We start from the raw sequence: 57,671 nt of genomic DNA on the forward strand, positions 1-57,671 counted from the left end.
CCTGCTTGAGCTTGTCCGCGATCCGCTGGGTCTCGGTGCCCGGGATCTGGAAGTTGTTGGACAGCGTGCCATGGAAGGCCGCGGCGGAGCCGCCAACGGCCACCAGCACGGCAAGCCAGAGGGAGATGACAAGCCAGCGCCGGCGGTAGGAGAACTTGCCGAGGCGGTAGAGGAGGAGTGCCATGCGGGAGGACCGATCTGATCAGGAGGAACGGGTGGCGGATGGGAAAGCAGTGGTGGTGAAGCCGGCGCCCAGCAGGGCCATGGCATCAATAAGCAGTTGGCGGAGTTCCGCCAGGGAGGCGGGTGACAGATCCGGACCGCGCCGGCTGAACCAGACCTCCATGGCGGCCTTTCCGCAGGAGATGATGGAGCCGGCCAGGGCATGGACGTACAGTTCGTCCCGCTCACCGGGGGAGCCGGCGAGGCGTTCGCGGGCCACGGCGAAGACCTGCGCCCGGCAGTGGTCCCACGCCTCCAGTTCCGTGTGGGACATCAGCGGGCTCTGCTGGGTCAGCGTGAACAGTTCCGCCAGCGGCGCGATGGCCTTGGGATCGGCCAGGGCCACGAGTGCGGCCTGGGCCGACTCCAGCATGGGTTCGTCGGACGGGCGCAGGCGCAGCTGCTGGATGGCGTTGTCCAGGAAGCCGTGGACGATGGACGCCAGGGCGGCATCGGTGCTGCTGAAGTAGTTGAAGAAGGTGCGGCGCGAAATTCCTGCGGCGTCGGCGATGTCTTCAACGGTGAAGTTCCCCGGACCTTTCGAACGCAGGAGCCCCAGCGCTGCATCCGTGATGGCCTGGCGGGTGGCGGCCTTGTTCAGCTCGCGCCGTGACGGGGCAGCGGGTCCGGCGTCCTGCGGGGCGTCCTGCGGGGAAAGGGGGCTTGGCACGCCCTTACACTACGTGCAACTTTGCACTGTATGCAACTTCCGTCCCAACGGGCGACGGGGCGGGGTGCGGCGGGATTCACAGGAGAACGAAAGGTTCCCAACAGCCTTTGCTGAACCTGGTCTTCGATGCTTGGTATGTCTCGCCACGAGGCGTATCACCAGCAGCCGTCAGGCGACGGCGAATCAGGAGATAAGAAATGACACGCACAAAGAAGATGACCTTGGGCCTGTCGGCCGCGGCGCTGGCGCTCGGTGCCGGGATCGGCGTGGCCGGCATGGCTTCTGCCACCACCGCAACGCCCACTCCCACCCCGAGCGCCAGCTCAAGCGCCTCCGCTGACGGCAACACCTGGACCGGCCATGAGGGCATGGGCAGGCACGGCGGCCGCGGCGGACACGGGCCAGAGCAGGCGTCCGCGCTGGCAGCGAAGCTCGGAGTGGACGAAGCCAAGGTGACCGATGCGCTGAAGGCCTTCCGCGATGCCAACAAGCCCACCACTCCGCCCGCCGACGGCCAGAAGCCGGACCCCGCCGCCCGCGAGGCAGCGCTCGCCAAGTCCCTGGCTGCATCACTGGGCATCGATGAGGCGAAGGTGACGGCAGCCCTCCAGGAGATCCGCAGCGAGGAACAGTCCGAGCATGCTGCCGCGCTCAAGACCCGCCTGGACAAGGCTGTGGCGGATGGAAAGCTGACGCAGGCGGAAGCCGACGCCGTGACCAAAGCCGTTCAGAACGGGGTGATTGGCGGCGGCGGACGCTGACCGCTGCCATGGGTTGACGGGACAACGAGTCCTCAACGCAGAAAGACGTCCCCGGGAGATCCTCCCGGGGACGTCTTTCATTGCGGACGCAGATTACGCCTTGGCGTCCTGCAGTTCGCGGGGTGCCGTGTCGGCGCTGGTGCCGTCGGTGGCGGTGTCGCCGGCAACATCGGCGTCACTGTCATCCACGAACGGGGTGCCGTTGCGCGGCGCGTTGTACAGCGACTCGTCCAGGATGCCCTGGCGCTTGGCCACGATGGTGGGGACCAGGGCCTGGCCCGCAACGTTCACGGCGGTGCGGCCCATGTCCAGGATGGGGTCGATGGCCAGCAGGAGTCCGACGCCGGCCAGCGGCAGTCCCAGCGTGGAGAGCGTCAGCGTGAGCATCACCACGGCGCCGGTGGTGCCGGCGGTTGCGGCGGAACCGAGGACGGAGACCAGGGCGATCAGCAGGTACTGGCTGAAGTCCAGGTGGATGCCGAAGAACTGGGCCACGAAGATTGCCGAGATTGCGGGGTAGATGGCGGCGCAGCCGTCCATCTTGGTGGTGGCGCCCAGCGGCACGGCGAAGGAAGCGTAGGCGCGGGGGACGCCGAGGCTGCGTTCGGTCACGCGCTGGGTCAGCGGCAGGGTTCCCACGGAGGAGCGGGAGACGAAGGCCAGCTGCACGGCCGGCCACACACCGGAGAAGTACTGCCTGATGGACAGGCCGTGGCTGCGGACCAGGATGGGGTAGACCACGAACAGCACCAGGACCAGGCCTGCGTAGATGGCGAGCGTGAACTTGCCCAGCGAGCCGATGGTGTCCCAGCCGTAAACGGCGACGGCGTTGCCGATCAGGCCGATGGTGCCCAGCGGCGCGATGCGGATGATCCACCAGAGGACCTTCTGGATCACGGCAAGGGCTGATGCGTTGAGGTTGAGGAAGGGCTCGGCGGCCTTGCCTACCTTGAGCGCGGCGACGCCAACGGCGATGGCGATCACCAGGATCTGCAGGACGTTGAAGCTGATCGAGGTTGTGACGGCGCCGGAATCGCCCACGGTGGAGCTGGCACCCAGGCCCAGGAAGTTCTTGGGGAAGAGGCCCACGAGGAAGGCCCACCAGTCACCGGACTTGCCGGTGTACTTGGCTTCCCCGCTGATGCCGGTGTTGGCGCCGGGCTGCAGCAGCACACCCAGTCCGATGCCGATCAGCACGGCGATCAGGGACGTGATGGCGAACCACAGGAGCGTGTTCCATGCCAGCCTGGCGGCGTTGGACACCTGGCGCAGGTTGGAGATGGAGCTGACGACGGCGGTGAAGATCAGCGGGACCACGGCGGTCTGCAGCAGGGACACATAGCTTGAGCCGATGGTCTGCAGGGTGGCGCCGAGGGCGTTGGGGTTGGTCTTGGTGCTGCCGGTGTACTTTGCCAGCAGGCCGAGGCCGAGACCCACGATGAGGGCGGCGATGATCTGGAAGCCGAACGAACCCGCCCACTTGGGGAACTGGAATCCGGTCTTCCCTGCGGGGGAGGGGGTGCTTGTCTGAGTGCTCACCTGAACAAGCTAGACCCCTGCCCAATATCACGTCGAACAAATATTGAGAAATATTACGTGCCCGCAACGGCGGCCGGGGTGCGAAAACCGCGGTACCACGGGGCAGAAGGCCGCCTTTGTTACTTATTCCCGGCAGGGGTGTGCTTAACATCTCGTGGTTCACGGTGTTTTCGCACTGTGAGGTACAGCCTGTGCGCGGTAATCACGAGCGCCAGCCAGGCGGCACCGAGTGCCCACGCGGCCAGGACGTCAGTAAACCAGTGATGGCCCAGGAAGACCCTGCTCAGGCCAATCGCAAAAGCGAAGAGGGCTGCGGCTGCGGCTGTGAAGATGCGGGCCCGGCTCGAATGGAGCCGCAGGATGATGAGGTAGGCCACGATGCCGGCAATCACCACCGCGTTCAGCGAGTGTCCACTGGGAAACGATGCCGAGTGTTCGTAGGGTGGCACGGCGTCACTGAGGTCCGGCCGGGCGCGTCCCACGAGGCGCTTGCCGGCGATGGTCATCAGCAGCGAACCCAGGCCTGCCGTGACGATCAGGATGACAGGAGTCCAGGAGCGGCGGCGTACGGCGAGGACCGCCATGATGATGATGGCCAGGACCGGCATGCCAATGGTCCCGCCAACATCCGTGAAGGCGGTGACAACCACATCCAGCGTGGGGGAGCGGAGGTCCTTGCTGGCCGCCAGGACCGGGTGGTCGAGTCCCGCCACCCCGTCCGCTGCCACAACTGCCTCGTAGACCTCACTGAAGGCAGCGGTCAGGGCTGCGGAGATGACTGCCCCCACCAGCAGGGTCAGGACCAGGGCGCCGTGCGGGCCCAGCACCTGGCTGATGCGGTGGACCACTCCCACCAGGCTCCGGCCTGTTCGGCTGTCCCACCGGGTGAGGTCCTTGCCGCCTACGGACGTGTCCTGGCGCAGTTCGCCCCGAACCCCCGTCCCGGCCGGTGTCCCTTGGAGGTCAGTCAATGCGGTCTCCCTGTTCATTCGGCAATACGCAGCACAACGCAATGCAGGCAGCACAGCGCATTTTAGTAAGCAAGCTTATGGATTGTTGTGCGTGCTGTCCACCAAACGCGGGCAGGACCCCCCCGCCGGACCGTGGGCGGGCTAGCTGAGCAGCGCCCGGCGCAGGGTGTCGAGTCCTACGGAGCCGATGTTGAGGGCCCGCGTGTGGAACTCCTTGAGGTCGAACCCGGGCCGTGCTTCAAGTTCCGCCCGGATCTGTTCCCAGAGGCGCTGGCCGACCTTGTAGGAGGGGGCCTGGCCCGGCCAGCCGAGGTAGCGGGTGAACTCGAAGTTGAGCTGGCCCTCGCTGATGGGGAGGTTCTCCCTGAGGAAGCCGTAGCCCTTGTCGGCGGTCCAGGTCCCGGATCCCCACCGTTCGGGCATCTCCAGTTCGAGGTGCACGCCGATGTCGAAGACCACGCGGGCTGCCCGCATGCGCTGCATGTCCAACATGCCCATGTGGTCGCCGGGATCGTTCAGGTAGCCCAGCTCCTGCATGAGTTTCTCGGCATAGAGGGCCCAGCCCTCGCCATGGCCGGAGGTCCAGCAGACATTCCGGCGCCATTTGTTGAGCAGCTCGCGCCGGTAGGTTGCGGTGGCCACCTGGAGGTGGTGGCCCGGAACGCCCTCGTGGTACACCGTGGTGGTTTCGGCCCAGGTGGTGAAGGTGTCCTCGCCGGCCGGGACCGACCACCACATGCGGCCCGGGCGGCTGAAGTCGTCGGACGGGCCGGTGTAGTAGATGCCGCCCTCATCGGTGGGGGCGATCCGGCACTCCAGTTTCTTCATCACATCCGGAATATCGAAGTGCACGCCGGCGAGTTCGGCAACGGCCTTGTCCGAAAGGCCCTGCATCCACTGCCGCAGCGCCCCGGTGCCTTTCAGCTGCCGGGCGGGGTCGTTGTTGAGGATTTCCTTGGCCTCGGCAATGGTGGCGCCTGCCTTGATGGCGGCTGCAACCTGTTCCTGCTCCGCAATGAGGCGGTCGAGTTCCTGCACGCCCCACGCATACGTTTCTTCCAAGTCCACCTCCGCACCCAGGAAGGAGCGCGAAGCCAGGGCATAGCGGGCCCTGCCGACGGCGTCCTTTTCGGGCGCGGCCGGGAGCAGTTCAGTGCGCAGGAATTCCGCAAGCCGGGTGTAGGCGCCCCGGGCGGCGTCAGCGCCGGAGTCGAGCTTCTCCTGCAAAGCCGCGGGCAGCGGCCCTGAAGCCGTGGCGGCACCGGCGGCCAGCTTTGCGAAGAAGCCGTCCCCGGCGGCGTATCTGGTTACCTGGTCGATGACGATGCGTACCTGGCGGGCGGCGGCTACCTTGCCGGCATCCCTGGCCAGGCGCAGGGACTCGGTGTAGCCGCTGATGGCAGCCGGCACGTTGTGCGCGCGCCCGGCGATGTGCTCCCAGTCCCGTTCGGTGTCGGTGGGCATGAGGTCGAAGATGGCGCGGATGTCCTGGGCCGGGGAAGCGATGTTGTTCAGGTCCGCGTACTCCCAGCCGGAGGCGTGGATCAGCAGTTGCAGGCCAAGCCGCTCCTGCATGGCGTCCAGGGTGACGGCGTCCACGTCGTCCTCCGGCTCCAGGCCCTCCAGCGCAACGAGGGCAGCCCGCGCTGCCTCTGCGAATCCGGCGATGCCGGCAGGGGAGAAGTCCTGGTACTCCGTCTCATGTCCCGGCAGGCCAAGGGTGGTGGCAAAGGTCGGGTTGAGCCTGATCAGGGTGTCGGTGTAGGCGTCCGCGACGTCGTCGATCCGGGTGTGCGGGCGCGCGGCGGGTGCAGTGTCGGTAGTCACATCCCGAGACTACCCGGCCACGAGGGTGGAGATCAGCCGTGGCTGCGTTTCCAGGCTCCCGGTCCGGGCGTGGGGGCGAGCCGCAGCTGCTGCCTGCGGACCCAGTGCCGCACGGACGGTTTGTCCGCGCGCGCCGGTTCGGCGCCGCCGAGGGATAGGACGACGGCGGTCAGTGCGGCCAGCTCCTCGGCGCTCGGCTGTCCTTTGACAACAGAGAGCAGGGGAGCGGCCTGGCTTTCGGCTGGGCCCACGCCCGCAGGGTTCCCTGGCTGAGCTTGCGAAGTTAGGGGGCGGGTGGGGAGGATCACAGCGGGATGTTCCCATGCTTCTTGGCAGGGAGGCTGGCGCGCTTGTCCCGCAGGGCGCGCAGTCCCTTGATGATCTGGATGCGGGTATCAGAGGGGGCGATGACGGCGTCCACATAGCCCAGCTCTGCCGCCTGGTAGGGGTTGAGGAGTTCTTCCTCGTACTGCTGGATGACTTGGGCGCGGCGGGCTTCAACGTCGCCGCCGTCCTCGGCCACGGCTGCGAGGTCGCGCCGGTAGAGGATGTTCACCGCACCCTGCGCACCCATGACGCCGATCTGCGCCGTGGGCCACGCCAGGTTCAGGTCGGCGCCGAGCTTCTTGGAGCCCATCACGATGTAGGCGCCGCCGTAGGCCTTGCGGGTGATCACGGTGAGCTTGGGCACGGTGGCCTCGGCGTAGGCGTACAGGAGCTTGGCGCCGCGGCGAATGATGCCCTGGAACTCCTGGTCCTTCCCGGGAAGGAAGCCGGGGACGTCCACCAGGGTGATGATGGGGATGTTGAAGGCATCGCAGTGGCGCACAAAGCGGGCAGCTTTTTCCGATGCCGCGATGTCCAGGGTGCCGGCGAACTGAAGTGGCTGGTTGGCCACGATGCCCACCGTGTGGCCTTCCACCCGGCCGTAGCCGATCATCACGTTGGGGGCGTACAGGGCCTGCATCTCCAGGAAGTGCCCGTCGTCAACGATCTGCTCGACGACGGTGCGCATGTCGTAGGGCTGGTTGGCGGAATCCGGAACCAGCGTGTCCAGGGCGAGGTCGTCGTCGTCCATCTCCAGCTCCTGCTGGTGCCCCAGGACGGGCGCCTCGGACAGGTTGTTGGACGGCAGGAAGTCCAGCAGTTCGCGCACGAACTCGATGGCGTCGGTTTCATCCGAAGCGAGGTAGGTGGACGTTCCGGTGGTGGCATTGTGCTGCCGGGCCCCGCCCAGGGTTTCCATGTCCACGTCCTCGCCGGTGACGGTCTTGATGACGTCCGGGCCGGTGATGAACATGTGCGAGGTCTTGTCCACCATCACCACGTAGTCGGTGAGGGCGGGGGAGTACGCCGCGCCGCCGGCGGACGGGCCCATGATGAGCGAGATCTGCGGCACCACCCCGCTGGCGTGGACGTTGTTCCGGAAGATGTCCGCGAACATGGCCAGGGAGGCCACACCCTCCTGGATGCGGGCGCCGCCGCCGTCAAGGATCCCGACGACGGGGCAGCCGTTGCGGAGGGCGAACTCCTGGACCTTGACGATCTTCTCGCCGTTGACCTGGCTCAGCGATCCGCCGTAGACGGTGAAGTCCTGGCTGTAGACCGCTACGAGGCGGCCGTCCACGGTTCCGTAGCCGGAGACCAAACCGTCGCCCAGGGGCTTCTTCTTTTCCATGCCGAAGGCAGTGGACCGGTGCACGGCCAGGGCGTCGAACTCCACAAAGGAATCCTCGTCCAGCAGCAGGCCAATGCGCTCGCGGGCCGTGTTCTTGCCGCGGGCATGCTGCTTTTCAATGGCTTCGGGGCCGGAGGGCTGTTCGGCGCGCGCCTGGCGGTCGCGGAAATCGGCAATCTTTCCCGCTGTCGTTGTCAGATCGTGGCTCATCAAGTGTCTCCGGCTCTGTAGCAGGTCAGTTCTGTTGGCTGGCGGCCCGTTCTGTCCGGAGCTTTAAGTCAGCATCCGCACAAAAGACCAACCCTGCTGGCAAGTCTAGTGACGCTGTGGACGCCAACAGCTGTAGGGAACCTACAATTTTCTGCCGTCCCAGCAACTTCTCCTCAATGTTACTCGCCGGTAACTTAGTTGGGCTACAGTGTTCCCATGACTTCAAGCGACGATGCTTTGCATGCCCCCGAAAGCCCGTACCGGGCCGCCGGTTCCTTGGCGGGCCGGACCATCCTGCTGTCCGGCGGCAGCCGCGGAATCGGCCTGGCCATCGCAAGGAGGGCGGCCCGGGATGGCGCCAACATTGTGCTCCTTGCCAAGACGGGGGAGCCGCACCCCAAACTGGCCGGCACGGTCTACACCGCAGCCGCGGAGCTGGTGGCGGCGGGCGGCCAGGCACTGCCCCTGGTGGGGGACGTGCGCCGGGACGAGGACGTAGCCGGCGCCGTGGCTGCAGCCGTGGAGCGGTTCGGCGGCATCGACGCCGTCATCAACAACGCCTCCGCGATCGACCTCTCCACCACGGACGCCGTGGACATGAAAAAGTACGACCTCATGCAGGACATCAACGTCCGAGGCACCTTCCTGCTGTCCAAGCTGGCGCTCACGGCGCTTCGCGCCTGCGGGCAGGGACAGATCCTCACGCTCTCGCCGCCGCTGAACCTCCACCCCTCCTGGGCGGGAAAGCACCTGGCCTACACCATGGCCAAATACGGGATGAGCCTGACCACCCTGGGCCTTGCCGAGGAACTGAAAGCTGACGGAATTCGGGTCAACTCCTTGTGGCCGTGCACCCTGATCGACACGGCCGCCATCCGGAACATGCCCCACGGGGAAACCATGGTGCTGGCCGCGCGGGGCCCGCAGATCATGGCCGACGCCGCCCACGCCGTCCTGACCGGAAGCAACCTCGGTGCCGGCGCGCCGCCGTCGGGCAACTTCTACACAGACGAGCAGGTCCTCGCCGCCGCGGGCGTGACGGACTTCCGCCCCTACAGCCTGGGTGCGCCGGAAGACCCGCTGGTCCGGGACATCTTCCTGTAGCGGGCCTTCCTGCCGTGCCCGGGGCCCGTTCCAGCACTGCAGTTGGCTGGGTGGGACCGGGCCCGGCTCGGTAGGATCTAGCTATGGATGACGCACACGCACCCGGCACCCCCCTGAACCGAGGGGACCTGGCAGACCAGCGTTTCCTCTCCGCCACGGGGATACCCCGGATCGACGTAGTGGACTCCACCGGCTCCACCAACGCCGACCTCCTGCGCAGCGTCACGGTGGAGCCTGCGGCATGGCCGGACCTCTCCGTCCTGACAGCGGAGTACCAAACGGCTGCAAGGGGTCGGCTGGACAGGCGCTGGGAAGCGCCCCCGCTGAGCTCAGTGTCTGTCTCCGTGGTGCTGCGACCGGTCAATGCGGACGGCAGGCCCCTGCCCACCCAGAGCTACTCCTGGCTGTCCCTCATCGCGGCACTGGCGCTGCGCGAAACGCTGCTGGAAACGGCAGGCATTCCGGCCGAGCTCAAATGGCCCAACGACGTCCTGGTGCGCGGCAGGAAAATCGCCGGCATCCTGGCCCAGCTCGGTCCCATGGTGGACGGCAGCGTGCCCCCTGTCATCCTGGGGACCGGCCTGAACGTCACCCTGCGCGAAAGCGAACTTCCGGTCCCCACCGCCACCTCCGTGGCCATCGAAGGTGCCGGCACCACTGACCGCACCGCGCTGCTGAAGAGCTACCTGTCCCACTTCGCGGTCCTGTACCGCAGTTTCTGCAATGCCGACGGCGACCCCACGGCAGGCATGGCGGGTGGGCCATCGCTGCACAAAAGGGTTGAGGCCGTGATGGTCACCCTTGGAAAGCAGGTGCGCGCGCAGCTGCCCGGCGACCACGAGATCATTGGGCATGCGTCCCGGCTGGACGACTACGGCTCCCTGCTGGTGGTGGACCGCGACTCGCACGAGCACGTGGTGACGGCCGGCGACGTTGTGCACCTGCGGCCCTGGACATCGCCGGATGCACCAAACCAGGGCGGTTATGCGTAAAACCCTCGTTCCAGGGGAGCAGGTCATCGTCACTACCCGTCCGCAGCCGCGGAAGCTCGCCGGGGCCGCCGTGGCCTTTGTTCTGGCGCCGGCATTTGCAGCCTTCGCCAGCGCCTGGGTAGTCCGCGGCGGCGCAGCCCGCCTGGCGCCCGCCCTTGGCCGCCAGTGGACGCCCTGGCTGGTGACCGCCTGCGTCCTCGCGGGGGCAGCTGTGTGGCTGGGCTACTGCCTGCCCCGCCTGCTGCGCTGGCAGGGCACCCGCTACACCTTGACCAGCCAGCGGATGGTGGCCCGGTACGGCCTGTTGAACCGGCGGGACCAGCAGGTGAACCTGGCGTCGGTGCGTAACCTGACAGTCCACGAATCGCTGCTGCAGCGACTGGTGCGCTCGGGGAATATATCCTTGGAAACCGGGCACCAGGGCATGGTGACCTTTCGCGACGTGCCCGAGGTTGCCCGGTTCCGCGACTTTATCCTCGACGCCATCGGGGAACTGCCGGACGACAGCGGGGCCCAGCCGGGTGGCGCGACGTATTACCCCGCCGGTGCTTTTCCGGAGGACATGAGAGAAGGTGGACGGGATGACCGATGAGGACCAGCAGGAACGTGTCGAGAGCATCGCAACCGGCACCGCCGCCTTCGATCCCGCGGACTCCCCAGCTTCCGGCCTGGAGCCCGCCGCGGCGCTGCCCGCCGCGGACCGGCACCCGCCCACCGGCGCCATGTCTGCCGAGCGACTGGCCATGAAGGCCCTCGAATCCCGCCTCCTGGGCGGGGAACGGAAGCTCCGCCGTCGTGAGGTTGCCGCCGGTGCCGGTCTCTCACTGCTCTCAGCCCGCAAACTCTGGCGAGCCCTGGGATTCCCGAACTTCGGCGATGAGGACGTAGCCTTCACCGAACGCGACCAGGCGGCCCTGTCCACAGTGGTGGACCTGGTCCGCGCCGGCAAGCTCACGGAGGAGGCAGCCATCTCCGTGACCCGCTCCATCGGGCAGATGACGGACCGCATGGTGGTCTGGCAGATCGAGGCCCTGGTGGAGGATATGGTCCATGAGCAGGGCGTCACGGACGCCGTGGCCCGCAAGCGCCTGGTCAACGAACTTCCCGCGCTGGTGGACGCGCTCGAGGAAGTCCTGGTGTACTCCTGGCGCCGCCAGCTCAACGCCGGCGTCCAGCGGCTGGCCGTCCGCGCCGAGGCCGGGCTGCAGGCCAGCGAGGAAGGACGGGAAGGGGACGAGGACGACGCTCCGCTGCCCCTGGCCCGTGCCGTGGGTTTCGCGGACCTGGTCTCCTACACCAGTCTGTCCCGCCGGATGAACGAAAAAACACTTGCCCGGCTGGTCCAGCGCTTCGAAAACAAGTGCGCCGAAATCATCTCCGTAGGCGGCGGCAGGCTGGTCAAGACGGTTGGCGATGAAGTCCTCTACATCGCAGAAACCCCGGCAGCCGGGGCCGAGATTTCGCTGGCGCTTGCCGAAGCCTTCACCGAAGACGAAATCCTTCCCGAAGCCCGGGTGGCAATGGTCTGGGGGAGGATCCTGTCCCGCCTGGGCGACATCTACGGTCCCACGGTCAACCTGGCAGCCCGCCTGACCACCCTTGCCGATCCCGGCACGGTGCTGGTGGACTCCATGACCGCTTCCGCCCTGGAACACGACGAGCGGTTCGTCATGATTCCCCAAGACCCGGAAAACGTGCGCGGCTTCGGCGAAATCAACCCCGTCCGCCTCACCCGCGGCCGGGGCAAGGGGCTGGTCCTGGACTAGGACCCAGGGGCGGCCAACCGCTGCACCCGTGATTGCCGCCACCCGCAATGGTTTATCCACTTGTTGGTGAATTAGCGGTACTGTTGTGATGCCCGGTTTCTGCGGAAACCGGCCGCCGGCCATGAGCCAGAAAATCTGGGGAGATTCAAAGAATGAAACGTCGCGGACAAACGCGCGCCCAAAGCCCTGCTTCCGGCGCGGGCCGGTGGCGGCGCCTGCCGCGCTCACGGTGGTTCACCGGTACTGCGTTTGGTGCTGTGGTGGCGGTGGTGGTGACGGGTGCTGTGTTGTATCCGGGGTTTAAGACCACTGAGGTGGAGTTGAATGACGGTGGCGTGTGGGTGGTGTCGAAGTCGAAGAATGCTGTGGGGCGGTTGAATTATCCGTCGCGGGTGCTTGATGGTGCGGTGACTCCGGCGTCGTCGACGTTTGATGTGTTGCAGCATGCCGGTGAGGTGTTTGTTGATGATGAGACTGGTTCGACGTTGAATCAGGTGTCGGCGGCGAATATGCGTTTGGGTGGGGATAGGCAGTTGCCGGGGGCGGCTGATGTGAGTTTTGGTGCGCGGACGTTGTCGGTGACGGATGCTGCGTCGGGGAAGGTGTGGGCGGTGTCGCCGTCCACGGTGAATGGTTTTGATAAGGAAGCGTCGGAGCCGGTGTTGGTGGGTTCGGCGGGGATTGTCTCTGTGGTGGGTTCTGATGACCGGATTTATTCGGCGGATCCGAAGACCGGTGTTGTGTCGGTGACGGGGGTGGATGCCAGCGGTGGGGTGACTGGTTCGGAGTCGGAGACCTGGGATGGGTTGAAGGGTGCCGGGGATTTGCAGATGACGGTGGTGGGGGACCGGCCGGTGGTGTTGGATGCTGCGGCGGGGAATTTGTTTTTGCCTGGTGGTAAGCGGTTGGCGTTGGAGAACGCGCGGGATGCGAAGTTGCAGCAGGCCGGGCCGGGCAGTGATGTTGTTGCCATCTCCACGCGGAAGGCGTTGTTGAAGCAGCCGTTGGATGGTGGTACGGCCAAGACGGTAACGTTCGATGGCGAGGGTGTTCCGGCTGCTCCGGTGCAGTTGGGTGGGTGTGTGCATGCGGCGTGGTCGGGTGCGAACAAGTATGTCCGGGATTGCGTCAATGATGGTGACGATAAGAAGGTTGACGTGCCCAAGGCGAGTGCGTCGCCGTCGTATGTTTTCCGGGTGAACCGGGACTTGGTGGTCCTGAATGATGTGAACTCGGGGAATGTGTGGTTGGTGAACCAGAACATGCAGCTGGTCAACAACTGGGACGACGTCATCCCACCCAAGGAAACCTCCGACGACGCCGACAAGGACTCCGCCGACGAAGTCCAGCAGACTGTATTGCCGGACCGCACCAAGCCCAACAGCGCCCCCGTTGCCAAACCGGACCAGTTCGGCATCCGCGCCGGGAAAACCACCATCCTGCCGGTCCTGGACAATGACTCAGACCCCGATGGCGACGTGCTCACCGTCCGGACCCCGGAAGGCGTCAAGACCGGCGCCGTTTCGCCCATCTACGGCTCCACCGGCCTGCAAGTCGCCGTGCCCGCCGATAAAACCGGCAGCGAAACTTTCAAGTACACAGTCGATGACGGCCGCGGCCTCTCCGCGACTGCCGACATCACCCTCAACATCATCCCGCCCGGCACCAACACCCCGCCACGGCAAAAGCCCAACCGGAACACCACGCTGGTGGTCCAGTCAGGCAAGTCCGTCACCCAGAACATCCTTCCGGACTGGATGGACCCCGACGGCGATGACCTCTTCGCCGTCTCCGTCTCCAGCAGCGACCCCCTGGACCAGGCCCGCATCCGCCCCGATGGTCAGCTGACCTTCCAGGATTCCGGTGCCGCCCCGGGCCGCAAGGTCCTCACCGTGTCAGTCTCGGACGGACAGTCCACCGCGGAAGGCAAGGTCACCGTGGACGTCAGGAGCCCCGGCGCCCTGCCGCCGATCGCCAACGCCGACCATGTGGTGGCCGTTGCCGGCACCGATACCGTCATCACTCCGCTCAAGAACGATTCGGACCCCCAAGGCGGGACGTTGAGGCTGGCGCAGGCCACACCGGACGCCGAGTCCACGGCCACCCTCAACCCGGACCAGCAGACCTTCACCTTCAACTCCCGCACGCTCGGCGCGCACTACGTCAGTTACCTGGTGACCAACGGCCCGGCCAGCGCCCAACAGCTGGTGCGCGTGGATGTGGTGCCAGGCACCGACGAAGGCGCGCCCGTTGCTGTCCGCGACACCGCGCTGCTCCCCACGGGCGGCGACGTCCTGGTGGACGTCCTGGGCAACGACTCCGATCCCTCGGGCGGCGTGCTGGTGGTGCAGTCCGTGACCGCCGACGCCGGCCTGCCGGTGAGCGTCGCGGTGCTGGACCACTCGGTGGTGAGGATTACGGACATCCGTGCCGAAGGCCAGCTGACGGTCCGGTACACCGTGTCCAATGGCCGCTCATCCGCCACCGGCGAGATCGCTGTGCTGATGGTCCCTGCCCCGGCCAAGCTCCAGGCACCCCAAGCGAAGCCGGATGAAGCCACGGTCCGGACGAACGACGTCGTCACCATCCCCGTCCTGGCCAACGACACCGATCCCAACGGCTCCAAGCTCACCCTCCTTCCCGACCTCGCCCAGCAGCCTGACGCCGCCGACGGCCGCATGTTCGTCGCGGGCGACCAGCTCCGGTTCCTCGCCGGGCCCGAGGCGAAAACGGTCTACGCCATCTACAAGGTGCACAACGAATCCGGGCAGGTGGATTCCCAGCAGGTGACCATCCGCATCCGCGCCCGGGATGATGACCGGAACACCCGGCCCGAGCCACGAAACCTGACCGCACGCGTGGTGGCCGGAATGACCGTCAAGGTGCCCGTGCCCCTGGACGGCATCGACGCCGACGGCGACTCCGTCCAGCTCATCGGCATCGACAAGGCACCCGCCATGGGAACCGCCGTGGTGCGCGACGGCTACCTTGAATTCACGGCCGCCGGTGACGCCGCCGGCACCGACAGCTTCACCTACCGGGTCCGCGACCGGATCGGCGCCGAAAACACCGGCACGGTCATTGTGGGTGTCGCCCCGCCGGAGGCCAACAACCAGAAACCCATCGCGGTGGACGACGCCGTGGATATCCGTCCCGGCCGCAAGGTGGCCGTGGAGGCTTTGGCTAACGACTCCGACCCCGACGGCGATCCGCTCAGCCTGGTCTCCGACGGATTCGAGGCCAGGCCTGAGCTGCAGGTGGAGGCAACGGACGGCGCCAAAGTTCTCTTTACGGCGCCCGGCACCGCAGGCAACGAAAGCATCAGCTACCGCATCCAGGACGACAAGAAGGCCTCAGCCAGTGCCGTGATCCGGGTCCATATCAGCCCCGACGCCGAACTCAAGCGGCCCGTGGCCAAGGATGACCGGGTGACGGTGGCCGAGACCCTTGGAAAGACCGCGGTTGACGTGCCGGTCCTGAAGAACGACTCCGACGCCGACGGTGTGGCTTCGGACCTGAAGATCAGCCTTCCCGATGGGAACCCCAATGCACGCGTGGGCGACTCAGGCAACGTGGTGGTGACGCTGACCCCGCAGGACCAGCTGATTCCCTACACGGTCACGGACGTGGACGGCCTGACGTCCACTGCCTTGATGTGGATCCCCGGCCAGGGAGCGCAGTACCCCACCCTGGCCAAAACGGAACCGGTGGAAGTCATGTCCGGCAAGGACATCACCCTGGACCTGTCCGAATACGTCCGCGTCCGCAACGGCCGCACCGCCCGCGTGACGGTGGCCGACTCCGTACGTGTCCAGGGCGGATCGCCGGAGGGTGTCATCCAGTCCGACGGCAAGGCCCTGCGGTATGCCGCCAAAGCGGACTACGTGGGGCCGGGTTCCATCACCTTCGAGGTGACGGACGGTTCCGGACCGGACGACGGCGATGGCCTGAAATCCATGCTGGTCATCATGACCAAGGTGATCCCGGACCCCAACGCCAACCATCCGCCCACGTTCAGCGGCACCTCCATTGACGTTCCCAAGGCTGAACAGGCGACGGTTGACCTGGCCGGACTGGCCAAGGACGTGGATGAGCGGGACAAGGACAACCTGCGCTTCGAACTGGACGGGACGCTTCCGGCCGGCTTCAAGGCAAAGGTCGACGGCGCCACCCTCGCCATCACGGCCGACAGTTCCCTTGGCATCGGCGTCACTGGAAACATCCAGGTGAAGGTCACCGACGGCAGGTCTCCCGCCGTCGCTGCCACCATCACCGCGCGCCACGTCGCCTCCAACCGGCCCCTGCCGGTAGCCAACGACGATGCGGTGGACAAGGCCAACGCGGGCAAGGCAGAACGCGTGAACGTCCTGGCCAACGACTTCAACCCCTTCCCGGACACGCCCCTCCGGGTTGTCGCCGCCACCGTGGAGACGGGTTCCGCAGCGGGCCAGCCGGTGGTAGCGGGAGACACCATCGCCGTAACCCCTGCCGACGGGTACAAGGGCGTCATGGTGGTCCGCTACACCGTGGCGGACAAGACGGGAGACCTGTCCCGCCAGGTGGACGGCCGCCTGCGGCTCACCGTCCGCGACAAGCCCGACGCGCCCTCGGCCCCGAGCGCCACCGATGTCCGCAGCCGGACCGCCGTCCTCAAGTGGGCGCCGCCCTCGGACAACGGTGCGCCCATCACGGGATACACCGTCCGCTCGAACAACGGCTTCGAGCAGAAGTGCCCCACCACCACCTGCACCTTGAGCGGGCTCACCAACAACGTGAAGTACGTGTTTACGGTGCTGGCCACCAACGAGGTGGGGGACTCCCAGGCATCTCCACAGTCCAACGAGATCCGCCCGGACGAAAAGCCGTCACCGCCCGAAGCACCCACCGTCAAGGCTGGCGACAAGACGATGGCCATCACCTGGCCGGCCGCGAAAACCGAGGGCTCACCGGTGAAGCACTACAACCTGGAGATTTCGCCGCCGCCTGCCAGCGGCGTCGCGGTCAAGAACGAGGTGGCCGGGCTGAACTACACCTGGACCGGCCTCACCAACGGGGTCAAGTACAAGGTGCGTGCCCAGGCCGTCAACGAGCTTGGACCGTCAGACTGGGGTACGTATTCGGCGGAGGACAACCCGGCCGGCGTGCCGGCGGCACCTGCCGCACCCTCGTCCGCCGTCGCATCCTCCGTGGGAAGCCAGAACCAGCTCAGGGTCACTTGGGCCGAACCCAACACCAATGGCGACCCCATCAGCACGTACTACGTCACCATGAGCGGCGGCAACGCCCCGGACCAGACGCAGGCGGTGCCCGGCAATGTCCGCACCGCGAACTTCACCGCCAACAACTCCGAATCCGCCTATACCTTCACAGTGCAGGCCGAAAACAAGGCCGGCAAGGGCGCCGCCAGCCCGCCTTCGGCGCCGCGGCGTGCCACCGGAAAGCTCGGCACGGTCTCCGGGGTCACTGCGACACCGGCCAACACCGGCGGGGGAGGACGGGCAGTGACGGTGGACTTCCGCAAACTGACGGCGGCAGAACGCAATGGCTCCGCTGAGAATGAAGTCAGCTACACCTACAACGCCAGCAACGGTGCCCGCGGCCCCATCACCCCCGGCCAGACCATCGGGGGATTCAGTAACGGCGCCGCCGTCAGCATCACCGTCATTGCCAACTCCACGGTGGCCCCCAGCTCTGACGGCAGCACCCCCGCCACTGCCACGCCGTACGGATCCCCGGGCACCCCCTCGGCGTCCGGCCAAAACGGCGGCGTGAACCAAAAGTCGGCCACCCTGAACTGGTCCTCACCGTCCACCAGCACCAACGACGTGGCGCAAACCAAGATCAGGATCAACAACGGGGGCTGGGAAAACGTTGCACCGTCCGGCAGCAGGACGGTCAACACGGCAAACTTCGGTGACACCGTCACCATCGCCGTCCAAACCTTCAACTCCTTGGGTACCGGCAGCGCAGTGGTCACGGCCAGCGCCAACGCTGGTAAGCAGGGACTGTGGGAAACCCGGATCAAGACCTCCGACCCCAACTTCGTACGGAGCTGTACGTTCACCCTGGGTGGCTCGAACTACCGGCCAAATCCCTACTTCGACTGTGACGGCGTCAACGCGGACAGCCCTCCATGGTTCTACAAGACGGACCAGGACCGCATCATGGTGGCGTGCTACATCGACCAGAGTGACAACTGGTCCGGCAATGGCATCGTCCGCTGGTGGCGGGTTGAATCAGGTTCCGCCCGCAACGTTGGCCGCTACGTCATCGCCGGACACACCACGCTCGCAGACCCCGCCGCGCTCGGAGCACCACATTGCTGACGCGGACAGTCCCGGTAAGGGGGCAGTTGTCCCCATCGCGGGGCTTGCGGGGGTTCGGTAGGCTGACCCCGGGGAAAGCAAGCCTGCTGCCTGTCCTGCCACCAGGCCGCCATCTGGCTACACAATCTGAGGGAAAAGTAACGCTGTGACAACTCTGCTGGGGAAGCTTGGGCTGAAAAAGCGACACAAAAAAACCGTCACCGGTACTGCGTTTGGTGCTGTGGTGGCGGTGGTGGTGACGGGTGCTGTGTTGTATCCGGGGTTTAAGACCACTGAGGTGGAGTTGAATGACGGTGGCGTGTGGGTGGTGTCGAAGTCGAAGAATGCTGTGGGGCGGTTGAATTATCCGTCGCGGGTGCTTGATGGTGCGGTGACTCCGGCGTCGTCGACGTTTGATGTGTTGCAGCATGCCGGTGAGGTGTTTGTTGATGATGAGACTGGTTCGACGTTGAATCAGGTGTCGGCGGCGAATATGCGTTTGGGTGGGGATAGGCAGTTGCCGGGGGCGGCTGATGTGAGTTTTGGTGCGCGGACGTTGTCGGTGACGGATGCTGCGTCGGGGAAGGTGTGGGCGGTGTCGCCGTCCACGGTGAATGGTTTTGATAAGGAAGCGTCGGAGCCGGTGTTGGTGGGTTCGGCGGGGATTGTCTCTGTGGTGGGTTCTGATGACCGGATTTATTCGGCGGATCCGAAGACCGGTGTTGTGTCGGTGACGGGGGTGGATGCCAGCGGTGGGGTGACTGGTTCGGAGTCGGAGACCTGGGATGGGTTGAAGGGTGCCGGGGATTTGCAGATGACGGTGGTGGGGGACCGGCCGGTGGTGTTGGATGCTGCGGCGGGGAATTTGTTTTTGCCTGGTGGTAAGCGGTTGGCGTTGGAGAACGCGCGGGATGCGAAGTTGCAGCAGGCCGGGCCAGGCAGTGATGTTGTTGCCATCTCCACGCGGAAGGCGTTGTTGAAGCAGCCGTTGGATGGTGGTACGGCGAAGACGGTAACGTTCGATGGCGAGGGTGTTCCGGCTGCTCCGGTGCAGTTGGGTGGGTGTGTGCATGCGGCGTGGTCGGGTGCGAACAAGTATGTCCGGGATTGCGTCAATGATGGTGACGATAAGAAGGTTGACGTGCCCAAGGCGAGTGCGTCGCCGTCGTATGTTTTCCGGGTGAACCGGGACTTGGTGGTCCTGAATGATGTGAACTCGGGGAATGTGTGGTTGGTGAACCAGAACATGCAGCTGGTCAACAACTGGGACGACGTCATCCCACCCAAAAACCAGTCCGACGACCAGGACCAGGAATCGGCGGACAACAACACCATCAACATCCTGCCGGACCGGACCAAACCCAACCGGCCGCCGGAAACCAAGCCCGACGCCGTCGGCGTCCGCCCGGGCCGCACCACCATCCTCAGCGTCCTGGACAACGACTCCGACCCCGACGGCGACGTCCTGACCGCGGCCGTGGGGGACTCCGGACCCAAGTCAGGCACCCTGGAAAACATCTACGGCGGAACGGCGTTCCAGATCACCGTGCCGGCCGACGCCAAACCAGGCACTGAGACGTTCAACTACAGTGCCTCCGACGGCCGCGGCCTGTCCGCCACCGGCCAGGTCACGCTCAGCGTGGTGGGACCCGATGAAAACAAACCGCCGAAGTTCAAGCGCGGCGAAGACACCACCATGCTGGTGGAACAGGGCAAGACCGTCAGCCAGAACATCCTCACCGACTGGATCGACCCCGACGGCGACGATCTGGTCCTGCTGGACGCGAAGGCGGACAACGACCAGGACCAGGTCAAGGTCCGGCGGGACGGCCTGCTCACCTTCCAGGACTCCGGCGCAACCGCCGGCAAGAAAAACGTCCAGGTCACCATCTGGGACGGCCGCGCCACCGTCACCGGCAAGGTGGTGGTCAACGTGAAGCCGCCCGGGGCCCTGGCGCCCGTGGTCAACGCCGACCACGTCACCGCCGTCGTGGGCCAGGACCTGGTCATCTCCCCGCTGAAGAACGACGTCGATCCCAACGGAGGCGCCCTCCGCCTGGCGCAGGTGGAAGCCAACGGCCCCGCTGAACTCGGCCCCGTCACGGACGGCGGGACCTTCACCTTCCGCAGCACCACCCCGGGCCCGGTCTACCTGACCTACATTGCCAGCAACGGGCCGCAGAGCAGCCAGGGCCTCATCCGCGTCGACGTCGAATCCGGCAACGACGGCGGCGATCCCGTGGCAGTCCATGACGTGGCCCTGATGCCCACCGGCGGAAGCGTGCTGCTGGACCCCCTGGCCAACGACTCCGACCCCTCAGGCGGTGTCCTGGTGCTGCAGTCCGTGAAACTTCCGGACAACGCCACGGTATCCGTCAGCGTGATCAACCACAGCGTCCTGCGGATCACGGACATCCTGGGGACCAAGGACCCCATCCTGTTCGAATACACCATGTCAAACGGCAGGAAGTCGGCCACCGGCAGTGTTTCCGTGGTGCCGGTCCCGGCGCCCGCGGTGGTGGAAGCCCCGCAGCCCAAGCCTGACGAGGTGAATGTCCGCGTCAATGACGTGGTCACCATCCCCGTCCTGGACAACGACACCCACCCGCAGGGGCAGGAACTGACTGTGGACCCCGTCCTGCCGCAGGCCGTGGACCCGGCGGACGGAAAGAGCTTCGTCTCCGAGAACACGCTCCGCTTCATCGCGGGCAGCCAGCCCAAGACCGTGCGCGCCATCTACAACGCGGTGGATCCGCAGGGCCAGAAGAGCGCCGCCGCCGTGACCATCCACATCCTTCCACTGGAAGGGGCTGAGAACTCCCGGCCGCAGCCGCGGAACCTCACCGCCCGCGTGGTGGCTGCCGGTACCGTCCGCATTCCGGTTCCCCTGGACGGCATCGATCCCGACGGGGACTCCGTGCAGCTGACCGGCATCGACAGCACCCCAGCCATGGGAACCGCCACGGTGGGCAGCAACTTCATCGACTTCACCGCTGCCGGGGACGGCGCCGGTACCGATACCTTCCGCTACAAAGTGGTGGACCGCCAGGGCGCCGTCAACACGGGAACCGTTACCGTGGGCATCGCGCCCCGCGGTGAGATGAACCAGAAGCCCACCCCGGTGGACGACGAGGTCCGGGTGCGCCCCGGCCGCCAGATAGCCGTCGACGCGACCGCCAATGACACCGATCCCGACGGCGACCGCATCCGCATCCTTACCGACGGAATCGAGGCCGACCCGGCACTGCAGGCCACCGTCAGCAGGAACAGCGGCCGCATCATCCTCCTGGCCCCTAACGAGGCCGGGACCGTCAATGTGCGCTACACGATCGCCGACGACCGGGACGCCGCGGCGCAGGCCACCATCCGCCTTGTGGTCGACAACGACGTGCCGCTGAAGGCGCCGATCGCCCGTGATGACAGGGTGACGTCCGCCCAGGCCATGGGCAAGACCGCCGTGGACGTGCCAGTCCTCAAGAACGATGAGGACCCCGACGGCGTGGGCGAAAACCTGAAGATCAGCACCGAGGCCACCACCGCCCGACCCGGCGGCAACGGCAACGTGCTGGTGGACCTCACCGAACAGCCCCAGCTCATCCCGTACACCGTGGAAGACGTGGACGGCCAGCAGTCCACGGCCATCATCTGGGTTCCCGGCCTGGGCCAGCAGGTTCCCACCCTGGCCAAGGACGAGGTCCTTGAAGTGGTGGCCGGCCAGTCCGTCGACGTCGACCTGAAGGAGTGGGTCAAGGTAAGGGAAGGCCGGTCGCCCCGGCTGACCCAGGTGGACAGGATCAAGCTCATTGGTGCCGACGGCGGGAACCCGGTCACGGGTGACGGTACGGGCCTGAAGTACACGGCAGGGGCCGACTATGTGGGTCCCGGATCGCTCACCTTCGAAGTGACCGACGGTACCGGACCGGATGATCCCGCCGGGCTGAAGTCAACGCTCAGCATCCGCACCAAGGTCCTCCCGGATCCCAACAAGAACAACCCGCCCGAACTGCTCGGCGCCAACGTGGATGTTCCCAAGGGCGACTCCGCCAGCACGGATCTGGGCAAGCTCACCTCCGATCCGGACCAGGACGACGTCGAGAAGATGAAGTACCAGCTGGTGGGAGACTCTCCCGGCGGGTTCAACGCACGCATCGAAGGCAGGACGCTGAAGGTTTCGGCGGCAGATTCCACGGCAACCGGGACCCGCGCCGCGGTGCAGGTCAAGGCAACCGATCCCCGCGGACTTGAAGCCACGGCCACGTACCAGCTCTCGGTAACTGCCTCCAACCGGCCCAAGCCGGTGGCCAACGACGACGTTGAAGCCAATGCCGCCGCCGGCAAACCGGTCACGGTCAACGTCCTGGCGAACGACGCGAACCCGTTCCCGGAAACCCCGCTGAAGATCATTGCCGCCAATACCGAAACCGGCAGCGGCAACGTGGGCGTCAACGGTGACTCGATCACGGTTACGCCTGCGCCCGGATTCACCGGCACCCTGGTGGTGGCCTACACCGTGGAGGACAAGACACAGGACAGCTCCCGGCATGCCACGGCACGGGTCCGGCTGACGGTCAAGGACAAGCCGGCGTCACCGGCCACTCCGCAGGCGCAGAGCGTGGGCGACCAAACCGCCCTGCTCACCTGGTCCGCACCGGCGGACCGGGGTTCACCCATCACCAAGTACACCGTCTACGGGGAGGGCGGCTTCCGGCAGGACTGCCCGGCCAACACCTGCACCCTGAACGGCCTGACCAACAACACCACCTATCACTTCCAGGTGACGGCCACCAACGAGTTCGGTGATTCCGACCGGTCGCCCGCGTCCGCCGATGTCCGCCCGGACGTCAAGCCGGATACCCCGCAGGCGCCGTCGCTGAAGTTCGGCGACAAGCAACTGTCGGTCAACTGGGCCGCTCCGGCCAGCAAGGGTTCGCCCGTAAAGTCCTACGACCTGGAAATCTCGCCGGCACCCGCCGGGCAGAACGCCCAGATCCAGGGGCTGACGTCCGTCAGTTACGTCTGGAAGGGCCTGCAGAACGGCGTGTCCTACAAGGTCCGGGTCCTGGCACGGAACGACGCCAAGGACCCGTCCGAGTGGAGCCCGTATTCGGCGGCAGAAGTACCGGCCGGCGTCCCCGCGACTCCTGCCGCGCCGAGCGTGGCCCAGGCAACGCCGGTGGGTTCGCAAAGCCAGCTGCGCGTGGTGTGGTCGGCGCCCAACAGCAACGGTGATGCAGTCTCGTCCTACACCCTGACCACGCTTCGCGGCGGTGCGCCGGTTTCCAGCCAGCAGGTTGCCGCCACCTCGCAGAACGTCACCGTGGATAACTCGGAAACGAACTACACCTTCACGGTGTCGGCGACCAACAAAGCCGGAACCAGTGCCACCAGCGCCCAGTCCGCACCCATCCGTGCCGCCGGCAAGCCGGGCCAGGTCAACGCTGGCACCGTGAAGGAGAACGGGACCAGCGGCCAGCTCGACGTCACGTTCACGCCCCTGACCGATGCCCAGCGCAACGGCTCCACCGCGTCCGAGATTGCCTACTCCTACAATGCCGACGGCAAGACCGGCGCCATCAAGGCCGGGGGCGGAACCATCGGCGGCATGACCAATGGCCGGGACATCACCGTGACCATCATCGCCACGTCCACCAAGAACAACATGTCCGGAGACGCCAAGGCCGTTGGCACAGGTAACCCCTACGGTCCGGCCAACGCCCCGAGCGTGAATGGCACCACGTCAGCCAAGGGGGATGGCCAGGTGCACTGGACCTGGAACGACCCGGCTACGAACGGCCGGCCCCTCAGCTACTACGAGGTGAGCATGGACGGCGGCGGCTGGCAGAACGTGGGCAAGGCAAACAAATTCGATGCCGGTGCCGGCGGATGGAGCCAGAGCCACAAACTGCGGGTCCGTGCTTACACCGTCACCAACGGAGCAATTGGCGGCCCAGCAACGTCGACTTCCGGCCCAGACAACACCCCACCGCCGCCCACGGACTGGAATGTCACGGCCAGTCCGGTGCGCAGCTGCACCGAACCCCGCAAGGGAACGGACAGCTTCGTCGACGGCAACCCGTCCCAGTGCACCGGTGGCGGCAAGTGGCTTGACGCCGGCGCCTACTCGCGGGCTGACCGCTACCAGGTCTGGTACAAGACTTCCAACAACCCCAGTGGCATCTGGTACCACCTGAGCGATGGCATGGCCTCTGGCAACTGGCTGCGCTGCGACACCTCAAACGTGGGCTGCAACCCGCCGGCCGGCATGCCAAACCGTTAGCAGGGAACACTGCACAGCAATGCGGGGTCCGCCCGGGCCCGCACAGAATTCGACCCAGTAGAAGGAAACAACTTTTATGACAATGACCATTGAGCAGGCCGAGTGGTTTGCCGGCACGTTCGAAAAGCTGGTTGCCAACGTGGGGCAGGCGGTGCTGGGCAAGGAACACGTCATCCGGCTGACCTTCACCGCCATGCTGGCCGAGGGCCACGTCCTGTTCGAGGACGCACCCGGAACGGGCAAGACCTCCCTGGCCAGGGCCCTGGCTGCCACCGTGCAGGGCTCCAACAACCGCATCCAGTTCACCCCGGACCTGCTTCCCTCCGACGTGACGGGCGTGACGATCTACGACCAGAAGACGCAGAAGTTCGAGTTCCACAAGGGACCGATCTTCAACAACATCGTCCTGGCCGATGAGATCAACCGTGCCTCGCCCAAGACCCAGTCGGCACTGCTGGAGGTCATGGAGGAATCCCGGGTCACCGTGGACGGCGTCACCTACTCCGCGGGCCGGCCGTTCATGGTGATGGCCACCCAGAACCCGATCGAGCAGGCAGGCACCTACCGCCTGCCCGAGGCCCAGCTGGACCGCTTCCTGATCAAGACCTCCATCGGATACCCGGACCACGCCTCCACCGTCCGGCTCCTGGGCGGGACCAACCTGAAGGACCGGTCCAAGGATCTGACTCCCGTGATCACCACCCAGGCGGTGGCGGACATGGCCGATCTCGCCGCCACGGCACACGTTGACACCGCCGTGCTTGAATACATTTCCCGGCTGTGCGAGGAGACCCGGAACGCGCCGGAGACCCGGCTGGGTGTCTCCGTCCGCGGCGCCCTGGCCATGGTGCGGGCCGCCAAGGTCTGGGCTGCCTCGCAGGGACGGAACTTCGTCCTGCCGGATGACATCAAGGAACTGGCTCCCGTGGTGTGGACCCACCGGTTCGTCATGGACCCCGAAGCAGAGTTCTCCGGCGCCACCGCAGAAGCCGTGCTGACCAGGATTCTGGCCGACGTCGCAGCCCCGCAGCAGCGCACCAACGTCTGAACCGCCGTGCCGCAGCCTGAGGCCGCAGCCGCCACCCTTCCATTCCAGCGCAACAACGAAGGCACACCCATATGTCTGACGGCACGTCCAGCGGCACCCCGCTGACCCGCCTCACAGAGCGTCTCCAGCAGCTCTTCCACCGGAACGGCCGCCCCACCCGGCTGCACCCTGCAGCGGTGTGGTCCGAGGCCAGCAGCACCGCGCTCCTCGCCCTGGCGCCCGCCTGGCGGGCTGTCCGGGACAACTGGCTGAAGTATGCGTGGCCTGTGCTGTCCGTGGTCAGCATTTTGGGCTGGTCCGTCCTGGCCGCCGCCATCCTGCTGTGGACCACCGGCCAGGCATTCGGCTGGCAGGAAGCCACGGCGGCGTCCATTGCCGCGTTCGCAATGTTCGTGATCGCGGTGGCCTTCATCCTGGGGAGGTCCTCCTACGGCGTGGTGCTGGACCTTGCCCGCACCCGGGTGGCGGTAGGGGACAGCGCCGTCGGCAGCATCGCCGTCTCCAACACCTCGTCCCGGCCCCTGCTGCCCGCCGCGCTGGAACTGCCGGTGGGCAGCACCACGGCCGTCTTCCACCTGCCCCGGATGAAGCCCGGCCAGGTCCACGAGGACCTGTTCACCATCCCCACCGCCCGGCGCGCCGTGATCGTGGTGGGACCGGTCCGCTCCGTCCGCGCCGACCCGCTGCACCTGCTGCGCCGCCAGGTCCTCTGGACCGAGCCGGAGGACCTCTTCGTCCACCCGCGCACCGTTGCCCTGGCCGGGTCTGCCGCCGGATTCATCCGCGACCTCGAGGGCATGCCCACCACAGACCTCTCCAGTGCCGACGTCTCCTTCCATGCCTTGCGCGACTATGTGCCCGGCGATGACCGCAGGCACATCCACTGGAAGACCACGGCCCGCACCAACAAACTCATGGTCCGCCAGTTCGAGGAAACCCGCCGTGCCCACCTGGCCATTTCGCTGTCCATCAACACCGAGGAATACGCTTCCGAAACCGAGTTTGAGATGGCCATCTCGGTGGCCGCCTCCATCGGCCGGCAGGCCATCCGTGAGCAGCGGGAACTGGACGTCCTGACCCAGAAGGGACCCCTGCGCTGCGAAACCGGCCGGAACATGCTCGATGACATGACCCGGATCGTCGGCACCCCGATGCGCCGCACCGCCGTCGACCTTGCCCGGACGCTGGCCGACACTGTTCCCAACGCCTCCGTGGTGTTCTTCGTGGTGGGCAGCAATGTCACGGCAACCCAGCTCCGTTCCGCCGCCGCCTCCGTCCCGCCCGGCGTGCGCAGCCTGGCGGTACGGGTGGAAGCCGGTGCGGCCCCCACGCGGGCCAACATCGCAGACCTCACTGTCCTGACGCTCGGCGACCTGGCCGACCTTGCCATCGTGCTGAGAAAGGCGGCGGCATGAGCACCGCACCGGGCCGTTCCCCACAAACCCAGTTCCCGCAATCCCGCACCCGCCGCAAGGCTGCCAACACTGAGTCGGCGTTCGCGGACGGGCAGCCGCTGTGGCATTTCCTGCTCGACGCCGGGGCACTGGTGGTCCTGCTGGGCCTGGGCCTGCTCGGCTTCGGCCTGAGCTTCGGCGGCGACCCGTACTACCTGCTGTCCGGATTCGGCGGCATCATCCTGGGTTTGGCCATCGGCGCTGCCAACGCGCACCTGCGCCTGGGCCTGCTGATCACCACCGCCCTAGCCCTTGCCGCCTACCTGGTGTTCGGCACCTGGCTGGCGGTTCCGGACGCCGCCATCGCCGGCTTCGTCCCCAGCCTGGATTCGCTGCGGACCCTGCTCCTGGGTGTCGTGTTCGCCTGGAAGGACATGCTCACCGTGGGCGTGCCGGTGGGAACTTCCGGCGGCGTGCTCATTGTCCCCTTCCTGAGCTCGTTGATCACGGCGCTCGTGGCGGCGGTTCTGACCTGGCGCTCCAAAAGCCCCTACCTTCCCCTCCTGCCGGTGCTGGTCCTGTTCGTCACGGGCATCGCCTTCAGCACCAACGCCGCGTTCCTGACCCTTGAACGCGGCATCGGCCTCACCGTGCTCGGCATCGCCTGGGCAACCTTCCGCCGGGACGCCCTGCGGCGGAACAGCACCCGCCGGGTGTCGGTCAACAACCCGCAGACGGATACGGCCGCCACACGGCGCGCCAGGATCCGCCGGCTGGGCATGGCAGCGGGAGTCATTGCCGTCAGCGTTGGCGTCACCGCGGTGGCCGCACCGCTGGTCAGCGCCGGAGAGGACCGGAAAGTCCTCCGCAACGTGGTGGTGCCGCCGTTCGACCCCAAGGATTACATCACGCCCCTTGCCAGCTTCCGGACCTATGTGAAGGACAAGAAGGACGACACCCTGTTTGTGGTCAAGGGCCTGCCACGGGACGGCCGGGTCCGGCTCGGCGCTTTGGACGCCTTCAACGGCACCAACTACAACATGGACCCCAACGGCTCCGGCAACTTCAGCAAGGTGGGCGATGCCAAATCCATCAACACCCTCGCCGATTCATCCGGGGTAGTGCCCACCAACGACTACTCGATCAGCATCAACATCGAGGATTACCAGGGCTACTTCGTCCCGGGCGGCCGAAAGACCACCGGCATCAGCTTTGACCAGTCCGGTTCTGCCGCGGCCGCGGGCCTCTATTTCAACCCGGGATCCGACACCGCAGTGACCACCAGCGGACTGTCCCGCGGCGACTCCTACAGCGTCCAGGTTTCCGACCCCGTCAAGCTCGAGCACGGGCAGTTGACGCAGTACGACTTCGCCAAGGTCTCCCTTCCGGACGCCCTGGAGGTGCCCCCAGTGGTCGGGTCCCAGGCCAACGACCTGTCCGCCGATGCGCCGACCGCCATCGACCGGGTGCGCCAGATCGAAGCCCATTTCCAGAAGACCGGGGCCTTCAGCAACGGTTTGGTCAGTGAGGGCCAGTTGCCCAGCGTCTCCGGCCACGGCTCGGCCCGCATCCGCAGCCTGCTGACGGCCAAGCAGATGCTTGGTGACGACGAACAGTATGCGGTGGCCATGTCCCTGATGCTCCGGCACCTGGGCATCCCGTCCCGCGTGGTGATGGGGTTCTACCCTGAGCCGACCAGCCCGGAGAACGGCGCAGGCGAGGTGAAGATCACAGGCAAGGACGTCCACGCCTGGGTAGAGGTCGCATTCGAGCGGGTTGGCTGGGTCAGCTTCGATCCCACCCCGCCCAAGGACAACATCCCCATCCCGCCGGACCCCGAGAACAAATCCAAGCCCAAGCCGCAGGTGCTGCAGCCGCCGCCCCCGCCCCAGGAGCCCGCGGACCTGCCGCCGGACTCTTCACCGGACGCGCTGGACGCTGACCAGAAGAAGAACAACCCCTGGCTGTTCTGGGGCGCCCTCCTGGGTGCGCTGGGCGTCGTCGCGATCCCCCTGGTGATCCTGGCCCTTCCGCTGTTGCTGATCGCCCTGTTGAAATCACGACGACGGAAGTCGCGTTTCCGCGACGGCCACCCGGCCCAGCGCGTGGGCGGAGGATGGAACGAGGTGGTGAGCCTGGCGACAGACCTGGGCGCCGCCGTCGACACCCGCTCGACGCGGCGCGAAAGCGCTGCCGTCCTGGCCGAAGCGTTCCCTGCCACCCAGGGAACCACCACCATGCTGGCGCGCCGGGCGGACGCCTCCATCTTCGGAGCGGGGGAGCCCACCGAGGAGGAAGTCCACGAGTACTGGACCATCGTTGATGGGTCCCTCAAGGAGATGACCTCCGGTATGGGGTTCTGGCGCCGGCAGCAGGCACGGTTCTCTCCCCGGTCGCTGCTTGCCGACGCCCGCACCGCGATGAACTCCGGCAACGGCCTCAGGTTGGGCGGCCGCCTGCCGTTGCCGTCAGTGGGCGGAATCCTTGCCGCGCGCCGCCGTCGTGTTGCCGGCGGGCAGGCACCCGCAGACCTGGCGGGCACCCAGCGTCAGGAGCCCAACACGGGACCCACCCAGCAAGGACCACACCAGCAAGGACCAAACCAGCAGTGATGCCCGACGCCGAACGCTGCCCGCGCTGCCAACAGCAGATCCGCGCGGGAGCCACCTTCTGCACCGCCTGCGGCGCGCCGCTGCCCAACCGGGCGGCGCGCCGCACCCGCACCCCGGACCCGGTAGTGGGCCAGGCCAGGAGTGATGCCCGGGAGGCGCGCCCCGCGCACACGCCCGGGATTCCCGGTACTATCCCGGTAGTAGAAAGGCCCCCGGCAGGTCAGCCGGCGGGCACCGCATTTACGGGCACCGCGCGCAGGAGTACCCTGCACGCGGGCACCGGGCCGGGCAAAACCGGCGGTTCCACCAGGGTGGAGGCCGCTCCAGGGGGAGGAACGGGAATGGCAGTGAACCTTCAGCTTGTTCCGGCTGCGGCGGGCAAGCGGCTTGGCGCTGCCGTCATCGACTGGCTGCCCGGGGTTGCGGTGCTGGTAGTGACGTTCGCCATCGGATTTGCCGGGGTCACCCGGACCAGAAGCGGCGGCTTCATCGTTTACGACACCTCATCCCTGGTGCTGTTTGGCGGGATCGGCCTTGGCCTTACGCTGGCTTACCTGTTCGTGGTGCTCGGCCTGGAATCCCGTACCGGCAAGACACCGGGCAACCTGCTGATGGGCATCCGCAGCGCGGACCAGGACGGTTACGCGCCCGGCGCCGGGGCTGTATTCCTGCGCGGACTCATCACCGGGGCCGGCATCCTGCTGGCCGTGTTGGCGGCGGTGCTGGTTGTGGTCTTCAAGTGGTTTGACGCCGCCCTGTTCATCCTTGGCCCGCTGCTCCTGGTGGGTGCTGCCTGGGCTGTGCTGGTGGTGGTTTCCAACCGCTGGGACAAGAACGGCGGGCTGCGGGGCTGGAATGACAGCGCTGCGAAGACCCTGGTGTTCGACGTCAAGGCAGGCAGGGACCCCATCACCACCGGCGGCATCCAGGGCCCCTACAGCTTCGCGCCCCTGGACCTCCCGCCCGTGCAGCAGGTGCTCTCCCCGGTGGCCGGCGCCAACGCGCCGCACGCTGCGGGCCCTGAAACCGCCCAGCCCCAGGCTCCGCTGCCGCAGGCCCCGGCGCCCGATAACCCGGCGCCCTATAACCCGGCGCCCGTCGCACCCGTGGCGCAGGCAAAGGCGCCCCAAGCCCCTGCACCCCAATTCCAGCCACCCCAAGTACCCGCGCCATCGGCCACCATGCCGTCGCAGACAATGCCCTACACCTCACCGTCCTCCTTCGCGCCGCCCGCCGCTTCCGCCCAGGGTGCACCGGCAGGCCTCGCCCCCGGTTCCGCCCAGGGTCCGGCGGGGGGCCACCGGATGCCTCCGCCGCACGTGGACGACGACGTCGAACGCACCCAGGTGCGCCCCGGGACCGGCGGCCCGGCCCCCGTTGCCGTCCTCCGCATCCGCTTGGACGACGGCCGCGATTTCCAGCTGGACCGCAACGTCCTGGTGGGCCGCAACCCCGTGGGCCAGGCAGGCGAACAGCGCGCCCAACTGCTGGCCGTGGACGATCCCGGCCGCTCCATCTCCAAGACACACCTGCACCTGCTCACCGACGGCGCAGGCATCTGGGTGACCGACCGACAGTCAACCAACGGAAGCGCCGTCACCACCCCGGACGGCCTGCGCACCCCCCTGGTGCCGGGCGTCCCCACGTTTGTTACCCCGGGATCCAGCGTGCACTTTGGAGACCGTACCTTTTACCTAGGACAGGCATGAACCAGCACCCCGCCAGTGTTTCCCCACCAAACCAGCCGGGGCCGGGCCTCAGCCTCACCTACGGCTATGGAACGGACAGGGGACTCCGCCGGGAGCTGAACGAGGATTCCTACATCGCGGCCGATCCCGTCTTCGCCGTGGCTGACGGCATGGGCGGGCACGAGGCCGGCGAAATCGCCAGCGGCCTGTGCGTGCGGGCACTGGCCGGGATGCCCCAGGTCAGCACGGGGGAGCGGAGCATCACGGCCGCCGTGGTCCAGCAGTACCTGGTCCGCGCTGACAACTCCATCCGCGAAGCCACCGGCGCCCGCGCCGGCACCACCCTCACCGGCGCTGTGCTCGTGGAGCAGATGGGCATGCCGTACTGGTTGGTCCTGAACATCGGCGATTCGCGCACGTACCGGCTCAGCCAGGGCCGGTTCGAGCAGATCAGCGTGGACCACTCCGAGGTCCAGGAGCTGGTGGACGCGGGCGAGATCACCGCCCAGGAAGCCACTGTCCACCCCCGACGCCACGTTGTCACCCGGGCCCTGGGCACGGGGGACGAGACGGAGGCGGACTACTGGCTCCTTCCCGTCGAGGAAGGAGACCGGGTCCTGGTCTGCTCCGACGGCCTCACCGGGGAATTATCGGACGGCGACATCCTCCGGATCCTCAGCACCGTGGCCGAGCCGCAGGACGCAGTGGACGCCCTGATCCAGGCTGCCCTGCGCAACGGCGGCCGGGACAACGTGACGGCCATCGTGGTGGACGCCAGGAACATAGCGAACGACGACGGCGCGGGCACCACCGCACCCCGCCTGACCTCCGCGGACGGGGACGAAGTGACGCTGCCGCGGCCGCTGGCGTCCGAAACCGTCACGCAGCCGCTGCCCGCACCGGTGGAGGACACCACGGACCAGGACGGGGAGCCCGGACGATGACCGGCGCCAGCTACGTCCCCGGCACATGGCTGGGCATTGTCCGCTCCGGAACCGCCGTCCTCCTGGGCCCTGAGACGCCGCCCGAACTCGCGGGTGCCATCTGGGAGCTCCTGGACGGACAGCCCGAGCCGCACGAGGTCCTGGCCGCCGTGACCAGCAGCTCCGGTGGATCGCTGACCCGCATACCGTCCTTTGGCATCCTTGACTTCAATGGGTCATTGCGGGTCTTCCTGCGCGGTGACCTGGACCTGACGGTGGAGCAGCCCGGAGGTCCGGTGGACCTCGACGGCCGCGACGTGACCACCTGGAACGAGCGCAGGTTCGTTGTGCCCGGAAAGTGCTGGCTGGGCATGGCCTCCGGTGGCAGCGGCACCGCTGGGCAGGCGGCGGGACGACCCGGCCTGCCGCTGGTTGGACATCCCCACGTTGAACTGCCGTTGGGGGAGGGCGTGGTGCTGCTGCAGTCCCTGACCCTGGGCGCACCGGCCGGCCCCGCCGCTGTTGCCGGCCCCGCCGCTGTTGGTGGTTCGGCTGCCGCGGGTGGTTCGGCTGCACAGGGTGGTTCGGCTGCCGCAGACCGCGCGGAACCCAGGAGTGCTTCGGCCGGCGCAGATGGCCCCTTCGCTGTGAATTCTTCCGGCGAAGTGGACGGGCCGGCCGATATCCATCAGGCCCTTGCCGCGGAGGCCGTACCGGCAGATGCCGGTGAACCGGCCGAAGATTCCCATGACCGGCCTGAAACTGTCACGCCGGCTGCTCCTGCCGCGGACGTGCAGCAACCTGATGCCATGCTGGATCCCGTACCCGCCGTGCATGACCTTGACCCGGAAGCCACCATTGCCCCGGGCGCGATTATCGACGTTGACGGCGATCTTGTTGAGGAAGCCGGTGGCCCGGAATCGGCCGCGACAGGCGCCGGGCCAACCGGTGCTGCCCCGAACCAAGGTGATGAAGTTCCAGCTGCGGAGATGACCACGTCCTACGACCACCTGTGGGACCGCACCGTGATACGGAACATCGAGGATGCCGCCGTGCGCGAAGACCCCGACGCCGACTCCGGGCACGTTGTGCCGCAGCAACAGCCGGCACTCCCCGCAGCCGAGCCGGTGCCTGCCCTTGGTACAGCGGAGGACGCGGCCAAGGAAGGGCCGCCAGCCGGTTCCGGGCCAGGAGCCGAAACAAACGGTCAGGCCGGCCCTGCTGCAGGTTCGGAGGATGACGCTGCCACCCCGCCGCGTCCTGCCTCCACTGGAGTCCTCATCGATTCCGTCCCCTGGCGCACCGGGGGAGCGGCGACCAGCGCGGCGCCGGCACCGAGCGGCGGCAGCCATGCCCCCGCCCAGGACCCTGCAGCCGCGCAGCATCCTGCTCCAGCCTATGAGCCTGCCCCCGTCCACGACCCGGCGCCGCGCAACCCGGTGCCCCACAACCCGGTGCCCCACAACCGTGTCCCAAATCAGGAACCCGCCGCAGGCTTCGACCCCGATCACGATGGCCAGACGGTCATGAAGAGCAGCCTCGCGGGAACGACTGCCGGTCCGGCGTCGACCGCACCTGCCGCGCAGCAGGATGACGCCGGCGGCCCGCTGGTGCTTGCCCGCGTGTGCGCCCAGGGCCACGCCAACCCGCCCACCCGTGCCCAGTGCAGCGTCTGCGGCGCCGCCTTGTTGCCTGACGCGGTGCAGGTGGCGCGTCCGCGGCTGGGCCGGATGCGGCTGTCCACCGGAGACCTGCTGGACCTCGACCAGTCAATGGTCATCGGCAGGCAGCCATCGGTGTCCCGGGTCCAGGGCGGTGTGATGCCGCGGCTGGTGCAGGTGGCCAGCCCCGGCGGCGACATTTCCAGGTCCCACGTTGAGGTGCGGCTGGAGGGCTGGCATGTGATGCTCTGCGACCTTAAAGCCACTAACGGCACTGTCCTGGTCCGCGAAGGCCAACCGCCGCGCCGCCTCGCCCAAAACGAGATGGCCATCCTGCTCGACGGCGATATCGCGGAGCTGGGCGACAACATCTCACTGCGTTTTGAGGAGATTCCTTGAGTTCCAAACGGCCCGTTGCGCCGCCGCCCCGCATTCCGGGGTTCACCTACATCAGCCTGCTCGGCTCGGGCGGGTTTTCCGACGTCTACCTGTATGAACAGGACAGGCCGCGCCGGAAGGTCGCCGTCAAGGTACTGCTCTCGGACCTGAAGACCGAGGGCGCCCGGCGGCGCTTCGAGTCAGAGGCCAACCTCATGGCCCAGCTGTCCTCGCACCCGTACATCGTCACCATTTTCGAAGCGGAAGTGACGGACGACGGGCACTCCTACCTGGCCATGGAGTTCTGCTCCCGGCCCAGCCTGGACGTGCGGTACCGGCGGCAGCGCTTCAGCGTCGATGAGGTCCTGGCCGTCGGCATCCAGGTGGCGTCCGCCGTCGAAACCGCCCACCGCGCCGGCATCGCCCACCGCGACATCAAGCCGGCCAACATCCTGGTGACGGACTACAACCGCCCCGCCCTCACCGACTTCGGGATTTCGGGCACCCTTGCCGGGGACTCCGACGACGACTCGGGCATGTCCATTCCCTGGTCCCCGCCTGAGCAGTTCCGGGACGGCAGCGTTGACGGCGTCATGGTGGACGTCTGGGCTCTCGGCGCCACGCTTTACACGCTGCTCGCCGGCCGGTCACCCTTCGTCATGCCGGGGGCGGACAACTCCCAGCGCGAACTGATCAACCGGATCAGCAACACTCCACTGCCCCGGCTGGGCCGTCCGGACGTACCGGAGTCGCTGGAACTGGCCCTGGCAACGGCCATGGCCAAGTCGCCGCAGTCCCGGTACTCCTCTGCGCACGCCTTCGCCCTGGCCCTCCAGCGCATCCAGGCGGAGCTCAACCTGTCGGTCACGCCCTTCGAGGTCCTGGAGGAGCCCCAGCAGGAGGAGAGCCACCCGGACGACGGCACCGAGGAGACGCGCGTCCGCAGCATTGCCGCCATCGATCCCGAGCGGACCGGCAGTGCGCCCACCTTCCCGGCCCGAACCCGCCCCGGCCTTCCCGGCGCCGGGACCGACGCCACGGGACGCAGGGGTGGCGCCGTCCCGCCGTCGAACTTCACCCCCGGCGGCCCCAGCCAGTGGCGGCCGGCCCCGGCGGTGCCCTCCATCCCGGCAAGTCCCGCCGGAACGGGTTCCCGCGGGGCAGACGCGGCCGACGGCGGCGGGCGGGGGGAGTGGGCCCAGTCCACCGTCCTGCGCGGCATCCCTGGCGCGGCGAACTACGGTGCCCCGGTAACGGACGCCGGTCAGGATACCTACACCGCCGACGCAACCGTGCAGCGTCCCGTGAACGTGGACCAGCCCCAGGCGGCGCCGGCGGCTGACCACGGCAAACGCAACCTCTGGCTCGCGCTGTCCGGCGGGACCCTCCTGGCCTTGGCGGCAGTGGTGGGCATCGTGGTGGCCAACACTGCTACCGGCACGCCCAAGGTCGCGGAAACCCAGCAGGTCAGCAAGCCGCCGGCTGATGCGTTGGACAGCGGCACCGTCCCCACTGTTCAAGGGCTCTCAGCGGCACGAAAGCCCGAAGACCCTAACATCATCATCTTCTCCTGGACCAACCCGCAGCCCAGGGAGGGCGACAAATACAAGTACCGCTCCAAATCGGCCAAGGCGGACGGCCCTTACGAAACCACAAACACCGCGAAGGCCTTTATTTCCGGGTTAGGCCCACCTCCCATTTGCCTGGAAGTGATCCTGGTGCGGGCAGACGGCAGCGCCTCGCCGGAAGGCCCGGACTCCATCGCTTGCCTGGAGGATTAACCGGCTGATGACGCAAACACATTGCCCACTGAGGAGGCACAGATCATGGGGGATCTAGCGATCGATTTCTGTGGTGAATGGTACGAGCCGTCGGACGAGGACGTCTTCAACATTGGCCGCGAGGGCGACCTTGAGGTGGACGACAACCCGTACCTGCACCGGCAGTTCCTGCAGGTGGCCCGCTACGACGGCATCTGGTGGCTCAGCAACGTGGGCAGCATGCTCTCCGCCACCGTGGCTGACGCTTCCGGCGGCATGCAGGCCTGGCTGTCACCCGGCGCCAGGATTCCGCTGGTGTTCAGCCACACCAATATCATCTTCACGGCCGGCCCCACCACCTACGAGTTCGCCGTGCACCTGAAGACGCCATCCTTCCGCCAGGAAGCCCGGGAAGGCGCCAGCAGCGGCGACACCACCATTGGGCCTGTGGTCTTCACCGACGCGCAGAAGGCACTCATCGTGGCGCTCGCCGAGCCGGTGCTCCGGCGCGAAGGCACCGGTTTCAGTACCATCCCGTCCTCCGCGGCCGCCGCGAAAACCCTGGGCTGGGCACTGACCCGCTTCAACCGAAAACTGGACAACGTCTGCGACAAGCTTGACCGGGTGGGCGTGGTGGGGCTGCGCGGGGGTGGCGGGAAGCTCGCCACCAACCGCCGCGCTCGCCTGGTGGAACATGCCGTCACCACCCACCTGGTGACGTCCGCTGACCTGTACCTGCTTGAAAAGATGAGGGGCGTGGACGAAGGATGAGGATCCGCCTGACACTCCGCCGCGAACCCGCCGACGCCAAGGACCTGGCCGTCACGGTGGACGGCATGGCCACGGTGGCCGATATCGCCACCGTGCTGTGGGCTGCCGACCCGGATCGCAAGGGCACGCCGGCGCCGGACAACCTTTCCCTGCGGATCGACGAAGCCTTCGTGGGCGCCGGCATCACCGGAAACATCCTGGCCCGCGAGGACAACCTCCTCGAATCGGGCCTGCGCCCGGGATCCGTGGTGTCACTGGCCCAGGTCAGCGAGCAGTTCCACGAACCCGGTGCCAGCCGCGGACCGGCCGCCGCAACCCTGCGCGTGCTGTCCGGGCCCGACGTCGGACGTGAATTTTCGCTGCCCACCGGCACCAGCTACATTGGCCGGGACCGGGACGTGGACATCCGCCTGACGGACCCGCTTACCTCCAAGCGGCACGCCCGCATCACGGTGGGCGAAAGTATCGAAATCGTGGACACCAACTCCGCCAACGGCCTCCTGATGGATGGACTGCCCGTCACGCGTGCCACCCTGAACTCCTCCGACACGGTGACCCTGGGGGACACCACCGTCACCGTGGTGCCGCTGGGGCACAACCACGCGGCAGCGCCGACGTCGCCCCTTGTGGACTTCAACCGCTCCCCGCGGGTGGTGCCCCGTTTCGACGTACCCAAGCGGATCCTGCCCGCCGGGCCCAAGCGCCCCGAGGACCACCCCTTCCCCTACATCATGCTGGTGGCACCCCTGATGATGGGCGCTGTCATCTTCGCGGTCACGCAGAACGTGCTCTCCATGGTGTTCATGCTGATGATGCCCCTGTTCATCGTTGGCCACTACGTCGACCAGAAGATGCGCAGCCGGAAGCAGCAGAAGGAACAGCTCAAGCAGTTCCGCGCCTCGATGGCCGCCTTTAGGCAGGACCTCACCGAGCTGCAGCAGGTGGAACGGGCGGTCCGGCTCCAGGAAGCGCCGTCCGTCAGCGACACCGTGGACGCCATCTACAAGCTCGGACCGCTGCTGTGGACGCACCGCCCGGAGCACTCGTCGTTCCTGGGCCTGCGGTTCGGGCTGGGGACCGCACCGTCCCGCATCCCGCTGGAAGAACCGTCCAACAACGACACCGAAGTCCAGTACGCCCGCGAAATCCAGGACTGCATCAAGCAGTTCAGCGAGATCGAAGGCGTTCCCGTGATTTCCCAGCTGCGCACCTCCGGCGCCCTGGGCATTGCCGGTGCCCGCGGCCTGGTGGACGACGTTGCCCGCGGCATGGTGCTGCAGCTGGTGGGCCTGCATTCCCCGGCCGAGGTGGTCCTTACCGCCATCACGTCCGCCCAGTCCCGGGAACGCTGGAACTGGCTGCAGTGGCTGCCGCACGTGGGCTCGGGCCACAGCCCGCTGGGCGGAGACCACCTTGCCGCCGGTTCCGCCGGCGGCTCCTCCCTGCTGGCCAGGCTCGAGGACCTGGTCGATGCCCGCGAGGCAGCGGCCAAGCGGTCCGGCCCTGACCTGCGGCCCGGGATCGACCCGGGCAAGCATGAGCTGGAAGAGCCGGTCCTCCCGTCCGTGCTGGTCATTGTGGAGGACGACGCTCCCGTGGACCGCGGCCGCCTCACCCGGCTGGCCGAACGGGGACCCGACTGCGGCGTCCACGTCCTGTGGGTAGCCACGGACATCCAGGCGCTGCCGGCGGCCTGCCGCGACTTCATGGTGGTTGACGGCGACCACGGCACCACCACCGGCCAGGTGCGCCTGGGCCGCCACACCTACCCGGTCAGCTGCGAGAGCGTGGACGCGGAGCTCGCGGCCCAGCTCGCCCGGATGCTGGCACCCGTGGTTGATGTGGGCAAGCCCGTTAACGACGATTCCGACCTGCCGCGTGCAGTGTCCTATGCCACCCTGATCGGCAAGGACTTCCTGGACAACCCCCAGGCAGTGGCCGAGCGCTGGACGGAAAACAACTCGGTGCACGCAACCGCCGTGGCCAACCGCAAGGACAACGGCACCCTCCGGGCCCTGGTGGGGTCCAAGGGCATCGAGCCGCTGTACCTGGACCTGAAGAACGAGGGGCCGCACGCCCTGGTGGGCGGCACCACCGGCGCCGGTAAATCCGAGTTCCTGCAGTCCTGGGTGATGGGCATGGCCGCCGCCTACAGCCCGGACCGCGTCAGTTTCCTGTTCGTGGACTACAAGGGCGGCGCCGCGTTTGCGGACTGCATCAACCTTCCACACACCGTGGGCCTGGTGACGGACCTGTCCCCACACCTGGTGCGCCGGGCCCTCACATCCCTGCGCGCCGAGCTCCACTACCGGGAGCAGCTGCTGAACCGGAAGAAGGCCAAGGACCTGCTGGCCCTGCAGCGGGAAGCGGACCCAGAAGCCCCGCCGTACCTGATCATCATCGTGGACGAGTTTGCCGCACTGGCCAGCGACGTTCCCGAGTTCGTGGACGGCGTGGTGGACGTGGCCGCCCGTGGCCGCTCCCTGGGCCTGCACCTCATTCTGGCCACCCAGCGCCCGGCCGGCGTCATCAAGGACAACCTCCGTGCCAACACCAACCTCCGCGTTGCACTGCGCATGGCCGATGAGGACGACGCCACGGACATCCTGGGCGTCCCTGATGCCGCCTACTTCGACCCCGCCATTCCGGGCCGCGGCGCCGCCAAGACCGGACCGGGCCGCATCCAGGGATTCCAGACCGGCTACGCCGGCGGCTGGACCACGGACAAGCCACAGCGGCCCCAGATCGATATCGTGGAAATGGCGTTCGGTTCCGGTCCCAGCTGGGAAGCGCCGGCCCCCGCAAAGCCTGTTGCCCAGGAACCGGCCGGACCCAACGACATCGCCCGGATGACCTCCACCATCGTTCACGCCGCGGACACCCTGGCCATCCAGCCGCCGCGCAAGCCATGGCTGGACGAGCTGGCCAAGACCTACGACTTCTCCAAGCTGCCCAACCCCCGCACGGACGAACAGCTGCTGCTGGGCGTTGCCGACGATCCCGTGCACCAGGACCAGCCCACCGTGTTCTACGAACCGGACCGGGACGGCAACATGGCCATTTACGGCACAGGCGGTTCCGGCAAGTCCGCCGCCCTCCGTGGCATCGCAATCGCCGCGGCGGTCACCCCGCGCGGCGGTCCTGTCCACGTGTACGGAATCGACTGCGGCTCCGCCGGGCTGCGGATGCTGGAAGAACTTCCGCACGTGGGGGAGATCATTAATGGCGACGACGTCGAACGGGTGGGGCGGCTGCTGCGCCTCCTGCGGGACATCGCCGAGCTGCGGTCCGCCCAGTTCGCCGAGGTGCGGGCGTCCACCATCGTGGAGTACCGGAAGCTGGCCAACCGGCCGGACGAGAAACGCATCTTCGTCCTGGTGGACGGCATGTCCGCGTTCCGGGAGGCGTACGAGCACAGCAAGCTTTCCGGGCTCTGGGACATCTTCCTGCAGCTGGCCACCGACGGCCGCACCCTGGGCATCCACCTGGTGGTTACGGGGGACCGGCCCAACGCCGTCCCCGCATCGCTGCTGGCCTCCATCCAGCGCCGCCTTGTCCTGCGCCTCTCCTCCGAGGATGACTACATTTCCATGGACGTTCCCCGGGATGTCCTCACGGCAACGTCGCCTCCGGGCCGTGGCCTGCTGGACGGGCTTGAAGTCCAGTTGGCCGTCCTGGGCGGCAACTCGAACCTGGCCCTGCAGGCCCGGGAAGTCCACAAGCTCAGAGAAGCCATGCTGCGGCAGGGCCTGGATACGGCCCCCGGCATCGAACGGCTCCCCGAGCAGGTGGACCTGGATGTCCTGCCCGCCGGCAACCCGGACCTGCCAGTGATCGGCGTGGATGACGAGTCCCTGCAGCCTGCGGAGATCATGGCACGCGGTCCGCTGCTGCTGGCCGGCCCGCCTGGTGCCGGGCGGACCGTGGCCCTGGTCAGCCTGGCCTACGCGCTGCGCCGGTCCAACCCCGCCACCGAGCTGATCTACGTCGGGTCGCGCCGGTCCGCCGTCGCCTCCCTGCCCATCTGGAACCGCTCGGTGGTGGGACCGGACGACCTCGCCGAGGTGGTGGAGGACCTGGTGGAGCACTCCACCGGCAACCCGGGGACGGTGGCCTTCTTCATCGAAGGCCTCACGGAGTTCACCGACACCATTGCAGAATCCGGCATGGCGCAGCTGGTCACGGCGTCGCTGAAGGCGGATCAATGGGTGGTGGGCGAGTCCGAGTCCTCCACCTGGTCCAGCGCCTGGCAGCTTGCCCAGCCCTTCAAATCCGGGCGGCGGGGCCTGCTGCTCAACCCGGGGGACATCGAAGGCGACAGCCTGCTCAACACCTCCCTGGGCCGGGTCAGTCCCGACTTCATCCCCGGCCGCGGATACGTGGTGGGACGCGGCAAAGCACGGAAAATCCAGGTGGCGCTGCCACCTGAAAACCGGGACTGAACAGGCCCGATGACAGCGGGGCCGCTGCTGCGGCGGATTTGCGGCCCCGCTGGCCGCTGTAGAAGACTACCGGGGACACCAGAAAGCCGCGGTGGGGGGCTGCGCGCATCGAAAGGTAGCAATGACCCCGTCCGCTCCGGTCCTCCACACTGTTTCGACGACTGCTTCAGCGGCCGTCCTGGCCGTGGCTTTTGGCTTCTTCCCCGCCGGCCCGGCTCTCGCGGCCACCACTGCGCCCTCGCCGGCCCCGGCGGTTAATACCCAGGCCCCATCAGACTGCGGGTTGATCTGCATGCCCGTCCTTGCCAGCAGCCCTGACGCCGGCCAAACCGGGCGCCCCCGGAAATCCAAGGACCCGGTGCCGCCACCCGCCCAGCCGGCACCGCCTTCCGAGCCGCCCGCCCCGCCCGTGCAGCCGGTCCAGCCCCAGCCGACCCAGGCTGGCGTCCCGGCACCGGACCCGGCCCAGCTTCCCGCCACGGTGGAGCCAGTCCCCGACGAGTCCGCCCTGCAGACCGCTTCAGCGACAGCCGGTTACCGGCCGCCCACCGGCCCCTCCAGCGGTCAGGACTGGAACAGCCCCGTGACCCGTTCCGCCGCGCCGACCCAGTTGGCTGCCGTTGCCCCCGCTGGCGGCGAAGGCCCGGGCGGCCCCGCGCTGGGGCCAATCGCCCTCGGGACACTGCTGGTAGGCACCTCCGCGGGCGCCTTCGCGTGGTGGAACCGAAACCGGAACCGGCTCCGGTCGCACTGACCACGACGCCATGCCCGGTAGCTGTCCGACCTGTAAGGCAAGATAGGTCTGTGAGCACAGGACCAGGACCCGCAGACCAGACCGCCACCCGGACCACGGCACCGCACGAGCCCGAGACGATCCCCACCGAAGCCATCCGCGAGGAGTACGAAAACCTCGCCGACCTGGTCCGGAAGTACCGGTTCGCGTACTACCAGGAAGACGCGCCGCTGGTGTCGGACGCCGAGTTCGATTCGCTCTTCCGCCGCCTCGAGGAGATCGAGGCGCTGCACCCCGAACTCGTGGCCAACGATTCGCCAACCCAGGAAGTGGGCGGCGAGGCATCCGCCGCGTTCGCGCCCGTGGAACACCTGCAGCGGATGTACAGCCTGGAGGACGTCTTCTCGCTGGAGGAGCTTGAGGCATGGCTCAACCGGGCCGAGGCCAGCATCGAAAAGATCGGGGACGGTGGCGCCAAGGCAGCCTGGCTGACCGAACTCAAGATCGACGGCCTTGCGGTCAACCTCCTGTACCGCGACGGCAAGCTGGTGCGCGCTGCCACCCGCGGCGACGGCACCACCGGCGAGGACATCACCCACAACCTGCTCACCATCAAGGAAATCCCGCAGCAATTGCGCGGCAGCGGCTTCCCGGCCGAAATGGAAGTGCGCGGTGAAGTCTTCATTCCGTCCAAGGCCTTCGCCGAATTCAATGAGGCCCTGATCGAAGCAGGCAAGGCACCGCTGGCCAATCCCCGCAACGCGGCGGCCGGCTCGCTGCGGCAAAAGGATCCGGCGGAGACGGCAAAGCGGCCACTGAAAATGTTCGTCCACGGAATCGGCGCCCGCGAGGGGCTCGCGGCCGGCAGCCAGTCGGAGACCTACGGGCTGCTGAAAGAATGGGGCCTGCCGGTGAGCCCGTACTTCGAGGTACTGGAGAGCCGCGACGACGTCCTCGGGTTCATCAGGCGCTACGGGGACCAGCGCCACAAGCTGCTTCACGAAATCGACGGCATCGTGATCAAGGTGGATGATTTCGGCACCCAGCGGGCCCTTGGCAACACCACCCGCGTTCCCCGCTGGGCCGTGGCCTACAAATACCCGCCGGAGGAGGTCCACACCAAGCTGCTGGACATCCAGGTCAACGTGGGCCGCACCGGCCGCGTCACCCCCTACGGTGTCATGGAACCTGTCAAGGTTGCCGGATCCACCGTGGAAATGGCCACCCTCCACAACCAGGACGTGGTCAAGGCCAAGGGCGTCAAAATCGGCGACATCGTCATCCTGCGGAAGGCGGGGGACGTCATCCCCGAGATCGTGGGCCCGGTCCTGTCCCTCCGGGACCAGCAGGACCCGCCGGTGCGCGACTTCGTGATGCCCACCGAGTGCCCTTCCTGCGGCACCCCGCTGGCACCCGCCAAGGAGGGGGACGTGGATGTCCGTTGCCCCAACGCGAGGTCCTGCCCGTCCCAGCTCCGCGAGCGGGTGTTCCACGTTGCCGGCCGGGGTGCCTTCGACATCGAGGCCCTGGGCTGGGAAGCGGCCATCGCGCTGACCCAGCCGGCCGAACCGGACACGCCACCGCTGACTTCCGAAGCCCGCCTGTTCGACCTCACCCCTGAGGACCTGGCCGGTGTCCGGATCCGGCGGGAAAAGAAGGCCAAGGGCGTCCCCACCGGGGAGTACGAGCTGGTGCCGTACTTCTTCAGCAAGGGCACGGCCAAGTCGCCGTCCAAGCCCACCGCCACCACCCAGAAACTGTTCAAGGAACTGGAGAAGGCAAAGACCCAGCCCCTGTGGCGGGTCCTCGTTGCCCTGTCCATCCGCCACGTGGGCCCACGGGCATCACGCGCCCTGGCGCAGGCGTTCGGCAGCATGGACCGCATCCGCGCAGCCTCGGAGGAGGAACTTGCCCACGTGGACGGGGTTGGCCCCACCATCGCCGCCGCGCTGAAGGAATGGTTCGCCGAGGACTGGCACGTGGAGATCATTGACAGCTGGGCCGCTGCCGGGGTCCGGATGGAGGACGAACGCGACGAGTCCATGCCGCGCACCCTTGAGGGGCTGACGGTGGTGGTCACGGGGTCCCTGCCCAACTTCAGCCGTGACGAGGCCAAGGAAGCGATCCTGCTGCGCGGCGGCAAGGCTTCCGGGTCAGTGTCGAAGAACACCAGCTACGTGGTGGCGGGCGAAAGCGCCGGCAGCAAGCTGGACAAGGCAGAGCAGCTGGGCATCCGCGTCCTGGATGAGGACGGGTTCCGGCAACTGCTCGACGGCGGCCCGGCAGCAGTGGGGGATGCGGCGGCGGAGAAGGCAGCATCGGATACTGCTGCAACAACTACGGGCCAGGACGGCAACGAGGAGGCGGCTGTACCGGCCGCAGTTGAGGAGAACGCATGACATCCGCTTCGGAACTGCTGGAGGTAGCCAAGAAGGCCGCCGCGGCTGGCGCCAAAGTCCTGTCCGGCCGCGATGGCAGCGCCCTGGATGCCAGCAACAAGGGGGCGGCCGGGGACTGGGTCACGGCCTTTGACCTGGCGGCGGAAAACGCCGTGCGCGACGTGATCACCACTGCCCGCCCTGGCGACAGCATTACCGGGGAGGAACAGGGAACCACCCGCCCCGCCAACCCCACCGGTTACCGCTGGTCCATCGACCCCCTGGACGGCACCACCAACTTCATCCGCAACATCGTCTACTACGCCACCTCGGTGGCTGTTGCCGATGCCGACGGCGTCTGGCTGGCCGGCGTCGTCAACGCCCCTGCGCTGGGCCGGGTGTACTACGCTGCCCGCGGCCAGGGTGCGTGGCTGGAAGAGCGGGGTACGCGCACCAGGCTGGAAGGGCCGGTATCCGGCCGCACCGGGCAGATCCTTGCCACCGGGTTCAGCTACGAGCCCGACATCCGGTCCCAGCAGGCTGCCGCGTTCGGCTCGTTGATGGATGGCTTCGCCGATGTCCGCCGGCTGGGTTCCGCCGCCCTGGACCTGTGCATGGTGGCCGACGGAACCCATGACGCGTACGGTGAACGGGGCCTGAACGAGCACGACTTTTCGGCGGGCGCCCTGGTAGCGGAGGAAGCCGGCTGCTGGGTGCGCAGGCCCCGCCTGACCAGCCCCCTGGACGGCGGTCCCACCGATGATGAGCGCCTGGACGCCTGGACCTGTGCCGCCAGCCTGGAGCTGTCCGGCAAGTTTCCGCTCTGAGCGGGCACGGGGGCAATCATCGAAAGAGCGGGGTTGCCCGTTCTGATAGTTCTGTCACGGAAAGTGCCTTCCTGCCGTACGGCCGCCCGGACCGCCACTAGCATTGACGGGTGCACCCGCAGATAACCATCCGTCCCGCCGTCGAAGCCGATTTCGCCGCGATTGCCCGCATCACCGGAGATTCGTATCTCTCGGCAGGCTACTTCGACGACGCCGCGCACCCTTACATGGTCAAGATCATGGATGTGGCAGAGCGCGCGGAGCAAGCCACCATCTGGGTGGCGGAGCGGGACGGCGCTGTTGTCGGTTCTGTCACCCTGGCACTGGCGGGGGAACAGTACGCGGACATCGCCCTGCAGGACGAGCTGGAATTCCGCATGCTGGTGGTGGACCCTGCCGTGCAGCGCAGCGGCGCCGGCAAAGCCATGGTGGAGGCCATCGTCAGCCATGCCAGGACGCTTCCCGGCATCCGTGCGGTGGCCCTCACCACCGGCCAAACCTGGGAGAGCGCGCACGGGCTGTACCGCAAGACCGGCTTCCAGCGCGTGCCTGAACGGGACTGGCTGGTCCCCGGAACCGACATAAAGCTGCTGGTTTACCGGCGCGACCTGTAGCAGCCCTACAGTGGTGGCGACCCATTCCAGCTTTGAAAGGCCCACCCATGCGCAAGACCTTCGGCAGCGGATCCGTCTGGGAACAGACCCTTGGCTACTCCCGTGCCGTCCAGGTGGACAATACCCTCTACATCTCTGCCACCGCGGCGAGCGGCGACGACGGAGTGGTGGGCGATGACTTCTACACCCAGACCCAGTACATCCTCCAGAAGCTCGGCAAGGTCCTGGCCGACGCCGGCTTCGCCTACGAGGACGTGGTGCAGTCCAAGCTGTACCTGACGGACATCAGCAAATGGGAAGACGCCGGCCGGGCCCACGGCGAGGTGTTTGGCGAGATCCGTCCCACCCTCTCCCTGGTCCACGTGCTCCCGTTCCTGGACCCCAAGATGCTCGTCGAGATCGAACTCGTCGCCCAGAAAGCTGATTGACGCGATCCACGCATCCTCCGCGTGCTCGCTCATTCTTCCCCGCCGCCTCCCTTGCCTCGCAAGCTCGGCCAGGGCACCCTGGCGGCGTGGGCCCAGCTCGACGCACGCTTCCGGATGCCTGGATCACGTACCTTGCTGCTGTGCTACCTATCGCGCCGGCAGGCCGTAGCGGTGCTCGGGCCTGCCGGTGGTGCCGTAGCGGAGCTGGATGTCCACCGCGCCGTCGTCGGCCAGTGAGGACAGGTACCGCTGTGCCGTTGCGCGGGAGACACCAACCCGGGCGGCCACCTCGGCGGCAGAGTACTGCTCGCCGGGGGCCAGGGACTCCAGAACTGCGGCTTCCGTGGCGGACCGCGGTTTCGACGACGGCGCCACGTCCCCCGGGATCAGTGCACGTTTGGCGCGTTCCACCGCCTCCTGGTCCAGTGCCCCCGGCTGGCCCAGGAGGCGCCGGTACCGGGCGTAGGAGCGCAGCTGCTGCGACAGTGACTCAGCGGTGAACGGCTTGAGCAGGTACCCCAGGGCCCCGCGGCGGAACGCCACCCGGACGGACGCTGGATCTGACGCGGCGCTGAGGATGATGGTGTCCACATCCAGCTGCTGCAGCAGGTCCAGGCCGGAGGCGTCCGGCAGGTAGACGTCCAGCAGCACCAGATCCGGCCGCAGGCTGTGGATGGCCTGCAGCGCCAACGACGCCGTGCCAACAGGCGCCAGGGCCAGGAATCCGGCCACCGAGTCCACGTAGGCGGCGTGGAGCTTGGCCACGTGGAAGTCGTCGTCCACGATCAGGACCCGAAAATCGTCAGCCATTCTCATCCTTTCCGGCTGCCCCCGGGATATCGGCGGCACGGTTTCCCGCCGTCGTGCGCGGAAGGGTCGCCATGAACACAGCGCCCGGTCCGCCCTTGGTTCCGCGCTCCAGCACTTTTACATCACCGCCGCGGCGCCGCGCCAGCTGGCGCGCCAGGGCAAGTCCAAAGCCTTGCCCGCCGCCGGCCCGGACCGGGCCGGCAGCGGTGGTGAAACCTTCGGCAAACACGCCCTCAGCGTCCGTGCCTTCTGCCAGCCCGTCACCCGAGTCCGCCACCACGACATGCAGCGTGCCGCCGTCGTCGCCCGGCTCATCCAACACCTCAAGCTCAACCCAGCGGTCCGCCGCCGACCCCGCCACGGCCGCGTTGACGGCGTTGTCGATCAGGTTGCCCAGCACGGTGGTCACGTCCTGGGCTTCGGTGACCTGCCCCCGGACCAGCGTCTCCGGCCCGATGCGCAGCGCGACGCCGCGCTCGTCCGCCTCCACGCCTTTGGCACCCACGAAGGCCTGCAGGTACGGGTCCTGGAGCAGCTCGGCCTGGTCCACCGGGAACTTCAGCGGGCCGGTGGCGGCCAGGCCGGCAAGGTAGTCGCGGGCCTCCTGGTGCTGCCCGATGCCCAGGAAACCGGCAAGGGTGTGCAGTTGGTTGGCGAACTCGTGCCGCTGGGCGCGCAGCGCAGTGGACATGGTCCCCACCGCGTCGAGCTGCCGCGTGAGCTCCTGGAGCTCCGTGCGGTCACGCAGCATGACCACCCAGCCCAGGTCCTCCCGCCGGTGCAGGGCCTTGCGGGCATTCACCACCAGCACCCGGCCGCCGGCCACCAGCTCCAGGGCATCCATCCCTGCCCCGCCGGCAGCCGAAGCAGGACCCGCCGCGCCGGCTCCTGCCCTGGTCAGGGACTTCACCTGCTCAGGCACAGGGGCGTCCTCCCAGCGGGACCCGGACATATCCGGCAGGTCCAGCAGCCGCTGCGCGGCGGCGTTGAAGACGCTCACCCGGCCGTCGGCACTGACGCCAATGACGCCGTCGTCCACGCCCTGCAGCACTGCCACCTGGTCGTGCACCAGCGTGCTGATTTCCTCCGGTTCCAGGCCCAGGGTGAGGCGCTGCAGGCGGCGGCGCAACAGGAAGGAGCCCAGGACCCCGGCCAGGAGGGCGCCCGCGGCGGTCAGTGCCACGGGGCCGATATCCCGGGCCACGCTCTGGGCAACGGTTTCCATGGAGTAACCTACGCTCACCTCGCCCACCACCGTGCTGGTGCCCGGCGCGTATACCGGAACCTTCGCGCCGGCGGATGGGCCGAGTGTCCCGGTGTTCCGGGTGGTGACCTCCTGCCCGGACAATGCCTCGGACGGGTCCGTGCTTACCTTCTCGCCGAGCCGTTGCGGATCCGGGTGGGCCAGCCGGATGCCCGTTTCGTCCGTGATGACCACGAACAAGGCACCGGTCCGGGTCCGCGCCGCTTCCGCCGAGGCCTGCAGCGGCCCGGCCAAAAGCTCCGCAGCCGGGGGAGTCCCTGGCTTGTCACTGATGGCCAGCACATCGGCGCGTACCTCCCGATCGGAGGCAACGGTCCGGGCCAGCGTCAGCGCCTGGTTCTCCGCGTCGCTGCCCACCCTGTCGTACGTCAGCCAGGCGTGCACGGCGGTGCTCAGCAGCACCACCAGCAGCACCACTGCCAGCTGCAGCAGCAGCGTCTGGGTGGAAAACCGCAGCTGCTGCCGGGGCACGGAACGCTGCATTCATCCTCCTTGACGGTGGTAGCGGGGCGGTTTCAGGGCGCCGTTTCGGCGGCAAAGCACTGTGAGCACAATGAGCAAAATGCTCCCAATAAGCAGTATGCCAATCAATTGAGCCAAAGGCACTGCCGTGACGGCCGCCACCCTACAGTCTGTAGCACGCGTCACACCGCTGTGCCGCTGTTCACAAGAAGGAGCCGGCTGTGCTGGTAATACTTGGATTCGCCATGATCGCGGTATTCATGGTGCTGATCATGACGAAGAAGTTGACGCCAGTGCTGGCGTTGATCATTGTCCCTACTGTTTTTGGCCTGTTCGCCGGCGCCGGCCTGGGCATCGGCGACATGGTGATGGACTCCATGAAGTCCATGACCTCCACCGCGGCCCTGCTGATGTTCGCCATCATCTACTTCGGCCTGATGATCGACGTAGGGCTGTTCGACCCGCTGGTGAAGTTCATCCTCCGCAAGCTGGGCAACGACCCCGCCAAGGTTGTCCTGGGCACCGCCATCCTGGCCGCCGCCGTGTCCCTCGACGGTGACGGGTCCACCACGTTCATCCTCACCACCGCGGCCATGTTGCCGGTCTACCTCCGCCTCAAGATGAGCCCGGTGGTCCTCACCTGCGTGGCGGGCCTGGCCAACGGCACCATGAACATCCTGCCGTGGGGTGGCCCCACGGCCCGCGCCGCCACCGCCCTGAAGATCGACGTCAACGACGTCTTCGTCCCCATGATCCCGTCCCTGGTGGCCGGCCTGGTAGTTGTCTTCGCCTTCTCCTGGCTGCTCGGCCTGCAGGAACGCAACCGCCTCCGTGCCACCGCGCCGGAGATCTGGGGCGTGCCGGACACTGCGGAAGAGTTCGACGGCGGCACCTCCACCGGTGGTTCGCGCACCGGCGGCACGGCGTCCAGCCGTGAACGCAAGGGTGGCAACCCCGGCGGAGCAGCCCCCGCCGTCGACGGCTCCCCGGCAGGATCCTCCGTGGCCGTGCTGGAGCGCACCGACACCCTCATTGAGGACAGCGGCGCCGGACTCGCCGACACCGCGCTGGATCCCAACCGCAGCACCCTTCGGCCCAAGCTGTTCTGGTTCAACCTGGCGCTGACCGTCGCCGTCATGGTGGTCCTCGTGGCCAACGTCATCCCGCTGCCGTTCGTGTTCATGGTGGGCGCTGCGATTGCCCTGCTGGTCAACTTTCCCAAGGTCAAGGACCAGGGCGCCCAGCTGATTGCGCACGCCCCGTCCATCGTGGCCGTGGTCAGCATGGTCATGGCCGCCGCCGTCCTCACCGGCGTCCTCAAGGGCACCGGCATGGTGGAAGCGATGTCCGCGTGGCTGGTCCAGATCATCCCCACCTCCATGGGCCCGTTCATGGCTGTCATCACCGGTGTGCTCAGCATCCCCATGACGTTCTTCATGAGCAATGACGCCTTCTACTTCGGTGTCCTCCCGGTCCTGAGCGAGACCGCCGCGCACTACGGTGTTGGCGCCGCTGACATGGCCCGCGCCTCCATCACCGGCCAGCCGTTCCACCTCCAGAGCCCGCTGGTTCCGGCCATCCTGCTGCTGGTCTCGCTGGCCAAGGTGGACCTGGGTGACCACCACAAAAAGGTCCTGTGGCGCACCGCCGTCATCTCCCTGGTGATGCTCGGCGTCGGCATGCTGACCGGAGCCATCGGAATCGGTTAGTCTGTAGCTGCCCGTGCTCCTGTCCCCGAGGCAGGCCGGGTATCGAAGGTGCCCGTCTGACGCCCGCTGGGGGTCGTCAGACGGGCATCTGCGTTTGCGCACTAGACTGGATCGGAAAACAATTCGAACTTTGCAGGGGAGATCCATGGCTGCGATCAACCGTGACGACGTCGCGCATCTCGCGCGGCTCGCTCACATCGAGATGAGTGCCGAAGAGCTGGACAGGATGGCCGGCGAGCTCGCCGTCATCGTGGATTCGGTCAAGTCCGTCAGCGAGGCCGCGGGGGACGACGTCCCGGCCACCTCGCACCCCATTCCGCTCACCAACGTGTTCCGCGACGACGTTGTGGGACACACCTTCACGGCGGAACAGGCACTCTCCGGCGCCCCGGATTCCGATGCCAACCGTTTCAAGGTCCCGGCCATCCTGGATGAGGCATAACCATGACTGAACAGAACCCCACCGGCACCAGCGCCGAAAGCCTGATCCGCCTGTCCGCCGCGCAGCTTGCTGAGAAGCTCGCTGCCGGCGAGGTCACGTCCGTCCAGGCAACCCAGGCATACCTGGACCGCATCGCCGCCGTTGACGGCAAGGTCAACGCCTTCCTGCACGTCAACGCAGAGGAAGCGCTCGCCGTCGCAGCCGAGGTGGACGCCATCCGTGCCGCCGGCGGAGCGGAAGCCGAAGCCCTGCACTACCTGGCTGGCGTTCCCATCGCCGTGAAGGACCTCATCGTCACCATCGGCCAGCCCACCACCGCGGGCTCGAAGATCCTCGAGGGCTGGCACAGCCCCTACGACGCCACCGTGGTGGAGCGGCTGCGCGCCGCGAAGATGCCCATCCTGGGCAAGACCAACCTGGACGAGTTCGCCATGGGCTCCTCCACCGAACACTCCGCCTACGGACCCACCCGCAACCCCTGGGACCTGGACCGGATTCCCGGCGGCTCCGGCGGCGGTTCGGCCGCGGCTGTTGCCGCCTTCGAGGCACCCCTGGCCCTGGGTACGGACACCGGCGGTTCCATCCGCCAGCCCGGCGCCGTCACCGGAACGGTAGGCGTGAAGCCCACCTACGGCAGCGTCTCGCGCTACGGCGCCATCGCCATGGCCTCATCGCTGGACCAGATCGGTCCGGTCACCCGGACCGTGCTGGACTCCGCCCTCCTGCACCAGGTCATCGGCGGCCACGATCCCCGCGACTCCACCTCGCTGCCGGAGCCGCTCGCCGACCTCGTCGCCGCCGCCAAGACGGGCAACGTCGAGGGCCTGCGGATCGGCATCATCAAGGAACTGCACGGCGAGGGCTACCAGGCCGGCGTCGAAAACCGCTTCAACGACGCCCTAAACCTGCTCAAGGAAGCCGGCGCGGAAATCGTGGAGGTTTCCTGCCCCAACTTCCAGTACGCCCTGGGCGCCTACTACCTGATCATGCCGTCCGAGGCTTCCTCCAACCTGGCCAAGTTCGACGGTGTCCGGTACGGCCTGCGCGTCCTCCCCGAAGAGGGCCCCATGACCATCGAGCGCGTGATGGGTGCCACCCGCGCCGCCGGCTTCGGCGACGAAGTCAAGCGCCGCATCATCCTGGGTACCTACGCCCTGTCCGCCGGCTACTACGACGCCTACTACGGCTCCGCGCAGAAGGTCCGCACCCTGGTGCAGCGTGACTTCGACGCCGCGTTCGCGCAGGCGGATGTCCTGATCTCGCCCACCGCCCCCACCACGGCGTTCCCGCTCGGCGAAAAGCTGGACGATCCGCTGGCCATGTACCTCAACGACGTCGCCACCATCCCCGCGAACCTTGCCGGCGTTCCGGGCCTGTCCCTGCCCGGCGGACTGGCCGACGAGGACGGACTGCCCGTGGGCATCCAGCTGCTGGCCCCGGCCCGCGAGGACGCCCGCCTGTACCGGGTGGGCGCGGTCCTGGAATCGCTGCTCGAAGCGAAGTGGGGCGGGCCGCTGCTGGCCCAGGCTCCCGACCTTGCCGTTGCCGGAACCCGCGAAACCCAGGAGGCAAAATAATGAGCACCGACGACATCCTGAGCTTCGATGAGGCCATGGAGAAGTACGATCCCGTCCTGGGGTTCGAGGTCCACGTGGAGCTGAACACCAAGACCAAGATGTTCTCCTCCGCCCCCAACGTCTTCGGCGATGAGCCCAACACCAACGTCAACGAGGTTGACTTGGGCATGCCCGGCGTCCTGCCTGTGGTGAATAAGACGGCCATCGAGTCCTCCATCAAGATCGGCCTGGCGCTTAACTGCAAGATCGCCGAGTCCTGCCGCTTCGCCCGGAAGCAGTATTTCTACCCGGATACCCCCAAAAACTTCCAGACCTCGCAGTACGACGAGCCCATCGCCTACGACGGCTACCTTGACGTTGAACTCGAGGACGGCACCGTGTTCCGCGTGGAAATCGAGCGCGCGCACATGGAAGAGGACGCCGGCAAGCTGACCCACATGGGCGGTGCCACCGGCCGTATCCAGGGTGCCGACTTCTCCCTGGTGGACTACAACCGTGCCGGTGTTCCGCTGGTGGAAATCGTCACCAAGCCCATCGAGGGCGCCGGTTCCCGCGCCCCGGAACTGGCCAAGGCGTACGTTGCGGCCGTCCGCGAGATCGTCAAGAACCTCGGGGTGTCGGATGCCAAGATGGAGCGCGGCAACGTCCGCTGCGATGCCAACGTTTCGCTCCGCCCGCACGGCCGGGAACGGTTCGGCATCCGGTCCGAGACCAAGAACGTGAACTCCTTGCGCGCCGTCGAGCACGCCGTTCGCTATGAAATCCAGCGCCACGCGGCCGTCCTTGACTCGGGTGAGCCGGTCATCCAGGAGACCCGCCACTGGCACGAGGACACCCGCACCACCACGTCCGGCCGTGCCAAGTCCGACGCCGACGACTACCGCTACTTCCCGGAGCCGGACCTGGTTCCCGTGGTGGCTTCCCGTGAATGGGTGGAGGAACTCCGTGCCACCCTGCCGGAGCCGCCGGCCGAGCGCCGCAAGCGCCTGAAGGCCGACTGGGGCTACTCGGACCTCGAATTCCGCGACGTGGTGAACGCGGGCGTCCTGGACGAGATCGAGGAAACCATCGCCGCCGGCGCCTCGGCGTCCGTTGCACGCAAATGGTGGATGGGTGAGATCGTGGGCCGCGCCAAGGCAGCCGACGTGGACCCCGGACAGCTCGGCGTCCAGCCCGCCACCATTGTGGAACTGGCGCAGATGGTGGAGGCCGGCAAGATCAACAACAAGATGGCGTCCCAGGTGCTGGACGGCGTCCTTGCCGGGGAAGGCACCCCGGCCGAGATCGTCGAGAAGCGTGGCCTCGCCGTCGTGTCCGACGACGGGCCGCTCCTGGAAGCCATCGACGCTGCACTCGCCGCGCAGCCCGACGTCGCGGACAAGATCCGCGGCGGCAAGGTGCAGGCCATTGGCGCGATCGTGGGCGGTGTCATGAAGGCCACCCGCGGCCAGGCCGACGCCGGCCGCGTCCGCGAACTCATCCTGGAGAAGCTGGGCGTCACCGTCTAGCCTTTCCCACCCAACCGGGTAGCACTAAGTGTTGTCTTGAGCGTTCATAACGACACTTAGCGCTACCCGGTTGTGCTTTAAGTACTCATGCTGCCGTCACCGAAAGTACCCGTGGTTGCGCGTGCCCGGCCGTCTTACACTGGAGCCCACGGGGCGCCGGTGCCCCGGCGGCGTGCGGGAGGAACAACCATGGTGGTCCGGGAACCTATGAGGATGCGCAAGGCGGTGCTGGCGGGTGCGGTGGCCGTGGCGTTGACGGGGACGGGGGCCGCCCTGGCGTGGTCGGCCACGGGGACGCCGGCGCCGACGCCGTCGGCGCCGGCCCAGGAAATCCCGGGCAAGGGCAGTGCGCCTGGCCAGCAGGACAAGCAGGACCTGAAGGCCCGGCGCGGGCAGCCCCTCCACAGCGAGGGAGTGGTTAAGAAGGCCGACGGCACTTTCCAGACTGTCCTGGAGCAGCGCGGGACAGTGGAGTCGGTCAGCGATTCGGACATCACCGTCAAGAGCGAGGACGGCTACTCCCGGACCTACACCGTCAACGGCGACACCAAGGTCACCAGGATGCCTGCCGCCGCCGGTGGCGCATCGGCCGGCCCGGGCGCAACGCCCAGTCCGGGAGCAACGGGCGACGACGGTAAGCGGCGTAAGCCGGCGGACGGAACCATTGCGGACATCGCCACCGGAGACACCGTCCGCATCGCCGGCGTCAAGGACGGGGACAGGGCCACTGCCACGCGGATCGTGGAGGGGGCCGGTGACGGGCCCGGGCTGGGACGCGGCCACGGACTTGGGCATGGCAAGGGAATGGGCCGCGGCAACGGCAAGGATGACCAGGGAGCATAACTCCAGCATCCTTCACGCACGCGAGCCTTCCGGTACCGAACCCTTAGCGCTGGCGACCTCATTCAGCCCTGCCGCACCAGCCCTGCCATGATGTCCTCCAGGGCCTCGCAGACCATCACTACGGCCCGCCGCTTCATGTTTTCCGGCCTGGCCAGCAGGTCGATCCTGCGGCGCGTGCTGATGCCCTCCAGCGGCCGCAGCACGATGTCCGGGTTCAGGACCGGTCCCGCCGTGTATCTGGGCAGCAGTCCCACCACGCCGCCCGCCGCCACCAGCGCCGCCACTGTGGAGTAGTCGTTGATGCGGTGGATGATGTTGGGCTCCCGGCTGGACACGGCAGCGACGGCGGACAGGACATCGGCGGGGGAGTAGCCGGGGTGGCTGGTCACCCAGGCCTCGGCGCCGACGTCGTCCGCCGTGACGGTGTCCTTTTGGGCCAGCGGGTGACCGGCGGGCAACGCCACGTCCAGGGGCTCGTGCGCCAGCGGGATCACTGCCACCCGTTCCGCGGGCCAGCGGGGACTGTGGTCCATGCGGTGCGCCAGCACCAGGTCGTAGCGGGCGGTGAGGGCGGGAAAGTCCTGCTGGGCAACGTCCTCGTCGGACAGTTCAATCCGCGGGTGTCCGGGCCGGTCCAGCATGCGTGCCAGCGGCGCGAACAAGGCCTGGCCCGCGCTGTGGAAGCCACTGACTGTGACCCTGCCGGCGGGTGATTCGTGGTAGCTGCCCAGGGCGCCCCGCGCCTCGGCCATGGCGCTGACGACGGCGGCGCCCGCGTCTGCAAGCACCTGGCCCGCCTCCGTGAGCACCAGGTTCCGGCCCTCCTTGCGCGTCAGTGGGACCTCCACCGTGCGCTGCAGGTGTGCCAGTTGCTGCGACACTGCGGACGGGGTCACCATGAGGGTATCCGCCACCGCTTTCACGCTGCCCAGTGCGCCGAGTTCCCGCAGGATTTCCAGCTGGTGTATCTCCACGACTCCAGTCTACTCATTAGATTCCGCTACATCGTCGATTGAGAAAATCCCTGTTGTACTAAGGCTTCCGCAGGGCTTCAATGAGGAGGACAAACCCCGCAGGTGTGAATTTCCAGACGTTAGGACGCCAATGAAGGCCCTTTACAAGGCTGGCCCCCAGGCCGGTTTCGAACTCGTGGACCGGCCCGAGCCCACGGCCGGGCCGGCGGACGTGAAGATCCGTGTCATGACCACCGGGATCTGCGGCACGGACCTGCACATCCAATCCTGGGACTCCTGGGCGCAGGGGATCATTGAAGCACCCCTGATTGCCGGCCACGAGTTCTACGGCGAAGTGGTGGAAGTGGGCGAGGACGTCCGCGAGGTCAAGGTGGGGGACAGGGTCTCCGGCGAAGGCCACGTAGTGTGCGGCATTTGCCGGAACTGCCGCGCCGGACGCCGCCAGATGTGCATCCACACGGTCAGCGTGGGAGTCCAGCGCGACGGCGCCTTCGCCGAGTACGTGGTGATCCCCGAGACCAACGTCTGGGTCCACCACGACCCCTCCGTCACCCCCGAACTTGGCGCCATCTTCGACCCCTTCGGCAATGCGGTGCACACCGCTCTGAGCTTCCCGCTGGTGGGTGAAGATGTCCTCATCACCGGCGCAGGTCCCATCGGCCTGATGGCCATCGCTGTTGCCCGCCACGCCGGGGCGCGCAAGATCGCCATCACGGACATCTCGCGGCCGCGGCTTGACCTGGCCCGGCAGTTGGGTGCCGACCTTGCCATCGATGTCTCCACCACCAGGGTCCGTGACGCCCAGCGTGAGCTGGGCATGCGGGAGGGGTTCGACGTCGGAATGGAAATGTCCGGCCACCCCTCCGCCCTGCCTGAGATGATCGACAACATGAACCACGGCGGCCGGATCGCCATGCTGGGCCTGCCCAGCCAGGAGATCGCCATCGACTGGGGCAAAGTGGTCACCCACATGCTCACGCTCAAGGGCATCTACGGCCGCGAGATGTACGAAACCTGGTACGCCATGAGCGCCATGCTCTCCTCCAACCCGGTGCTGCACGCCGGAATCTCCGCCGTGGTCACGGACACGCTTCCGGCAACGGAGTGGGAGAAAGGCTTCGACATTGCCCGCAGCGGTGTGGGCGGCAAAGTTGTCCTCGACTGGACCCGACTGTAAGGAAACCCCATGTACACCTCCATCAAGGACCAGCTGCGCGACGAGCTGGACGACATCCGCACGGCCGGGCTCTACAAGACTGAACGCAGCATCAGCTCGCCGCAGTCCAGCCACATCACGGCCGGGCAGATCGGTGGCCCGGGCGCCGACGTGCTGAACTTCTGCGCCAACAACTACCTGGGCCTGGCGGACCACCCGGACATCATCAGCGCCGCCAAGGCCGCCATGGACGAGCGCGGCTTCGGCATGGCCAGCGTCCGCTTCATCTGCGGCACCCAGGACCTGCACCTGGAACTCGAAGCCAGGGTCTCCGCATTCCTGGGGACCGAGGACACCATCCTGTTCTCCAGCTGCTTCGACGCCAACGGCGGCGTCTTCGAGTCCCTCCTCGGCCCGGACGACGCCGTCATTTCAGACGCCCTCAACCACGCCTCCATCATCGACGGAATACGCCTCTGCAAGGCCCGCCGCTACCGCTACGCCAACCAGGACATGGCCGAACTGGAGGCCCGCCTGCAGGAAGCACAGGATGCCCGCCGGAAGATCATCGTCACCGACGGCGTGTTCTCCATGGACGGTTTCCTCGCTCCGCTCGAGGCCATCTGCGACCTCGCCGAAAAGTACGGCGCCATGGTGATGGTGGACGATTCCCACGCTGTGGGCTTCATGGGCGCCACCGGCGCGGGCACCCCGGAGCACGCCGGCGTCTCTGACCGGGTGGACATCTACACCGGCACCTTCGGCAAGGCCCTTGGCGGCGCATCCGGCGGCTACGTGTCGGGCCGCCGGGAGATCATTGCCATGCTGCGGCAGAAGGCCCGGCCCTACCTGTTCTCCAACTCGCTGGCTCCGGCCATCGTTGCCGCCACCCTGAAGGCGCTGGACCTGGTGGAAAACTCCGCTGACCTCCGCCGCCGGCTGTTCGA

General features: G+C 67.3%; 40 protein-coding genes and 1 pseudogene (2 of these 41 running past the window's edge). 29 read left to right on the forward strand and 12 right to left on the reverse strand.

The window, feature by feature from the left end:
• Both ACTAQI_RS01770 and ACTAQI_RS01775 read right to left on the reverse strand, forming a co-directional pair.
• Positions 1-184: the start of an MMPL family transporter gene (locus tag ACTAQI_RS01770; RefSeq protein ID WP_457949152.1), read on the reverse strand. Its footprint begins 2,339 nt before the window's first position; 184 of the gene's 2,523 nt are visible here — the first part of the coding sequence; it begins with the start codon at positions 182-184; the stop codon falls past the left edge of the window.
• Between the two features lie 18 nt (positions 185-202).
• Complete coding sequence (locus ACTAQI_RS01775) at positions 203-892, reverse strand: TetR/AcrR family transcriptional regulator (RefSeq protein WP_457949153.1); 690 nt, start codon at positions 890-892, stop codon at positions 203-205.
• Positions 893-1,089: 197 nt separating this feature from the next.
• Here ACTAQI_RS01775 and ACTAQI_RS01780 point away from each other — a divergent pair, with 197 nt between their 5' ends.
• On the forward strand, positions 1,090-1,653 hold the full coding sequence (locus ACTAQI_RS01780; RefSeq protein WP_457949155.1) for a hypothetical protein: 564 nt from the start codon (positions 1,090-1,092) through the stop codon (positions 1,651-1,653).
• 93 nt (positions 1,654-1,746) lie between these two features.
• Here ACTAQI_RS01780 and ACTAQI_RS01785 read toward each other — a convergent pair whose 3' ends face one another.
• From ACTAQI_RS01785 to ACTAQI_RS01805, 5 genes are all read right to left on the reverse strand, one after another.
• Positions 1,747-3,192, reverse strand: coding sequence for a dicarboxylate/amino acid:cation symporter (locus tag ACTAQI_RS01785; RefSeq protein WP_457949157.1), 1,446 nt, complete (start codon positions 3,190-3,192; stop codon positions 1,747-1,749).
• A 119-nt stretch (positions 3,193-3,311) separates the two neighbouring features.
• Positions 3,312-4,181 carry a phosphatase PAP2 family protein gene (locus ACTAQI_RS01790; protein WP_457949159.1) on the reverse strand — a complete coding sequence of 290 codons (870 nt, stop codon included), beginning with the start codon at positions 4,179-4,181 and terminating at the stop codon, positions 3,312-3,314.
• A 123-nt stretch (positions 4,182-4,304) separates the two neighbouring features.
• The gene (locus tag ACTAQI_RS01795) at positions 4,305-5,990 is read right to left on the reverse strand and encodes a DUF885 domain-containing protein (RefSeq protein ID WP_457949161.1); all 1,686 of its coding nucleotides are present in this window, start codon (positions 5,988-5,990) and stop codon (positions 4,305-4,307) included.
• A gap of 32 nt (positions 5,991-6,022) precedes the next feature.
• Entirely contained in the window at positions 6,023-6,241 is a 219-nt protein-coding gene (locus tag ACTAQI_RS01800; protein ID WP_457949163.1) for an acyl-CoA carboxylase subunit epsilon, read from the reverse strand.
• Between the two features lie 53 nt (positions 6,242-6,294).
• Complete coding sequence (locus tag ACTAQI_RS01805) at positions 6,295-7,878, reverse strand: acyl-CoA carboxylase subunit beta (protein WP_457949165.1); 1,584 nt, start codon at positions 7,876-7,878, stop codon at positions 6,295-6,297.
• Positions 7,879-8,094: 216 nt separating this feature from the next.
• On the opposite strand from ACTAQI_RS01805, the gene ACTAQI_RS01810 reads away from it, so the two are divergent.
• The 4 genes from ACTAQI_RS01810 to ACTAQI_RS01825 all read left to right on the forward strand — a co-directional run bounded on the left by ACTAQI_RS01810 (position 8,095) and on the right by ACTAQI_RS01825 (position 11,740).
• Positions 8,095-8,982, forward strand: a complete 888-nt coding sequence (locus tag ACTAQI_RS01810; RefSeq protein WP_457949166.1) for an SDR family oxidoreductase — start codon at positions 8,095-8,097, stop codon at positions 8,980-8,982.
• Between the two features lie 83 nt (positions 8,983-9,065).
• A complete protein-coding gene (locus ACTAQI_RS01815; protein WP_457949168.1) occupies positions 9,066-9,974 on the forward strand; it encodes a biotin--[acetyl-CoA-carboxylase] ligase in 909 nt (302 codons plus the stop codon).
• Entirely contained in the window at positions 9,967-10,566 is a 600-nt protein-coding gene (locus ACTAQI_RS01820; protein ID WP_457949170.1) for a PH domain-containing protein, read from the forward strand. The genes ACTAQI_RS01815 and ACTAQI_RS01820 overlap by 8 nt, the downstream gene beginning before the upstream one ends.
• A complete protein-coding gene (locus ACTAQI_RS01825) occupies positions 10,556-11,740 on the forward strand; it encodes an adenylate/guanylate cyclase domain-containing protein (protein WP_457949171.1) in 1,185 nt (394 codons plus the stop codon). The genes ACTAQI_RS01820 and ACTAQI_RS01825 overlap by 11 nt, the downstream gene beginning before the upstream one ends.
• 712 nt (positions 11,741-12,452) lie before the next feature.
• On the opposite strand, the gene ACTAQI_RS01830 is transcribed toward ACTAQI_RS01825, so the two are convergent.
• Entirely contained in the window at positions 12,453-12,764 is a 312-nt protein-coding gene (locus tag ACTAQI_RS01830; RefSeq protein WP_457949172.1) for a hypothetical protein, read from the reverse strand.
• A gap of 133 nt (positions 12,765-12,897) precedes the next feature.
• Between ACTAQI_RS01830 and ACTAQI_RS01835 the strand changes: the two genes are divergently transcribed.
• A complete protein-coding gene (locus ACTAQI_RS01835) occupies positions 12,898-18,066 on the forward strand; it encodes an Ig-like domain-containing protein (RefSeq protein WP_457949173.1) in 5,169 nt (1,722 codons plus the stop codon).
• Between the two features lie 675 nt (positions 18,067-18,741).
• Here ACTAQI_RS01835 and ACTAQI_RS01840 read toward each other — a convergent pair.
• Entirely contained in the window at positions 18,742-19,002 is a 261-nt protein-coding gene (locus tag ACTAQI_RS01840) for a hypothetical protein (RefSeq protein WP_457949174.1), read from the reverse strand.
• 184 nt (positions 19,003-19,186) lie between these two features.
• Here ACTAQI_RS01840 and ACTAQI_RS01845 point away from each other — a divergent pair, with 184 nt between their 5' ends.
• The 16 genes and pseudogenes from ACTAQI_RS01845 to ACTAQI_RS01920 all read left to right on the forward strand — a co-directional run bounded on the left by ACTAQI_RS01845 (position 19,187) and on the right by ACTAQI_RS01920 (position 45,979).
• Complete coding sequence (locus ACTAQI_RS01845) at positions 19,187-24,322, forward strand: Ig-like domain-containing protein (protein ID WP_457949175.1); 5,136 nt, start codon at positions 19,187-19,189, stop codon at positions 24,320-24,322.
• A gap of 76 nt (positions 24,323-24,398) precedes the next feature.
• Complete coding sequence (locus ACTAQI_RS01850; RefSeq protein ID WP_457949176.1) at positions 24,399-25,370, forward strand: AAA family ATPase; 972 nt, start codon at positions 24,399-24,401, stop codon at positions 25,368-25,370.
• 71 nt (positions 25,371-25,441) lie between these two features.
• The gene (locus ACTAQI_RS01855; protein ID WP_457949177.1) at positions 25,442-26,785 is read left to right on the forward strand and encodes a DUF58 domain-containing protein; all 1,344 of its coding nucleotides are present in this window, start codon (positions 25,442-25,444) and stop codon (positions 26,783-26,785) included.
• Positions 26,782-29,376 carry a transglutaminase-like domain-containing protein gene (locus tag ACTAQI_RS01860; protein ID WP_457949178.1) on the forward strand — a complete coding sequence of 865 codons (2,595 nt, stop codon included), beginning with the start codon at positions 26,782-26,784 and terminating at the stop codon, positions 29,374-29,376. Before ACTAQI_RS01855 ends, ACTAQI_RS01860 begins: the two co-directional genes overlap by 4 nt.
• A pseudogene (locus ACTAQI_RS01865) lies at positions 29,376-29,453 on the forward strand (zinc-ribbon domain-containing protein); the annotation flags it as partial. The gene ACTAQI_RS01860 and the pseudogene ACTAQI_RS01865, both read left to right, overlap by 1 nt.
• Positions 29,454-29,717: 264 nt before the next feature.
• Positions 29,718-31,085: an RDD family protein gene (locus tag ACTAQI_RS01870; protein WP_457950964.1), complete on the forward strand. Its 1,368-nt coding sequence runs from the start codon at positions 29,718-29,720 to the stop codon at positions 31,083-31,085.
• Positions 31,082-32,008 (forward strand): PP2C family protein-serine/threonine phosphatase, encoded by a 927-nt coding sequence (locus ACTAQI_RS01875; protein WP_457949179.1) that lies wholly within the window; start codon positions 31,082-31,084, stop codon positions 32,006-32,008. The genes ACTAQI_RS01870 and ACTAQI_RS01875 overlap by 4 nt, the downstream gene beginning before the upstream one ends.
• Positions 32,005-34,047, forward strand: coding sequence for an FHA domain-containing protein (locus ACTAQI_RS01880; protein ID WP_457949180.1), 2,043 nt, complete (start codon positions 32,005-32,007; stop codon positions 34,045-34,047). The genes ACTAQI_RS01875 and ACTAQI_RS01880 overlap by 4 nt, the downstream gene beginning before the upstream one ends.
• The gene (locus ACTAQI_RS01885; protein ID WP_457949181.1) at positions 34,044-35,807 is read left to right on the forward strand and encodes a protein kinase domain-containing protein; all 1,764 of its coding nucleotides are present in this window, start codon (positions 34,044-34,046) and stop codon (positions 35,805-35,807) included. The genes ACTAQI_RS01880 and ACTAQI_RS01885 overlap by 4 nt, the downstream gene beginning before the upstream one ends.
• Before the next feature lie 45 nt (positions 35,808-35,852).
• Positions 35,853-36,557 carry a hypothetical protein gene (locus ACTAQI_RS01890; RefSeq protein WP_457949182.1) on the forward strand — a complete coding sequence of 235 codons (705 nt, stop codon included), beginning with the start codon at positions 35,853-35,855 and terminating at the stop codon, positions 36,555-36,557.
• Entirely contained in the window at positions 36,554-40,999 is a 4,446-nt protein-coding gene (locus tag ACTAQI_RS01895; protein WP_457949183.1) for an FtsK/SpoIIIE domain-containing protein, read from the forward strand. The genes ACTAQI_RS01890 and ACTAQI_RS01895 overlap by 4 nt, the downstream gene beginning before the upstream one ends.
• Positions 41,000-41,120: 121 nt before the next feature.
• The gene (locus tag ACTAQI_RS01900; RefSeq protein WP_457949184.1) at positions 41,121-41,753 is read left to right on the forward strand and encodes a hypothetical protein; all 633 of its coding nucleotides are present in this window, start codon (positions 41,121-41,123) and stop codon (positions 41,751-41,753) included.
• 50 nt (positions 41,754-41,803) lie between these two features.
• The gene (ligA, locus tag ACTAQI_RS01905) at positions 41,804-44,131 is read left to right on the forward strand and encodes an NAD-dependent DNA ligase LigA (RefSeq protein ID WP_457949185.1); all 2,328 of its coding nucleotides are present in this window, start codon (positions 41,804-41,806) and stop codon (positions 44,129-44,131) included.
• Positions 44,128-44,937, forward strand: a complete 810-nt coding sequence (locus ACTAQI_RS01910; RefSeq protein ID WP_457949186.1) for an inositol monophosphatase family protein — start codon at positions 44,128-44,130, stop codon at positions 44,935-44,937. The genes ligA and ACTAQI_RS01910 overlap by 4 nt, the downstream gene beginning before the upstream one ends.
• Before the next feature lie 110 nt (positions 44,938-45,047).
• Positions 45,048-45,551 (forward strand): GNAT family N-acetyltransferase, encoded by a 504-nt coding sequence (locus ACTAQI_RS01915; RefSeq protein ID WP_457949187.1) that lies wholly within the window; start codon positions 45,048-45,050, stop codon positions 45,549-45,551.
• Between the two features lie 47 nt (positions 45,552-45,598).
• Complete coding sequence (locus tag ACTAQI_RS01920; RefSeq protein ID WP_457949188.1) at positions 45,599-45,979, forward strand: RidA family protein; 381 nt, start codon at positions 45,599-45,601, stop codon at positions 45,977-45,979.
• Positions 45,980-46,126: 147 nt separating this feature from the next.
• On the opposite strand, the gene ACTAQI_RS01925 is transcribed toward ACTAQI_RS01920, so the two are convergent.
• Together ACTAQI_RS01925 and ACTAQI_RS01930 are read right to left on the reverse strand one after the other, a co-directional pair.
• Positions 46,127-46,789, reverse strand: a complete 663-nt coding sequence (locus ACTAQI_RS01925; protein ID WP_457949189.1) for a response regulator — start codon at positions 46,787-46,789, stop codon at positions 46,127-46,129.
• Positions 46,782-48,536 carry an ATP-binding protein gene (locus ACTAQI_RS01930; RefSeq protein WP_457949190.1) on the reverse strand — a complete coding sequence of 585 codons (1,755 nt, stop codon included), beginning with the start codon at positions 48,534-48,536 and terminating at the stop codon, positions 46,782-46,784. Before ACTAQI_RS01930 ends, ACTAQI_RS01925 begins: the two co-directional genes overlap by 8 nt.
• A 200-nt stretch (positions 48,537-48,736) precedes the next feature.
• On the opposite strand from ACTAQI_RS01930, the gene ACTAQI_RS01935 reads away from it, so the two are divergent.
• From ACTAQI_RS01935 to ACTAQI_RS01955, 5 genes are all read left to right on the forward strand, one after another.
• A complete protein-coding gene (locus ACTAQI_RS01935) occupies positions 48,737-50,224 on the forward strand; it encodes a CitMHS family transporter (RefSeq protein WP_457949191.1) in 1,488 nt (495 codons plus the stop codon).
• 145 nt (positions 50,225-50,369) lie between these two features.
• On the forward strand, positions 50,370-50,666 hold the full coding sequence (gene gatC / locus ACTAQI_RS01940) for an Asp-tRNA(Asn)/Glu-tRNA(Gln) amidotransferase subunit GatC (protein ID WP_457949192.1): 297 nt from the start codon (positions 50,370-50,372) through the stop codon (positions 50,664-50,666).
• A gap of 2 nt (positions 50,667-50,668) precedes the next feature.
• The gene (gene gatA, locus ACTAQI_RS01945) at positions 50,669-52,243 is read left to right on the forward strand and encodes an Asp-tRNA(Asn)/Glu-tRNA(Gln) amidotransferase subunit GatA (RefSeq protein WP_457949193.1); all 1,575 of its coding nucleotides are present in this window, start codon (positions 50,669-50,671) and stop codon (positions 52,241-52,243) included.
• Positions 52,243-53,751 carry an Asp-tRNA(Asn)/Glu-tRNA(Gln) amidotransferase subunit GatB gene (gene gatB / locus ACTAQI_RS01950; protein WP_457949194.1) on the forward strand — a complete coding sequence of 503 codons (1,509 nt, stop codon included), beginning with the start codon at positions 52,243-52,245 and terminating at the stop codon, positions 53,749-53,751. The genes gatA and gatB overlap by 1 nt, the downstream gene beginning before the upstream one ends.
• Positions 53,752-53,964: 213 nt before the next feature.
• Positions 53,965-54,594 carry a hypothetical protein gene (locus ACTAQI_RS01955; protein WP_457949195.1) on the forward strand — a complete coding sequence of 210 codons (630 nt, stop codon included), beginning with the start codon at positions 53,965-53,967 and terminating at the stop codon, positions 54,592-54,594.
• A gap of 62 nt (positions 54,595-54,656) precedes the next feature.
• Here ACTAQI_RS01955 and ACTAQI_RS01960 read toward each other — a convergent pair whose 3' ends face one another.
• On the reverse strand, positions 54,657-55,568 hold the full coding sequence (locus tag ACTAQI_RS01960; protein ID WP_457949196.1) for a LysR family transcriptional regulator: 912 nt from the start codon (positions 55,566-55,568) through the stop codon (positions 54,657-54,659).
• A gap of 130 nt (positions 55,569-55,698) precedes the next feature.
• Here ACTAQI_RS01960 and tdh point away from each other — a divergent pair, with 130 nt between their 5' ends.
• Together tdh and ACTAQI_RS01970 are read left to right on the forward strand one after the other, a co-directional pair.
• Entirely contained in the window at positions 55,699-56,745 is a 1,047-nt protein-coding gene (gene tdh, locus ACTAQI_RS01965) for an L-threonine 3-dehydrogenase (RefSeq protein WP_457949197.1), read from the forward strand.
• A gap of 9 nt (positions 56,746-56,754) precedes the next feature.
• Positions 56,755-57,671: the 5' portion of a glycine C-acetyltransferase gene (locus ACTAQI_RS01970; protein WP_457949198.1), read on the forward strand. It continues 280 nt past the right edge of the window; only the first 917 of its 1,197 coding nucleotides appear in the window; its start codon is at positions 56,755-56,757; its stop codon lies beyond the right edge, outside the window.

This window comes from Pseudarthrobacter sp. alpha12b (assembly GCF_054130495.1).

Bases quoted from the DNA above. Each gene is read 5' to 3' on its own strand.
- ACTAQI_RS01780 (WP_457949155.1), top strand. From the start codon at position 1,090: ATGACACGCACAAAGAAGATGACCTTGGGCCTGTCGGCCGCGGCGCTG.
- ACTAQI_RS01790 (WP_457949159.1), bottom strand. From the start codon at position 4,181: ATGAACAGGGAGACCGCATTGACTGACCTCCAAGGGACACCGGCCGGG.
- ACTAQI_RS01805 (WP_457949165.1), bottom strand. From the start codon at position 7,878: ATGAGCCACGATCTGACAACGACAGCGGGAAAGATTGCCGATTTCCGC.
- ACTAQI_RS01810 (WP_457949166.1), top strand. From the start codon at position 8,095: ATGACTTCAAGCGACGATGCTTTGCATGCCCCCGAAAGCCCGTACCGG.
- ACTAQI_RS01815 (WP_457949168.1), top strand. From the start codon at position 9,066: ATGGATGACGCACACGCACCCGGCACCCCCCTGAACCGAGGGGACCTG.
- ACTAQI_RS01820 (WP_457949170.1), top strand. From the start codon at position 9,967: ATGCGTAAAACCCTCGTTCCAGGGGAGCAGGTCATCGTCACTACCCGT.
- ACTAQI_RS01825 (WP_457949171.1), top strand. From the start codon at position 10,556: ATGACCGATGAGGACCAGCAGGAACGTGTCGAGAGCATCGCAACCGGC.
- ACTAQI_RS01840 (WP_457949174.1), bottom strand. From the start codon at position 19,002: ATGGCAACAACATCACTGCCTGGCCCGGCCTGCTGCAACTTCGCATCC.
- ACTAQI_RS01850 (WP_457949176.1), top strand. From the start codon at position 24,399: ATGACAATGACCATTGAGCAGGCCGAGTGGTTTGCCGGCACGTTCGAA.
- ACTAQI_RS01855 (WP_457949177.1), top strand. From the start codon at position 25,442: ATGTCTGACGGCACGTCCAGCGGCACCCCGCTGACCCGCCTCACAGAG.
- ACTAQI_RS01860 (WP_457949178.1), top strand. From the start codon at position 26,782: ATGAGCACCGCACCGGGCCGTTCCCCACAAACCCAGTTCCCGCAATCC.
- ACTAQI_RS01870 (WP_457950964.1), top strand. From the start codon at position 29,718: ATGGCAGTGAACCTTCAGCTTGTTCCGGCTGCGGCGGGCAAGCGGCTT.
- ACTAQI_RS01875 (WP_457949179.1), top strand. From the start codon at position 31,082: ATGAACCAGCACCCCGCCAGTGTTTCCCCACCAAACCAGCCGGGGCCG.
- ACTAQI_RS01880 (WP_457949180.1), top strand. From the start codon at position 32,005: ATGACCGGCGCCAGCTACGTCCCCGGCACATGGCTGGGCATTGTCCGC.
- ACTAQI_RS01890 (WP_457949182.1), top strand. From the start codon at position 35,853: ATGGGGGATCTAGCGATCGATTTCTGTGGTGAATGGTACGAGCCGTCG.
- ACTAQI_RS01895 (WP_457949183.1), top strand. From the start codon at position 36,554: ATGAGGATCCGCCTGACACTCCGCCGCGAACCCGCCGACGCCAAGGAC.
- ACTAQI_RS01900 (WP_457949184.1), top strand. From the start codon at position 41,121: ATGACCCCGTCCGCTCCGGTCCTCCACACTGTTTCGACGACTGCTTCA.
- ACTAQI_RS01910 (WP_457949186.1), top strand. From the start codon at position 44,128: ATGACATCCGCTTCGGAACTGCTGGAGGTAGCCAAGAAGGCCGCCGCG.
- ACTAQI_RS01920 (WP_457949188.1), top strand. From the start codon at position 45,599: ATGCGCAAGACCTTCGGCAGCGGATCCGTCTGGGAACAGACCCTTGGC.
- ACTAQI_RS01925 (WP_457949189.1), bottom strand. From the start codon at position 46,789: ATGGCTGACGATTTTCGGGTCCTGATCGTGGACGACGACTTCCACGTG.
- ACTAQI_RS01930 (WP_457949190.1), bottom strand. From the start codon at position 48,536: ATGCAGCGTTCCGTGCCCCGGCAGCAGCTGCGGTTTTCCACCCAGACG.
- gatC (WP_457949192.1), top strand. From the start codon at position 50,370: ATGGCTGCGATCAACCGTGACGACGTCGCGCATCTCGCGCGGCTCGCT.
- gatA (WP_457949193.1), top strand. From the start codon at position 50,669: ATGACTGAACAGAACCCCACCGGCACCAGCGCCGAAAGCCTGATCCGC.
- gatB (WP_457949194.1), top strand. From the start codon at position 52,243: ATGAGCACCGACGACATCCTGAGCTTCGATGAGGCCATGGAGAAGTAC.
- ACTAQI_RS01955 (WP_457949195.1), top strand. From the start codon at position 53,965: ATGCGCAAGGCGGTGCTGGCGGGTGCGGTGGCCGTGGCGTTGACGGGG.
- tdh (WP_457949197.1), top strand. From the start codon at position 55,699: ATGAAGGCCCTTTACAAGGCTGGCCCCCAGGCCGGTTTCGAACTCGTG.